This window comes from Halobellus captivus (genome assembly GCF_007655485.1).
In the GTDB taxonomy this organism is placed as follows: domain Archaea; phylum Halobacteriota; class Halobacteria; order Halobacteriales; family Haloferacaceae; genus Haloquadratum; species Haloquadratum captivum.
Genome location: NZ_VJXQ01000009.1, coordinates 1 through 43932 on the forward strand (window position 1 = coordinate 1; position 43932 = coordinate 43932).

The 43932-nt window shown below is 55.7% G+C and carries 40 protein-coding genes and 5 pseudogenes; 11 read left to right on the top strand and 34 right to left on the bottom strand.

Translation table 11 applies throughout. The annotated features are described in order from the left end of the window. A pseudogene (locus FJT57_RS15545) lies at positions 1 to 314 on the bottom strand (TATA-box-binding protein); the annotation flags it as partial. Between the two features lie 71 nt (positions 315 to 385). Further along, positions 386 to 553, bottom strand: a complete 168-nt coding sequence (locus FJT57_RS15550) for a DUF1931 family protein (protein WP_095637958.1) — start codon at positions 551 to 553, stop codon at positions 386 to 388. A 135-nt stretch (positions 554 to 688) separates the two neighbouring features. On the opposite strand from FJT57_RS15550, the gene FJT57_RS15555 reads away from it, so the two are divergent. Together FJT57_RS15555 and FJT57_RS15560 are read left to right on the top strand one after the other, a co-directional pair. Beyond that, positions 689 to 985, top strand: coding sequence for a PadR family transcriptional regulator (locus tag FJT57_RS15555; RefSeq protein WP_144906733.1), 297 nt, complete (start codon positions 689 to 691; stop codon positions 983 to 985). 68 nt (positions 986 to 1053) lie between these two features. Further along, on the top strand, positions 1054 to 1941 hold the full coding sequence (locus FJT57_RS15560) for a hypothetical protein (protein WP_144906735.1): 888 nt from the start codon (positions 1054 to 1056) through the stop codon (positions 1939 to 1941). Between the two features lie 292 nt (positions 1942 to 2233). On the opposite strand, the gene FJT57_RS15565 is transcribed toward FJT57_RS15560, so the two are convergent. The 10 genes from FJT57_RS15565 to FJT57_RS15610 form a co-directional block, all read right to left on the bottom strand. Next, positions 2234 to 3523 (bottom strand): SAVED domain-containing protein, encoded by a 1290-nt coding sequence (locus FJT57_RS15565; RefSeq protein ID WP_144906736.1) that lies wholly within the window; start codon positions 3521 to 3523, stop codon positions 2234 to 2236. After that, positions 3520 to 5886, bottom strand: coding sequence for a ThiF family adenylyltransferase (locus tag FJT57_RS15570; protein ID WP_144906738.1), 2367 nt, complete (start codon positions 5884 to 5886; stop codon positions 3520 to 3522). The genes FJT57_RS15565 and FJT57_RS15570 overlap by 4 nt, the downstream gene beginning before the upstream one ends. An 18-nt stretch (positions 5887 to 5904) precedes the next feature. Next, the gene (locus FJT57_RS15575; protein WP_144906740.1) at positions 5905 to 7020 is read right to left on the bottom strand and encodes an SMODS domain-containing nucleotidyltransferase; all 1116 of its coding nucleotides are present in this window, start codon (positions 7018 to 7020) and stop codon (positions 5905 to 5907) included. A gap of 64 nt (positions 7021 to 7084) precedes the next feature. Then, positions 7085 to 8314 carry a site-specific integrase gene (locus FJT57_RS15580; RefSeq protein ID WP_144906741.1) on the bottom strand — a complete coding sequence of 410 codons (1230 nt, stop codon included), beginning with the start codon at positions 8312 to 8314 and terminating at the stop codon, positions 7085 to 7087. A 313-nt stretch (positions 8315 to 8627) separates the two neighbouring features. Further along, entirely contained in the window at positions 8628 to 11780 is a 3153-nt protein-coding gene (locus FJT57_RS15585) for an SIR2 family protein (RefSeq protein ID WP_144906743.1), read from the bottom strand. A 640-nt stretch (positions 11781 to 12420) separates the two neighbouring features. After that, complete coding sequence (locus FJT57_RS15590) at positions 12421 to 12840, bottom strand: hypothetical protein (RefSeq protein WP_144906745.1); 420 nt, start codon at positions 12838 to 12840, stop codon at positions 12421 to 12423. After that, entirely contained in the window at positions 12833 to 13771 is a 939-nt protein-coding gene (locus FJT57_RS15595) for a ParA family protein (protein ID WP_144906747.1), read from the bottom strand. Before FJT57_RS15595 ends, FJT57_RS15590 begins: the two co-directional genes overlap by 8 nt. A 261-nt stretch (positions 13772 to 14032) precedes the next feature. Then, positions 14033 to 14836: a nucleotidyl transferase AbiEii/AbiGii toxin family protein gene (locus FJT57_RS15600; RefSeq protein ID WP_144906749.1), complete on the bottom strand. Its 804-nt coding sequence runs from the start codon at positions 14834 to 14836 to the stop codon at positions 14033 to 14035. A gap of 5 nt (positions 14837 to 14841) precedes the next feature. Next, positions 14842 to 15672 (bottom strand): type IV toxin-antitoxin system AbiEi family antitoxin domain-containing protein, encoded by an 831-nt coding sequence (locus FJT57_RS15605; protein ID WP_144906751.1) that lies wholly within the window; start codon positions 15670 to 15672, stop codon positions 14842 to 14844. An 89-nt stretch (positions 15673 to 15761) separates the two neighbouring features. Further along, the gene (locus FJT57_RS15610) at positions 15762 to 16199 is read right to left on the bottom strand and encodes a TRAM domain-containing protein (protein WP_144906753.1); all 438 of its coding nucleotides are present in this window, start codon (positions 16197 to 16199) and stop codon (positions 15762 to 15764) included. Positions 16200 to 16492: 293 nt separating this feature from the next. On the opposite strand from FJT57_RS15610, the gene FJT57_RS15615 reads away from it, so the two are divergent. Further along, entirely contained in the window at positions 16493 to 18685 is a 2193-nt protein-coding gene (locus FJT57_RS15615; RefSeq protein ID WP_203229213.1) for a hypothetical protein, read from the top strand. A 33-nt stretch (positions 18686 to 18718) separates the two neighbouring features. Here the strand turns inward: FJT57_RS15615 and FJT57_RS15620 are convergent. Continuing rightward, positions 18719 to 18811: pseudogene (locus FJT57_RS15620) on the bottom strand (IS5/IS1182 family transposase); the annotation flags it as partial. Positions 18812 to 19025: 214 nt separating this feature from the next. Between FJT57_RS15620 and FJT57_RS15625 the strand changes: the two are divergent. Then, entirely contained in the window at positions 19026 to 20054 is a 1029-nt protein-coding gene (locus FJT57_RS15625) for a Cdc6/Cdc18 family protein (RefSeq protein WP_144906757.1), read from the top strand. A gap of 64 nt (positions 20055 to 20118) precedes the next feature. On the opposite strand, the gene FJT57_RS15630 is transcribed toward FJT57_RS15625, so the two are convergent. The 7 genes from FJT57_RS15630 to FJT57_RS15660 all read right to left on the bottom strand — a co-directional run bounded on the left by FJT57_RS15630 (position 20119) and on the right by FJT57_RS15660 (position 28805). Further along, entirely contained in the window at positions 20119 to 21240 is a 1122-nt protein-coding gene (locus FJT57_RS15630) for a hypothetical protein (protein WP_144906759.1), read from the bottom strand. Between the two features lie 164 nt (positions 21241 to 21404). After that, positions 21405 to 22715, bottom strand: coding sequence for a Piwi domain-containing protein (locus FJT57_RS15635; RefSeq protein WP_144906761.1), 1311 nt, complete (start codon positions 22713 to 22715; stop codon positions 21405 to 21407). A gap of 6 nt (positions 22716 to 22721) precedes the next feature. Then, the gene (locus FJT57_RS15640) at positions 22722 to 23717 is read right to left on the bottom strand and encodes a hypothetical protein (protein WP_144906763.1); all 996 of its coding nucleotides are present in this window, start codon (positions 23715 to 23717) and stop codon (positions 22722 to 22724) included. 96 nt (positions 23718 to 23813) lie between these two features. Continuing rightward, on the bottom strand, positions 23814 to 24635 hold the full coding sequence (locus FJT57_RS15645) for a hypothetical protein (protein ID WP_144906765.1): 822 nt from the start codon (positions 24633 to 24635) through the stop codon (positions 23814 to 23816). A gap of 6 nt (positions 24636 to 24641) precedes the next feature. Next, positions 24642 to 25508, bottom strand: coding sequence for a hypothetical protein (locus tag FJT57_RS15650; RefSeq protein WP_144906767.1), 867 nt, complete (start codon positions 25506 to 25508; stop codon positions 24642 to 24644). Positions 25509 to 25851: 343 nt separating this feature from the next. After that, on the bottom strand, positions 25852 to 26541 hold the full coding sequence (locus FJT57_RS15655) for an SOS response-associated peptidase (protein ID WP_144906769.1): 690 nt from the start codon (positions 26539 to 26541) through the stop codon (positions 25852 to 25854). Positions 26542 to 26780: 239 nt separating this feature from the next. After that, positions 26781 to 28805, bottom strand: coding sequence for a GmrSD restriction endonuclease domain-containing protein (locus FJT57_RS15660; protein ID WP_144906771.1), 2025 nt, complete (start codon positions 28803 to 28805; stop codon positions 26781 to 26783). 211 nt (positions 28806 to 29016) lie between these two features. Here FJT57_RS15660 and FJT57_RS15665 point away from each other — a divergent pair, with 211 nt between their 5' ends. The 4 genes from FJT57_RS15665 to FJT57_RS15680 all read left to right on the top strand — a co-directional run bounded on the left by FJT57_RS15665 (position 29017) and on the right by FJT57_RS15680 (position 34685). Continuing rightward, positions 29017 to 29985: a hypothetical protein gene (locus tag FJT57_RS15665; RefSeq protein ID WP_144906773.1), complete on the top strand. Its 969-nt coding sequence runs from the start codon at positions 29017 to 29019 to the stop codon at positions 29983 to 29985. 2 nt (positions 29986 to 29987) lie between these two features. Beyond that, on the top strand, positions 29988 to 30305 hold the full coding sequence (locus tag FJT57_RS15670) for a hypothetical protein (protein ID WP_049892647.1): 318 nt from the start codon (positions 29988 to 29990) through the stop codon (positions 30303 to 30305). A 5-nt stretch (positions 30306 to 30310) separates the two neighbouring features. Further along, positions 30311 to 32455 carry a type B DNA-directed DNA polymerase gene (locus FJT57_RS15675; protein ID WP_012289557.1) on the top strand — a complete coding sequence of 715 codons (2145 nt, stop codon included), beginning with the start codon at positions 30311 to 30313 and terminating at the stop codon, positions 32453 to 32455. Positions 32456 to 33290: 835 nt separating this feature from the next. Continuing rightward, positions 33291 to 34685, top strand: a complete 1395-nt coding sequence (locus tag FJT57_RS15680; protein WP_144906774.1) for a Cdc6/Cdc18 family protein — start codon at positions 33291 to 33293, stop codon at positions 34683 to 34685. A gap of 135 nt (positions 34686 to 34820) precedes the next feature. On the opposite strand, the gene FJT57_RS15685 is transcribed toward FJT57_RS15680, so the two are convergent. From FJT57_RS15685 to FJT57_RS15705, 5 genes are all read right to left on the bottom strand, one after another. Next, on the bottom strand, positions 34821 to 35144 hold the full coding sequence (locus FJT57_RS15685; protein WP_144906776.1) for a hypothetical protein: 324 nt from the start codon (positions 35142 to 35144) through the stop codon (positions 34821 to 34823). A 63-nt stretch (positions 35145 to 35207) separates the two neighbouring features. Then, positions 35208 to 35741, bottom strand: coding sequence for a hypothetical protein (locus tag FJT57_RS17315; RefSeq protein WP_144906778.1), 534 nt, complete (start codon positions 35739 to 35741; stop codon positions 35208 to 35210). A 131-nt stretch (positions 35742 to 35872) separates the two neighbouring features. After that, positions 35873 to 36799, bottom strand: coding sequence for an ArdC-like ssDNA-binding domain-containing protein (locus FJT57_RS15695; RefSeq protein WP_144906780.1), 927 nt, complete (start codon positions 36797 to 36799; stop codon positions 35873 to 35875). Positions 36800 to 36886: 87 nt separating this feature from the next. Continuing rightward, a complete protein-coding gene (locus tag FJT57_RS15700) occupies positions 36887 to 37234 on the bottom strand; it encodes a hypothetical protein (protein WP_049987709.1) in 348 nt (115 codons plus the stop codon). A gap of 260 nt (positions 37235 to 37494) precedes the next feature. After that, positions 37495 to 37902, bottom strand: coding sequence for a hypothetical protein (locus FJT57_RS15705; protein WP_144906782.1), 408 nt, complete (start codon positions 37900 to 37902; stop codon positions 37495 to 37497). Positions 37903 to 37932: 30 nt separating this feature from the next. Between FJT57_RS15705 and FJT57_RS15710 the strand changes: the two genes are divergently transcribed. Beyond that, positions 37933 to 38772 (top strand): hypothetical protein, encoded by an 840-nt coding sequence (locus FJT57_RS15710; protein ID WP_144906784.1) that lies wholly within the window; start codon positions 37933 to 37935, stop codon positions 38770 to 38772. A gap of 115 nt (positions 38773 to 38887) precedes the next feature. After that, the gene (locus FJT57_RS15715; RefSeq protein WP_004054295.1) at positions 38888 to 39193 is read left to right on the top strand and encodes a putative quinol monooxygenase; all 306 of its coding nucleotides are present in this window, start codon (positions 38888 to 38890) and stop codon (positions 39191 to 39193) included. A gap of 97 nt (positions 39194 to 39290) precedes the next feature. On the opposite strand, the pseudogene FJT57_RS17225 reads toward FJT57_RS15715, so the two are convergent. The 9 genes and pseudogenes from FJT57_RS17225 to FJT57_RS15760 all read right to left on the bottom strand — a co-directional run. Continuing rightward, a pseudogene (locus FJT57_RS17225) lies at positions 39291 to 39443 on the bottom strand (DJ-1/PfpI family protein); the annotation flags it as partial. Beyond that, positions 39403 to 39894, bottom strand: a pseudogene (locus tag FJT57_RS17105) (DUF6610 family protein); the annotation flags it as partial. The pseudogenes FJT57_RS17225 and FJT57_RS17105, both read right to left, overlap by 41 nt. A 124-nt stretch (positions 39895 to 40018) precedes the next feature. Beyond that, on the bottom strand, positions 40019 to 40294 hold the full coding sequence (locus FJT57_RS15730) for a hypothetical protein (RefSeq protein WP_012289564.1): 276 nt from the start codon (positions 40292 to 40294) through the stop codon (positions 40019 to 40021). Beyond that, entirely contained in the window at positions 40294 to 40713 is a 420-nt protein-coding gene (locus tag FJT57_RS15735; RefSeq protein WP_144906786.1) for a hypothetical protein, read from the bottom strand. Before FJT57_RS15735 ends, FJT57_RS15730 begins: the two co-directional genes overlap by 1 nt. An 82-nt stretch (positions 40714 to 40795) precedes the next feature. Next, positions 40796 to 41063 (bottom strand): annotated as a pseudogene (locus FJT57_RS17320) (ATP-binding protein); the annotation flags it as partial. A gap of 121 nt (positions 41064 to 41184) precedes the next feature. Next, on the bottom strand, positions 41185 to 41406 hold the full coding sequence (locus tag FJT57_RS15745; protein WP_144906789.1) for a hypothetical protein: 222 nt from the start codon (positions 41404 to 41406) through the stop codon (positions 41185 to 41187). Positions 41407 to 41492: 86 nt separating this feature from the next. Continuing rightward, the gene (locus FJT57_RS15750; RefSeq protein ID WP_144906791.1) at positions 41493 to 42152 is read right to left on the bottom strand and encodes a helix-turn-helix domain-containing protein; all 660 of its coding nucleotides are present in this window, start codon (positions 42150 to 42152) and stop codon (positions 41493 to 41495) included. 40 nt (positions 42153 to 42192) lie between these two features. Next, positions 42193 to 42471, bottom strand: coding sequence for a DUF7389 domain-containing protein (locus FJT57_RS15755; protein WP_144906793.1), 279 nt, complete (start codon positions 42469 to 42471; stop codon positions 42193 to 42195). Between the two features lie 19 nt (positions 42472 to 42490). Beyond that, positions 42491 to 42895: a DUF6166 domain-containing protein gene (locus FJT57_RS15760; RefSeq protein WP_144906795.1), complete on the bottom strand. Its 405-nt coding sequence runs from the start codon at positions 42893 to 42895 to the stop codon at positions 42491 to 42493. Between the two features lie 122 nt (positions 42896 to 43017). Between FJT57_RS15760 and FJT57_RS15765 the strand changes: the two genes are divergently transcribed. Beyond that, positions 43018 to 43932: restriction endonuclease (locus FJT57_RS15765; protein WP_238994027.1), on the top strand; the 915-nt coding region annotated here is incomplete at its 3' end.

Genomic DNA, 43932 nt, shown 5'->3' on the forward strand with positions numbered 1-43932 from the left:
ACAATATTCTGGATTTCGATATCTGGGGAGGTGGCGACATCGACACCCAATTCACGGAGCTCGTCAAAGACGTATTCCAACGCAGTCGTCACATCATCGACGCTTTTTGCGCCTGTACAGACGACTTTTCCCGAGCGGAAGATGAGCGCTGCGGCTTTAGGATCGTGCATCCGATATACGAGTCCAGGGAAGTTATCGGGATCGTAGTCGGTGGCTCCTAAATCCTCAGAAAGCGTTTCCAGATCGAGTTCTTGACCGATATCGGATGACGCGACCACATTCTCGACTTGAATTGATTCGGCTGTGACACTCATAGGAGTATCTTCCATTCACAACCCCCTTAAAACGGGGAGTGACTTCGAGCGTCGGTGTGGTACCTTCTGAATTAGAGGTCGCGAGGCTGGACCGTCTTCCGGTCGTTGGCCTCGGCACGCTCTGCGGCGTCGTCGAGCAGTTCGGCGACCTCCTCATTGAGGACGTCGTAGAAATCGGCCGAGACGTTGTTGTCCGAGAGTGCGTCCTTCACGGCTGCTTTGACGATTAGGTCAGACATTCCATCGCGGACTTCTCTTGTGCATCATATAAAGGTTCGAATTTTCTCATGCAGGATTTCGCCTATAGTACGACTGATGGGCACCTGGGCACCAGAGAACACTTAATCACCCCGTCAAAAATAGGGAATAGACGGATGCACGATCTAACTGGGTTCCAGCGCGACATCTTGTACGTGATCGCCGGGCTCGAGGAACCACACGGGCTCGCAGTCAAGAACGAACTCGACGACTACTACGAACAAGAGATCAATCACGGGCGGCTCTATCCGAACCTCGACGACCTCGTCGACAAAGGCCTCCTCAAGAAAGGCGAATTCGACAAGCGGACGAACGTGTATACGGTCACGCAACGCGGGTTGCGGGAGATCGAGGCGCGACGTGAGTGGGAAGGTCAATATCTAGAAGATGTGAATGCACCCACTACGTCGTAGAACCAGGTGAGTAGAAGTCAATATAAAAGCGGGACTGCTTTACCCACTTCCCACGAATACACAGTGAGATGGCTCGGCTCGTCTTCTATCATCACCCTCAGGCCGAGAATTTCTCACTCAAATTTAGCTCTGCATCGGTAGCAGAGATCCGATCTCAGCGAGAGCAATCCGACGAGTCGACGAAGCTCATCGGGTACCCCTTTGAAACACCGGTCTATGTGCTCTACGAAGGCGATTCAGAGATCGAATCTGCCCAAGACATCGACTTCGATCAGGAATGGCTGAGCGACCGTATTCGTGACCTCCCCCGTGCTGGGCAAGTTGTCGCATTCCGATTAGTAGAGTTGCTCGAAGCCGCTGTCGATGTTCGAGATGAGGATGAGTTTCGGCTTTACAAGGAGTTCGAACCGCAAAAGATCCAGCAGGCACTCGATCACGTATCCTGGGGAGCACCACTTCCGAACGTCGCTGGGGAAGTGATGTCGAATTTGATTCTCCGGCATTCCCTCCCGAATGCGAATCATCGAACTGGCATCGCGATGCTCCAATTCTGCATTGAGAGTGTGGACCCAGAGTTTGAGATGCCACGAACTCACGTCGACGACGATACCTGGCGAGAGTGGGTCGACCCCTACATCGTCGACTCCAAACGGCTCATTACTGTCCGCCGGAATAACCTCCGTTTCAAGCAGCTCGAAGAGCTGGACGTCAACCTCGTCGAACGGAAAGATGGGATCCAAATCCGATTAGCCGAGTTCGAGCTGGATATGCATTGGCGAGAAGCCCTTTCGAAGTACGCTGAGCAGCATGAATCCCACTGTACGGACTTCGCGAAGGCAGTTCTCGAACGAGCAGAACGGGACGATCTGCTCAACCGTCAAGGACCAACGAAACAAGAGTTCATCACGTATCTGGAGGACGGGCTCGTCGAACGGGACTTCAGAGAACTGTTCTAATCAGTCGCGAAGCTCGGCGACCGACTGACCGACCTCGCGAACGTGTTCACTTCGCTCGAGGTCAAGTTCCTCGGCGAGGTAGTCAACCGTCTCTTCGAGGCTCATATTGGAAGAAAGCCGGCCGAGCGGTATAAACCTAGTGCTGATCTCTGCTACTCTACATCAATTCAGCTTCCGAGAGGGTATTGAGCCTCACACTTTGAGAGCACCTTGATTTGGATACGACCATCATGAGGTCTCTCTACTTATGAAGGTATTCGAAAGAACTACCTCCCTCAGCTTGAGCGTGCAGTCAGGATAGCAGTACAGCAGGTTGGTAGGTTCTGCTCCCACTTTCAGTGTCCAGAATATAAGTCTGAATCGCAGGGGAAGTGTTGGTCTTCTGTCCGAGCAAGAATGCGAGCCCAGCTGGCGCAGCCATGAATAAATGTACGGTAGACGTTTCTGGAAGACGATTCATCGCATCACGAAGTTCCTCCTGAAATACTTTTGCCGCATGTGCTGCTTCATGGGCTGTTAATCTCCCATTTGAGTCTTGCCCCAGTCCGAATTCCAGTATCCCATTAAAGTCTGGGAGCGTAGATTTCGTTTTCCCGACCTCCGGCTTCACATCATCGGTGATGTTCACTAGGACGGCCAAGTTCGAAGCAGTTCGATCGATCTCTTCAAGGTCGCTCTGTAAGTTGCTCTCTTCCAAGTTTAGATCGAGCCGCCATGGCGAAAAATTGCCATCCTGATCTGGTTGCATCCACGCAGTACTAATCCCTCGTGTCTCCGGAAGGCAGTATCCAAGCGAGAATACTGCCGGTAAATGGGCCCGCCCTCTAAAACGAAGCTCTCTTCCTGGAGTCTCTTGCTGAAGATAATCGGTCGTTGTACGCAACGCTGGGAGCAGTTGCTCATTCCATAGGGATCCATCTGGTATACCGTCGTCAAAGTGGGGTGACCAATCAATACTCACGGCCAGTTGAATATCATAGGAGGGTTTACCATACGTGTCCAGCGAGCACTCAACTGGAGAATTAGATGACAGATGATTGTGGATACATTGTAGTCGACGCTCCAACGCAGCATCAACTACAGCATCAAGAGGGGGAAGGTGACTGCTGGTCTTCTGGTTCTGTCCCAATCTGTCTAATATCGAGTTAATGATTCGGCCAATAGCTGAGGAGGAAGAAGTCTCCTCCACTTCCAAGGACTCCATATACCAATGGGAAAGATCGTAGGGGGATTCTGCTTTGGACAAGATTGCTTCCCCCTCGTCATAATCAACACCAGGAACGAGAACCACGACAACAAAGAACTCATCATCACCCCGCCACCGTTTGTGGAGTCCAGGAAGCTCTGTTTTGAGGATGACGGGGGATTGAGTAACATCACTACTTATAATTGCGACACCACCAGCAAGGTTCGAGTCTTGGAGATCTTTTCGGATTTGTTGCTCTAATGGATCTGGACCAATGTCGTGAACGTCACGCCAAACAGGTATCCCGTGATTCCGGAGGGCAATTTCCAGCTTTTCGGCTAAGTCCTGTTGTGAATGTTTGTAGCTAATGAAGACATCCCCAGCTGGATTAGTCATTGAGAGTCACCTACTCTCGCATTCGGGAAGTCAATATCTAAATCAAAACTATTCGTTGGTCTACTTGGCTCATCTGACGATCCGATGTGCACAAGTTCCTCATAACCACGATTCCGGTGGAAGAGATACGCTCTGATGGCAAGCGCCTCTGACGGGTTTCCTCCGACAATAAACATAATCGGATGGGGACATCCATACTCATCAGTCGAAGCAATTTCGTTCATTTGTGCCCGATCTGGAGAACTCAATTCCGCAGATCCGCCGGGATGATAGTGCCATTCTCCCAGATAGTGAATACCCAGACTATCACGGGCCTCTCGTAACCACTCGTCAACGCGTTCAGTACCTCTGGTGAAAGTTGTAGGCCCTTGATTAGAGTCTCGTGGCGGATCACTGGCACGGATAATCCGTGCGGCTGTTTCCTCTAACGCAGTACCGGCTAAAATCCCCCCTGTCTCAAGGGGATCCGCGTCGACGCAGATATCAACAATCGCTCTAAGACAACCAGCAGGAATCTCTACCGATACCTCAGAATCCGGGGCTACCCAATGTTCAACATCCTGAAATGGCGGCTCTGCCTCTGAAATCGTAGGAGTGCCATCGTCCCCAGCTTCGAGGACTCTGAATTCAGTTCCCCGAAGACCTAACGATGTATCCTGTTCAAGTAGGCGTGTAATCGTTCCAGCCCATGTCATGACTTGATCCATACGAATCACCGATGCTGGATGCCAGCAGCCCACGCGCTCAGGAACTGCGTCTTCACCAGGTTGCCACTCGATCTGTTCCTGCAACCGCCACGGTTCGAATTCTTCTTGAAACTGACTGGCCGGAAAACTCAGAGAGTATGATGCGAAATAGAATAGCCGGTTTGCTCGTCTACCCATAGACGCCGAACAGAAGAGAACCGGCTCCTCCCACCTAAATGAATTCAATGCTTGAAGAACAGAATTTGAGGCCGTACAATCGATTACCACATCTACAGATTCAACCACCTCTAATTGCTCGTCTTCCTCCAAAGGAAATGAAACAGAAAACCCATCTACATCGACATGCGGTGATACCGAGTTAAGCCTATTCGCGAGCGCCTCAGCTTTATTTTCTCCCACGTCAGGGAGGGTTAACGTGTGTCTCGCTAGGTTGCCAATTTCCAAGGTTTCCCCATCGACAATAGTGAGGTCGTGACACCCGTCCCGTACTAATCCCTCAGCAACGGTACTCCCGAGTGCACCGGCACCAATAAGAAGAACACTAGCTTCACGAAGCGGATCTTGGATATGCCCCCGACGAGAGAGCTGTTCGCGAGCCCAGTTGTCTGAATCAAGCCAACGGATAGAATCTCGAGAAAGATCTACTCTAGCCACAATTTCCTTTCCTCTGGGGGTTTCCCTAAATCCGGGTAATTCAGATACCGGTCGAACATCAGAGAGCTCAATGCCCTGCCAATGGATGAGTTCCGAGGACCCTCCGACCTCACTAGGAATTGGAAACCCTAAGAGGAGACAATTGAAGGCATCATCTTCGACGATAGAATCTATATTTGCCCGGAGTTCAAATGGATCAATAGAGGAATCTTCCAGTAAGTTTGCCAAATCACTCCAAGTTTCAGGTACCTCCCAAGGAGGCTCGATTGGGGGTTCCTCCAGTAATAGCCATGCACCACGAGTCTGAGAACAGATATTTGAACTAATGTATTCACCCCACTCCGGGTGATACACGACGTTATCGTCTTCATCTCGGAACTGCTCCGTAAGGAAGACATCTGACGGCTCGGTAAGCTCCACGAAGTCAACGAATCCCCAATTACCAAACTCAGATCGCCAAAGTTCGAGGGATTCCGCTGTTTCATTGAATGCAACTCGATTCTGAGGAGCAGTGTTCGTGCTGAATATCGGGAGTTCAAATGGCTCTCCTTCCTGACGGAGTTCTCCCTTAGACGCTGCTTCTAACCACGACAAAGCCCGTTCCAAGTGCCATCGAAGACGTTCATCTGGGGGATTTGGTTCCCCCGTTGCGCCCGATCGCCCGATAATATGTCCGTAGCGAGCCACACAGATGTTCCCTTTTCTCCAAGGAGTATCTTCGGTGCCTGCTACGTTGAGACGTTGATGAGGATAGGTGGCCGTGATACTCCCTTCCTCAGCAGGATAAATCCGAATGCTACCTCCAGGATAGGTCGAGTCGATAAGAACGAACCATGTGGACTCCTGTGGAATTTGGGTGGTGGGCTCAATTTCGTCTGGTTGAAGCTTGACTTCAAGAACCCATTTTGATCCCCCTTCGTGCTGAAACGGGCCTTCAACAACCGTGACACCATCAAGCGAATCGAGCGAAGAGACAGCCGCTGTGAGTTCAGAGGGTGGCATCACTAATCTAAGGATGGATTACGCAAATCGCTGGTCCGAGACACTCGTTGATTTTGAGGAGGAGTCGAGATTGACGGCTTTTTCTCCACCATCATCTGAATCGCCATTTCCATATTCAGGGAAGGAATCACCAAGAAGATCAGACCACAGATCCCGTGATAACGCCTTATTGTCTTCTTCAAATGCTTCTCGAGCTAGCGTTGCCGCCTCTCCAGCTGCTTTATGGAAGGCAGCAAAGTCGTCTCCGTCAATTCGAGCAAACACGTCGATCTGCGGGAGTCCTCGAGCAGGGAGAGTGGGTGTGTCATTAATCCGGGCTTCATTTGCATAGCGCTGTTCAATAGTTTCGAAAGTACGAACGATCCCCTCAGCAACGCTATCGATATAATCAGGACAGCACTCGCCGACTAAATGCTCGAGTGGGTATCCCTTTGGGCGTTCAGGTGCAGAAATCTGAGTTCTTCGCCACCACTTGATTGCTTTGACGACGTTTACGTAATGACCGTCTGTAAGGTCGTTCTTTTTTAGGGTCCACTCGATTGTGGCGATGGGGTGTGTTTTATCCCACTCTTCGAGCCGCCGGTCCGGAATATCAAGTGGCTCGTCTCGCCACTCTTCCTCATTCTCGTCAAGGGTCAGTCCAAATGCTTCAGCAACTCGGCTTGATTGGTTTGTGTCCAATCCTTCGCCGACCTCTAATCCGCCAACCGAACCGTCTGGCTGAAGGGCTGCTTTAGCTGCCTCACTGGGGGATGCAGTCAACACTAGATCAATCTCAATACGGTCTTGGTCAATCTGATAGGCCCGATCCTTCCTGGTCCACTGGCCTTCATAGTGCTCTTCTAAGAAAGGCTCACATTTTTCCATAGCTTCTCGTGGGGTTACCTCGTCTTTGACCAGGTCTGTGACGAATACAATATCAACATCCGATTTTTCATCCCCAATAGGCCTGACGGCAGTCCACCTCCGATAACTCCCTTGAAGGAAATCCCCAACATAGAATTCACTTATTGTGTCGTCATTTCGGAGTAATTCACGCAGGGTTTCGTGCCCCTCCTTGTAATCCTCAATATGCTGGTCTGAGGGACGAATATTCGTCAGAAACGTCTCAAAAAGCGACGGAAGGGTTGCCATATAGTAACAACACTCCTACTGGCTCATAATGGTCACGGGAGGGGAGTGAAAGTGGAATGGTTTTCTATAAGCCAGAATCGATTTCTTCGAGGGCTTCAGTAGCCACATCGCCGAGTTCGCCCGCTTCGATGTGCGAATACCGTTCACGAACCATCTCTTCGGAGTTATCGAGATACCGGGCTGCCACCGTGTACCCGAACGCGCGGACAAGCACCTCGCCCATCCCTCGGCGACCGCCGTGAGGGGCTAGATAATCGTGTTTCGGATGGTCGATATCGATCTCTGCGGTCTCCGAGAGCCGTTGAAGAATCGACCGTGCGCCGTCCGTCGTGATCGACGGTGGCCGAAGGTCCTCATCGAGCGCCAGCAGGAGGTCACGAGCGTACTCATCACGCCGTTCAGTAATTGCCTCTGGGCGTTCCCCTCGGTCGGCGAGCTCATCCTGGACGAGCCCTGCGAGCGTCCGTTGGTCGAACGTGGGAAACACCGGCCAGCGCTCCGTGGGTGGATCCATCAGCTGGCGATAGCTTCGCAGCGGCGAAATCACCGGGTCGGGTAGACTGGCGGCGTCCCACTGCTGTTTCTTCCGGTAGACGTCCATACTTCCGTCGTCGAGGGAGAGATCCTCCCAGCGGACGCCGCGCCGGCGCGGGTCGTTTGGGTCCCGAAGGAGTTCCCCGACCCGAACGGCGGTGTACGCGAGAACGAACACCAGAGCCCGGTCACGAGCCGCCTTCAGCGCCGCGTAGCGCGCTCGCTGTTTGTCGAGGGGGTCAGTAGCCTCGGGGAGTGTCGTGTACGCCTCGACGGCGTCGCGGGCCCGTTCGTCGACGTGACGGGTGAGGACGTGGCGCTGTTCGGACGTCCAGGCCTGCTGGTCGCCGGGCTTGCGGCCGTCGTCCTCCGGCAACGGCGCCATCGCACTCGCCCGCTGCGCGTAATGCGCTTCGAGATATCCCTCGTTGACGCACCAGCCACACCACGCAGAGATATAGCGGTAATAGGTTTGTACCGTGTTCTGCTTGAGTCCCCGATCTCCACCGAGACGTCGGGCGTACTCCCGGAACACGCGTTCGTCGAGATCGTCGAAGGTCGGCTCGCGGCCGACGTCGTCGGCGATCCCGGTCCAGTCGTCGGCGCCGCGGTCGCCGGCGGCCCACTCGGCGAACCGCTCGAGCTCGCGGGCTGCGTTGCGTCGATAGTTCCCACCGTCCCCACCGCGGCCTTTCCCCTTGTCCTGGAGGTAGCGCTCGAAGCTGTCGTCGAGCGACGTCGAAAGCGCTCGATCAGGCATCCACCGGCCCTCCACCGTCCTGGGTGCCCGGTCTCGGTGCCTCTACCCTGGGGGAAGCGCCGTCGTGAGCGGGTTGCAGCATTCGTGCTTCACCGACGGCGGCGGGGTACTTCAAAGTGGTCGTGATTACTCTCCTAATCAAGACCAGTCGGTGGTTTGGACGTATTGGCCAAATTCTACAGTTTCAGCCTATTATGCTCCCGCCTGCGCCCCTATAAACCATATGTAGATATACCAATTGTCCAAGCTGGGGAGTTGAGACTACAGTGGGTTAAGCTGACCTGTGGTTCGTATTTTCCGGTGAATCAATACTTCACTCAGACCTGCCCCCAAACCGTTCGATAGTCTCAGATGCGACCTGTTCAATAGTATCGCGGTCATGCTCAATATCGGTCCCCTGCAGGTAAACGGCGAGTGGCGGCCCCTTACTATCCTCAAGCTCCTGTTGGAACCACGTCAACACCTGAGCGACGTCATCGTTAGGTGAAGCCATCGTTTCGTACATCGACGTCACCACGGTCTGGTCTCCTTTGTACTTCGAGGCGAGGGTGAGGACGCTGAATCGGATTAGGAAAGCGAGGGAGAGTCTCCCCTGCTCACGAAAGGCGGACGCCAGAGCAGCGCTTGTCGGGGCTGTCGCTTCGAGCAACTCCTCTCGCTCTTCCTCGAACAGGTGCCCGTGGAGGTGGAAGAATGCGTCTCGCATGAATGGTTCGAGGTCAGGGTCGCGTCGCCAGAGTCGGTAGCAATGAGCGTATAGATTTGCGATCGGAGGGAGGAGTCCCGACCAATCGGGCCCCTGTTTCAACGTGAAGGAGAACAACGTGAAGAGGTTAGTCATCGGTCCTCGTAACTGGCTTTGGCCGAGATAGTTGAGGTTCGACTCAAAGAAGTAGCCCTCTGCTGTGTCGAGAGCCACCTTACGATCCTGGCCGGTCAGTTCTTGTGATCGCTCGAGGTAGATTGTGAAGAGGTTACCGTAGACGGCTGCCCGATCGGCGGATAGTCCGGGTTTGTAGACGAGCTGGTCACGTGCACGTTCGGCGTACCCGCATGCACGATCGAAATCGTTCTTTTCGATAAGATATCCGGCGATATCGTCATTACACCGCGCGACCATCACCATACGACCAACCATCTCAAAGTCCGATCTCGCGTCCTTAATCCACTCAATGCCTGTGTCAGATAGCTCTGAGCGTCGACCAGGGGTCTCGCTGTTTGCGAAATCTAAGTAGCGAGATCCAATACGGTACTTTAGTTCGCCGCTCAGCTCTCGATCAAAGTCGTTCTTGATTGTCGAGACGACTTCGGCTAGTTCTTTGAGAGCTGAGACTGCGGAGATATTAATCAGGTCAATGAGGGCGTAGTACGCTTGGCGGTACGCTGAACTCCACCCTTGCAGGGTGGTCAGCTCCAGCTGGTAGAACACCGACCACGAGATTGGCGAAGCGTGATCTGTGTCCATCCGGACGCGATAGTAAACTACCAGGGCATGCAGTTGCTCGTGTGGTTCGAGAGCGTCGAAGAACTCTGCCCCATCGCTTGCCAGCTGTAGGTATTCTGCGAGGGTAGAGGAGAGGAACCTTGGGTCACCACTGGTCACCTGAGTCAACGACAGAATCGTCTGGAAGCCCTGAGCGTATTCTTCGGCCTCCCAGAGATGTTTCTCTGCCTCAATGACGTGAGTGGACACTCGGGTCTCCTTGTCGATGGCGAGGGTACTAAACCGTTCACCGAGTCTTCGATGGAGCTCTTGTTTTCGCTCCATCGAGAGAGTGGTAGTCACGCGGTCCACGACAACGGGATGAGCCATGATCCGACCGTTCATCGACTGTACCAGCCCAGCTGAACGTAGCTCCTCAAAGACCCGTTCGTCGACGTCTGCGAGATCCACCAGGTTTGAGGGATACTCGGATCGACGGAGGAGGGAAAGCAGCGAGAGTACCTCCCTTTCACTCGAATCGAGCCGATCGAGAGCGTCCTCGACCTCCGGGCACCCAGCTGTGAGTGCGTCGCAGGCGAGCTGTTCAGACTCGGATACGCCCTCACCGGACCACACCATCCGATCCGAAGTGATTGTGGGAGGACCTCGAAGGCGTTGCACACCGAGGTTGTCTCTCTCCGTGCGTCGCATAATCGCCAATGTACCATCCTCACTCTCGTTATGTGCTTCGACGAGGGTCTGCACCATCGCCAGGAAGTTACCTTGCGTCCCGTCATTTACCTCATCGATAACGACAGTGGCGTCTCGATCGAAGAGTTCACGGAATGTTTCGGCCGACGAGACATGCTGCTTGGTCTGACATCCGAGACGGTCGGCAAAATCAAGGAGGTGCTCATAGAGGTCTGAGCCGGGAAGGCCATTCGAGAAGACGGGGTTGAAGTAAAATCGACGCTCCGTTGGGAGCGAGTTGTAGAAGCGAGCACAGAACTCTGAAAACCCTGTCCCAGATGGCCCCTCAATTAGCGCTGGACCAATCTCAACGAGTTCGCGAACGCGATCGACCGTCGGCCCTATCTCGCCGTCGATCTCAGGTCGGTACGTGGGAGGCTGGTGCATAACCTCCCCAAACGTCGTATTGTATGAGTTCGGGACGTGGACGTTCGACGCGTCGACACCGAACGGAGAGACTTCGGGCTCACCAACACCCAACTCTGCCGTCAGTTCCGTCAGAAAATCAGCAGAGTCGGTCGGTCCGACGATCTCCACGCTCTTGTCGTTCGCTTCCATCGTCTCAACGAGCCGTCGAATATACTCGTTGTCGGGGCTCTCAAGGTCGATCCCACTATAGGTCGTCCAGTAGAGACCCCCAGCCAGACCGGTCTCCGTCTCTGCACAGCTCTGGAGCAACTCCATGACACTGCTGTCGCTGCCAGAGTATCCAGTCACGAGGAGGGCCTTGTCTCGGAGGTACTCAGTGAGTTGCGCCCGCATGTTTTGGTTGACGCGGTCTCGCATTTCGTAGTCAAGGTTTGCGATGTCTCGGAAGAGGTAGTCGCCGTGGACTTTGAGGAGCTTTGGGACGTCCGTGGCGAGTGTCTCGATCGACAGTTGGGTGTCGTATTGGTAGATCCGATGATTTTGACTACAGACGCTGTTGAAACCGATCTCGAGGAGGTGGTCAAAGTTGGTCGTCATCACGGTGGTACAGAAGCCACAGTCGACTAGGTGCGCTAGGAGATGGTGTTCGGCTGTCGGCGACGTCCCGGCGATGAACTCCTCAAAGAGGGCACGTCGATCCTCACGGTGTTCTTCATCCGGGAGTGCGGTCTCCCAGGCCTTGTCGTACTCGTACTCGGTGTCGTCGAACTTAGAACTGTATCGATCTCGGAGGATATCGACGATCTCATGCCCGAGTGGGACACCTGCGGACTTCGAGATCCCCGCCCCACACAGTACGACCACTTCGGTGTTACTGTCGAACACCTCCAGCAGAGAGTCTGAGACTCCATCGCGACGTTCCATTGGTGCTTGTGAGTGTCCTCGTCCTACAAGTATTCACATAATTCGGCCTTCTAGTGAGTGTCCCACTCAGATAAACTGAAGTCCGTTTCAATAGTTGATAAGATGATGGTTTGTAGACGCGATAATTTGATAGAGATGCTATTACACTCGCGGCACGCACCTAAGAACGTTGTCACGGACCACACATCTGAAACAAGCGTTCTGCCGATAATCGGGTCCTAGAACGCTCGCCCACATCTACACCACCACCTTCCGTTTAGGCATAATCGACTGACAGAGCATTGAGATTTGATTGACTGTTTCTGGGGAACCTTCTCGAAAACAGGGTCCGTGGTCTCAACCGCATACTCACATAGATTGAGGAACCGGTCTCAGCTTCTGTCCAAGCACTCTCGTTCAGGATATTCTACCGAGCTTCGACGTAGGTACGTCTTCTCCTCTGTCGGAACCGCGAATATTGTTCGATGAGAAGCGGTGAACTTCATACCCCGAATTCGTAGGTTTGGTACTACAGGATTGGGTGCATCATATGAATAGCATTCTATTCATACTATCCAATCTATTCCAGCGATTCATCACCCTGTAGAGATGACCACTCCTCCGTCGTTCTCCCCATATGGGAAATAGAATGCTATTCACGCTATTTTGAAATCTCATCCTTTCGTTCTTGCTCGAATCGTTCTGCGACCTCGTCAACCAAGTCTTCCTCCACGACCGTGCGCAGCAAGGCGTCAGTCATCTCCCGGACAACGATATTCTGATATCCACGGGTACTGAGCTCACGCTCAAGTTCGTAGTTCAGCCAAGAATCGAAGTTCTCGATAGTCTCTTCGCGTGCGTAAAACGGCCGTTGATTGGCTGCCTCGTATGAAAAGGCAGTGTCTGTCATCGGGTCCAGTTCCTCGACGTCCCCCTCATCCGGTTCGTCGACGTGTTCGGTTGTCGTGTCTGAGGCGGGTGGCTCGCGCGGTTCCTGTTCACTCTTCGTATCGTCTTGCTCGTCAGCATCGTCATCCAGCGTCTGACTAAGATCTGCGAACGGGTCACCGTCGTCAGCCATGCCGGACCACCTCACCGGCCTCGACGATGTGTGCGAGTTCGTCGAAATTCTTCAGTTGATCACAGTTGGCGTCGTAGTCCAGCAGCGGTTTGCGTTCACCGTACGCTTTCGTGATACTCGTTCGGTCTCGGATACCTGGTGTCGGACTAATGTCGCCGGTGCCCACAGCATCCCAATCCGTGATTCGAGCGAAGTTCGGAATACGGTCCTGCAAGCTGTTGTGGGAGTTCAGCCGTTCGAGGAGCTGGCGGTCCTGCGTCTGCTGGTCGATACGCCCATCCAGCATATTCGGGACGAGTGCGAGGACGTCAACGTCCATGTGCTTTCGCAGCGGAGCAATCTGGCGCTCGATAGTGCGTTCCAGTCCGGACATAGCCTCGTTGCCGGGCGCCAGTGGAAGCACGAGATTAGACGTCGCGACGAGAGCGTTGTCGGTCAGTCGCGAGCGATATGCGGGCGAGTCCGTGACAATGAAGTCGTATTCGTCGCCCAGCAGCGGCTCAACGACTTCGCGCTTCAACAGAGCAGACGGCTGGAAGACGTCACCGACGACGATTTCTCGCTCGACTTGCTCGAGATCCTCGCTCGAGGGAAGGATATCGAATTCATATCCGGTATCGTAAACGACTGAGGTTGGGTCTGCCTCGTCGAAGAAGACCTCACCGATGCCCTCGTCTGTATTGTGATAGTGGTCATCAAACCCGAGACCGACTGAAGCGTGTCCATTCGGATCAAGGTCGATGAGGAGGACATCATGGTCGTGGGTGGCGAGTTGACGCGCGAGATTCACTGCGATGGTTGACTTGCCAACGCCACCCTTCAGCATGCAGACTGAGACAGCCCGAGAATTCCCCGCTGTATCCACGGATTCGTACGGGCTATTTGGGCTATTCGTGCTATCTATGCTATTCCTGCGATTCGTTCCCGCCATGCTATTCTGGAATAGTGCTCTATCCCCTCTTATAACTAAGGGCAGTGAATAGCCCGAATCGCCAAGATAGCCCGAATAGATTGAATAGTGAGAATAGCATGAATAGTATGAGTGGCAAAGGTAGCATGAATTGTTAGAATAGCATAAGTAGTATCGATAGAAAATCTCTATAAATAGGCTTCTATCTTAGAATAGTATCCGATTTCAGAATACCCCTAATAGTGCAGGGCTAGTACGTGCCGCAGGCGAGAGGATTCGTACCTACTCCGTCCCTTTGTCAATGACGGCCTCGTCCAGTCTCTTCCAAACAGTATCGAACAGCGGTGGATCACCGGTCAGGTCTGGAAGTGAGGTTTCCCACTGGCGCTGAATGTCCTCGCGCTGGTCACCCGGCAGACCTGTGGTGAGATCGACGTCAAGGTCGTCGTGGTCGCACTTTGCTTCGAAGGCAGGCAGGACAACGTCGAACTCAATCTCAACAGATTCGGTCTCTAAGAGCTGAAAAAGATCGTAGTAGTCTCTGGCAGCACCCCGTTGGAAGATCGCCCGAAGTTTCTCCGCGAAGATCTCTTCGACACTATACGCCTGCAGTTCGAACTCCGGGATATCCTCGTAGGAGTGCGTATGGTGAACCGAGTCGAATGCGACGTACTCGTCGACCATCACGTCGAGACTGGTCGTATTCGGATGGTCAAGCACCGCCCGATACTGGATGCTCATGTCGACGTAGTGTGTCGGATAGTGTTGCTGGCGGGACTCGTGGTGCTCGCTGATGGTGAACTCAATCCCGGAGCGCTCGGTAACTGTGTCAAGGACATCACTGAGGTCGTCTTCTGATCCGTTGTACTGACCTTCGACGCCGAAATCGAGATCCTCTGAGAATCGCCACGACTGGGGGAAGTACAGTTTGCTCAGCGCCGTTCCACCTTTGAACATGAGGTTCTCGCCAAAGTCACTCGTGAAGATACCCCAGAGAATCCAGGAGTTGACGTAGTTCTTCTCAGCATAGCCCTGGCGGACACCTAGCTCACGGGCAAGGACACGGAGTCGGTTTTGACTGATCATTAGAATCAGGACTCCGTCGGACCGAGCGTGCCCGGGTCGACGTTAATTCGGAGGCGATACTCACTGTCGTATGATCCCTGCTCGCTCTGCGTTGGGTCGAGCAGCGAGTACCCGCTCGTGAACGACGCGACGAGCGTCTCACGCGTTGGGAGGTCGATACTCAGCTGGTCGGCCAAGTAGACGATTCGCTTGGTCGCCGCGCCGTTGTCAAGCCGCTGGAGATACTCGCCGACCGTCGCCCACGAACAGGCTTGGTCGTCCGCCGCGACCATCGCCGTTGCGAGTTCGCGGATGCCACCGCAGTACTCGGGATGGTCGGCACAGTCGACAAGCGTCTTCGCCAGGTCGGCGACGTTCACGACAGTTCCCTCGATGGACGTCGGCTCGTAGCCGAAGAACTTCCGCTCGGTGACCGTCGCGACGCGATAGGGGACGCCGTGAATCTCGCGACTCTGGGCTCGCGTCGGGGTGACGACGTACACGGTTCGGGGAACCTGTTCGGTCAGCCCGTGATGGCTGAGGGCGCTGTAGTAGCCGATGTACATCGGCTCAGCGACGTGCGAGGCGATGAGATACTCGTGGGTCGTGTACACGGCCTCCTCGCCAGCAGCGAGGGGGATGATGAGATATCGGCCGGGGAGCAGCCGGTCCAGCCACCCTTTCTCGGTGAGGCGGGAGGCGATCTCGCGGGCGGTGTTCGGCGCGACCTCGAGGGTCGCCTCGACGTCGTCGATCGAGATTATTTGGTGGCCCTCCGCGGCGAGATGCGAGAGGAGTCGGCTCTCACGGGTCGAAAGGCCCTGCCGTATAGTTTGTGTCTCTTGTGTGGAACTCATACCTGCGTTTCGTACATAGAATATGAAGCCCGGCAGGCATCAACGTTGCGCCTCCTCCTTGCCGGACAGACACCGGATTATGAGCCTAGTTAGAGTGATTGAGGGCCGGTATCGACAACGCTGGCAAATGCGACGTTCTCTTGGACCTGGTCGATTTCGATGGTCGGCTCGTCACCGGGCTGCGCACCTGGAATGATAACGACATAGCCGCGTTCGACCTTCGCGATTCCATCGCCTTGATCGCCGACTGTCTCGATCGTCACGTCACGGACTTCCCCTTCAGTGACCGGTGGGGTAGGTGGTCCAGAATTCCGTTCGGACGGAGCGGGCTGCTCCTGTGCTGTGCGTTCGTCAGCTGTCTTCGTCGAGGATTGTCGTTGTGTGAGCACGCCAATCCGATATGTTTCACCAGGAGAGATAGCGCCGTGTTCAACCTCGGTTTGCGGAACTTCGAGCGTATATGTCTCGCCTTGTTTTTCTACAGTTGCGCTAAACAGACTCTGGATCGACTCCGGAACCTCAACCATACGCCGACCTACAGCCCCCAGTAGTTAATCGGTTATCTTCCGAGGAGACAAGTACCTATTCAGGAAAGTCCGTATTTCCGGCTCTGTTGAAATACTATTCTTCAGATACAGTGTAGAATGAAACAGCCGGTCACTGAAGACTGCGGATATTCCGATACGGGAGATCACTCCGACTCTTCGGCGATAGTATCGGCAATTGGCTCGAAAGTAGTTGCGAGTACTGACCGAAACCTTACTGGGTACTCACCAAAAAACCATTTTTAATGCGGAAACGCCGATGGGTCGTTCTAAAATTGACGGGTCTGCTCAAACCTATCTATCAGCGACTCGGCTTTTTTCCATACCTAGGGTCACTTCGCATCCAAACGTGGGGAAGAGAATCGAACAGCGATCAAAGCCGAGTAGACAAGCTGCGCACATTACTCAGTGATCGGCAAAACGCACTGATCCAGGCCCTCCTGCTATTTGTAGCAACCCTTCTCATCGCATTTGCAGTCGATGCCTCGCCCCTGACCGAACCCAGCTGGTTTGACATCGAAACTGTCTGGCAAGTCCACGCCACAATCATCGGCCTCAGCTTCGTCGTCCTCGTCTTTCTCCTCGAAATCGTATCTCGAAGCCGCTACGTCGAAGATGTCCTACAACAGTTCCTACAACGGTCACGTGTCCTCCCTATCCTGTTCTACTCACTGCTAGGAAGCGCAGCTATCGGCGTCCTGGTGCTGTACCCCGACCCGGTCAGAGACTGGGTCAGCCCCAATGTCCTCACCACGATCTTCGTCGTCACCATACTGGGAATCATGTTTGTTTACGGGAAGGTTGCGAATCTCGCATTAACGGGACCAGCCGACGAAGACGCATACAACGAGCTAAAGAAACACATCTCGAAGAAAATTGAGGAAGACGTCGCGGTATACGAATACGACCAGAAGTTACAGGATAGTCTCCCCGACGGCGTTGAAACCGAGAAACCGCTGTACCCGTTGTACGGCAGACGAAAAGACTCGGTGACAGCGGATGACTTGGATCTTAACGGTACTGTCGCGGATATACACGTCTCGACCTTCGCCTACGCCGTCTCAGAACTTATCCGAATTGGTGAGCAGAACCGTGACCTAAACGACAGTGAAGAGGGCAGTGATGCCCAACCTGTAGCAGAGGATATCGAGATCCAGGTGAAGATCGGGGACAACCTGCAGGAGTTCTCATCAATACTGCAGATTAGCTCCAACGTATTCGATCCCGCGATGGAAAGCGTCTACCCAGTCTTAGCGACCAGTATCTTAACTCACCCCGGAGAGGGACGGGGCGACACGGTTCGGCAGATCCACAAGTACACTGATTTCATGGACAGCGAGGGGAAACGCATCGTCAGAAATGCCCAGACACGATCCTTCCTCCAGTTTTTAGAGCAGTACCAGGAAATGGTTCATCACGCGCTCCACGAGTTGGATGACGTGCGGTTCCTGATTGATGAGAACAGATACCTGAGTGCGGATTTACCCTTTTACAACCTCGATCAGGTGCTATTCCGGGTGTTTGAGGAAGCACTGGAGGAAGTGAACCGCGAGTTCACGCACCACATCGTTGCCTTAGTCCATGGCATCACAGGGATGACGGCTGAAATGGATCTTTACGGTGCATATCAACGGAATATGAAACTCTATTCTCGCTTTTATTTTGTGGTGAGACAGAGCCTCCTTCCAGATAATTTTGTGACCGAGATCAACGATGCGATCATCGAAGACCTGGGCTCCTCTGCCATGGCCGGGATGCACGCGGATTTTGAGAGCTTCGATGAGTTAGACGCATTTCGGATCGAGATCGAGAGCTACAGCGAGGTGGCGTTTCAGCAGGCTCACCGGATGTTCAAATACGCGTTTGAGAACCAGGATGGTCGTGCATTTACCAAGATTTGGACGGAGCTTGGTATTCCTCAAATGCATGAAAACGATGCTGTCCGTGGGACGGTGCGCCGTGAAAAGCAGGATATGCTGTTCAATGCTGCTGCGATGACCTATGATATCGCTAAAGACGAGGAACGGTATCAGGATACGTTCAAGAAAATCTACAATCAGTGCGTCGTCAAAACGTACGGCGATTTAGCGGAGCTGTTTGAGATCTACTTCCGGATCAAGGCCAAGGAGGGGATGCGTACCCGGTGGGGCAAGTGGAATCAGCAGGAACACGATATTATCCAGCAAGTCCGCGGCCGGTCATACTCGATCGAACCTGAGTACAGTTTAGCTGAATTCTATTGCTTCACGGGCATCATGACTGGGCATTACTCTGACGTCCGTGAGGAGAACCCGTTGAAGGGGAAATCGATAAGTGAGAATGACTTACGGGGGATTCGGACTGCTGTGAACGAGGTGAAGCGGAAAAAGCCGTTTATTGACCTTCGGCAGTATATTGGTAAGGATGACTTTGAGGATAGAGCCGAAGAGTTCCTGGAGTACCACAAAGACATCGTCGAGGATGGCTGAACGATATATCGGGCAGCTTAGTTAGAAAATCAAGAACTTCGAGGAGTATCGAGAGACAACCCGGCGTGCCAGATCGATTGCCTTCTCAGTGAAACGAAGAATTTGCGACTTCGGGAGGGCGTTCATCTCGTCGAATTCTCGGACGAACCTGTGACTCCCTGAGGAGTTCAACAGAGCCGTATTTCCTTGAATTTCCGGAAAAACGACCAAGTAGAATACAGCAGAATCGCCCTCAAGCGATACGATATCCACGTAGTGCCCGATTACGATTATTCGCTTTCCGGAAACGACCCGACCATCCTTATATGGCCTGCCGCAGAATCACTTTTGTACCGAATTCATGATACGCGATGCTCGCGTTCTCCGCGCCGGGTTCGTCCCTCGGGAAGTCGAGCATCGCGACGCCGAAGTAAACCACCTTTCCAGCGTCCTTGAGCCCATCACAAACGGTGAACCCGCCGACACCGCCATCGTCACCGGGCCGAGCGGCACTGGGAAAACCTGTATCTCACAGTTCGTCACCGAGCGCCTTCGTGAGGAGGTTCTCAACGTTGAAGCCACCTACGTCAACTGCTGGCGAAACTATACGCGCTTCCGGACGCTCTACCAGATCCTCGATGATTTCGGCGAAACCATCGATATCCACCGCCAGTCCACGCCTCACGACGAACTCATCGACCGACTCCAACAGTACGACGGGCCACGGACAGTTATCATCCTCGACGAGGTCGACCAGCTCGAAGATCCGGGCGTTATCTACAACCTGCATAGCCTCCCGCAGTTCGCGGTTATCTGTATCGCCAACAAAGAAGAGGACCTGTTTAGCCGCGTCGACGACCGCCTCGTGAGTCGGCTTCGATCCAGCGAACACGTCCGCATGGACAAGTACCACGACGAGCAGCTCCACGACATCCTCGATGCTCGCGTGAAAGGGGGGCTCGAACCGGACGTCGTCACGAATAACCAACTCGACCGCATTGCCGACGCCGCTGCAGGCGACGCCCGCCTCGCGATTGGCATCCTTCGGACCGCCGCGAGCAAAGCCGACCGCGAGAGCAGCGAGCGAATCACCGATGAGATCCTACTTGACTCGGCGGAAGATGCTCGCGCTCACATCAAGCAGAAGAATCTCGACTCACTCACGCCACACCAGCGGATCGTCTACGACATCATCCGCGAACACGGGCCCCTCGGGCCGAGCGAGATCCATGATCGCTACATAGAGGAAGTCGAAGACTCGCGAACGAAACGGACTGTCCGGACGTATCTCTCGAAAATGGCGCAGTACAACCTTCTCGAAGCCGAGGGTACAAGCCGAGATCGGAAGTACTCGCTCGTCGATTCGACGGCTGCATCAGCAATCCAATAAGCCGCTGAGTTCTAGTTATCGTATATGCGAAATCCCATACGATTTAATAGTCAATCAGGGCTTTTCAACCGAAGACAGGGGTAGATACGATGTTGAACATCGAGATCAGGAGGATTGCGATAAGACTTGCAAGGACTCCCAGTAGCACGTTGCGGAACCGGTCATACCAACCCTGAACTCGATGGAATCGGCCTATCGTATCCAGCACCTGTATTAAGAATTCCATCTCGAAATAGCCGAAGACTATGAGGTAGACGGCGGACAGTTCCGGCTGCAACGGCTGAAGATCGAACTGGGTCACTCCATCCGTCCAGAGCACGTACCCGACCAGTCCGATGACACCTATGCCGCTCAATAATTTCAACCGCTCTTCCCGAACCCTTCGCTGCTCGAGCGTTTCGGTTTCGTCGACGAGATCGTCGTGGGCGTCACGAACCTGAGTATTTAGGTTGGATTCAGTGAGTACTAGTATTTCGTCTTCGCTGCGACCAATCACGCGGTCCAGAAACGTGAGCCCCTCGATACTGGGTGTGTGACCCGGGTTCTCGGGCCCATTGTGAAGTATATTCCCCTGGTCGTACTGGGAGTATAGCTGTTGCCACGCGTTGCGGCGCAAGTCGTCAATGACCGCGGTCGCTGCTCCAGTCTCCACCTGTCCGGCGATCTCAGTCCAGTATGTCTCGATGAACCATAGAAGAGGGAACAGGTCACTGACGTCCAATTCCGCGAGATCGATCTGCTGGAGTTCGGTGCGGACCGCCTCGCACACCGCGGGGTCGTATCCGGAGCGTTCCAAGCGGACGGGTTCAAGATAGGCCAACCACACTACGTCCGGCCACTCCGAATCCCGGTGGTCGTGGAGCAGCGTTTCGAAGAAAGTGTCGTACTCCTTAACCCATCCAAGTGTTCGGATCCCCACCCAGGCACAGTACACATACAGCGGCGTCCCGAAAAACTGGAGCTCAGGATCTTTGATTCGCTCCCCTGACCGGCGTTTATACTCCTTGACCTCCTGTTCTATCTCCCGTTTGAATACATCCATCACCTCCTCGGAAATACCTCGGTCGTCCGGGCGGTCAGCCAAATACGTCGCAATCAATCCCAGCGCCGCGATCGTTGACTGCGGAACCCGGTCGAACGCCTGGTCGGCCACCCACCGCTCCAACTCGTCATCGATCTGCGTCAACTGATCCCCTGCATCTTCGTGCGTCTGCAGGGCCCGCCCGACACATGCTGTCGCCAACGCACTCCCGTACCATCCAGGTCGCTCCCGATGAGGGTCGTACTGATCGTGAACCGCACGGTGCAGCAGCAGTTTCAGGTCGGTAGCTTCACTGGCACCGCCATTGGTCACAGGAACCATGGTCGGTCCTGCAGCCGGTCATTCACGAGCTGGTTCGGATTCAGCGAGATGACTTTCTCGCGGGCTAGGTATTGGCTGGCCTCGAACAGCTCCGCAATGTCCTTAGCGTACCGAAGCGTAATCGGGGTGCCAGCCCCCATCTGGTCCTTCCAGTAGACCGAGCACAGCGAGAACGTGTTCTGCGCCAGTCCGACCATATCGTCCCGCGTAATCTCCTCTATGCCTTCGACCCGCATGGCAATCGGTGAGGCTGAGCCGTTACGGAATCGTTTGCGGCCATCGGTCACGACAAGGCCCTTGTTGTACCCGGTCTGGAGGAACCAGCCTGGCTCCGGCAGCCCGGATGAATGGTTCGGGTCGTGGGTCTTGTACGGGTGGGTCGTGTTCAGGTGGAGCAGTACGACCTCGGTGTTGTCGTATTCGTCCTCGATCTTGCGGCGAGCCGACCGCTCCGTATCACCGATGCGCTCCGGCGTGTGGATAATGATTCTACGGGGTGGCTGCTCGCGCTTGACGTACTCATCGACTACGTTACAGATGGTGTCGGTGAGTTTCGTTTCGAGTTCGCTGACATCGCCTCCGGAGGTCTCCGAGTCGAACCAGAAGAAAGAGCCGTTGCTTTGGTAGGCCGCGGCGAACCCCAGCGTCCGTTCGAGGGAGCCGTGTTTCTCGGGCTGGTAGTAGCTACGGCCAATTCCGACAACGAGATCCGCGTTATACCCGGTTTCTTCAACACCCCACGGCTTGCCGCCGAGCTTCGCATAGATTTGGCATACCGTGTTGACGATGGCGTATTTCAGGTCGTAGTCGTCCTCGATGTTCCCGACCCTCATCATCTGAGTAGGGATGCCCTGTTCGGTCAGTTTCGCTTTCGCTATCCAGTACGGCGACACCTGACCGAGCCGTTTCATCCGCTCTGCAGTCAGGAAGATGGCGACGCCGTCAAGGTTGCGGCGGACCACCTCTTCCGCCGCCTCCTTGTAGTTGGCCACGCTGTCACCCTCCATCTCCAGGCCATTGATTGTGATTTCGTCCAGTTTGAAAAACCGTTCAAACCCGCCACCGAAATACTCGTAGCCGTTTTTCAGGACGTTGATCAAGCGTTCCCCTTCGGATTGCCACTGCTCGGGGTAGACGACAGTGAGGGTGGAGCCGTCGATCCAGTCGTTGTGCTGGGAGTCGAGCGGTCCATACCGGGAGAGGCCCTTGCCGACGTTACCGTGGGTGGCGCTCGGCGACCCGTAATCGAAGCGGTGGGTCGGGTCTTCCAACTCCTCTATGTTGAGTCGTAGTGCCATCTATGTCTATTCTCCTCTGAGTTTGATCGGGTCGGTGTCAAACTCGACCGTTTGTCCGTTCGGTAACGGGAACTCACCGCCAATCTCTGCGACGACTTCCCGCAACTGGTCGTGCTCGTATTTTGCCCGCTTGTCCCGATCCGCGTGGCTCGGCATGTCAACCGCTTTCCGTGGGATGTCCCGGGCGATGTTCTTATAGCGGTTGCCGTGTTTGTCGACCGTCCACTCCTTGATGTTCTCGTAGTTGGCTTCGATGGCCACCCGGTCGGCTGGCGGATTCTTGTCGATTCCGTCAAGGTGGTCGGCTAACGCGACAAATGGGGTGTCGTCGCTGTCGCTGTACCGACATGCTTCACCACCATCGGTGAACGCGTCGAACTGGCCGATTGCCCGTGTCTCCCCGTGGAATGTACAATCCTCATGGGGGCAGTCGCTTGGACAGTTCATCCGCAGCCAGTAATCCGTCTCGTTGACGCCGTCCAGCACCTCGTCAAGCGGCTTCGTGAAGTGGTTCGTACTCCTCGGATTCAACACAAGGCCGACATACGGGCCGTGACCGGGCAGGTCCCAGTACTGGGACCGAATCTGTAACCCGGAATGCACGTCAAGCCCGTCGACTGGACTGTACCGCGACTCAGGATCGAATAATCGGTCCACCCGGTTGAGGGCGACTTCCGTTTGGTCTTCTTGTAGGGGTAGCCACCCGTGTTCGTCGATTAAGTACCGGATGAACCCATACTTGCAGAGGTTCGCGTATGGCCCCAGGAATTCCATTGGGTCCACTGTTCGCTGTTCAAACCCTGTCAGGAACTCGTCGTCGAGTTTTTCACGGCCCTCTTGGTTCAGAGGGTACGCGACAGCGGGCGGGGTCCGAAACGAGACGGCAAATGAATCGAACCGTTCGTTCAGTTGCTGGGGGGTGGAGTTATCTTTAGTCGGGTACCTCCAGATGCGAAGATCCTTCGCTTGGAGTTCACATCCGAAGATATTCAGATCCAGCATTACTCCCGGATTGGTAGACAGTTGCCTAATAAGTTCCCGTTATGTGCTGTTAAACAGTCATAGCATAATCTTCTCAGGAAACCCCTCGGACTTAGGCTACAGAGAAGCGTCTGGGGCTTCGTCCCGCAGATAGATCACACGGAGTCCGGTGATCGCATCGATCTCCTGGCGGCTGTTGTAGATGCCTGGTTCACCGTATACGACCTCGCCTTCCTCGTCTCGAATGATCTTGCCATCCTCGTCTCGGTAGGCGTCGCCCTTATCTCCGGTCAGCACGGTATGGAGCACGCCTTTCTCGTTCATGTGATGGGCATCGCAGACGATCTCGACGTCCATATTATCAGACAGCACCGTATCAACCTGATTTTTGACGCTGGAGTAGTCCTTGTCTCGGGGCGGGCCGAGCCGGATGTTGTCCCGCAAAATATCTTTCTTCTTTCTGGCGTCGCGGAAGTAGAACCGGATGAACTCCTTCTCGACCTGCCGGGCATGCTCCGGGGTGACCTCCCAGTCTCGCTTGTCCAGTTCGCGTTCGAAGAAGGTGCGAACGATGTCTTCTGCCCACTCACCGATCTCGAATTCCCGGGTGAACCGCGTGACGACGTCATCGAGCTCGATTTTCTGATCACTATCCTCCATGTCAAGTAGCCAGTCCTCGAACTCGAACCGCTTATCACGGAACTCCGACAGTAGGGCGTTGAACTTGCCCTGTTCCGCACTCCAGGTCAGATCGCGGCCATCCGGCGGTGGATAGTCCTCGTCCTGCGCGGTATCCTTGTTGCAGTATTCGAACAGCACGGCCTCCCCGATGTACAGGGCGTTACCCGAGTCGAACCAGCGAGTGGCGTCATTGTTCCACCAATCCAGGAACAACGTATACCCGAGCAGTAAATTGGTATCGGCATGGAACCGTGGCATCGATGGTTAGTAGGCGGGAAAGCCGAGGAGTGATTCGCTCACCGCATCCGAGAGGTCGCGCACAATATCGTCCTCTTCCAAGGTGGGGCCGAACTCCGTTTGTTCACGCTCGCGGTTGCGTAGCGATTCGCGGAGCCGGGCCTTGTACTCGTCAACATCGTCCGAGATCTCGCTTCGGATTTCCCTGACGGTCATGTCGCTGTGTTTGCGTTGCGCGAGCTCGATAGAGAAGATCGTCCAGAACCGATCCGAAATGCTGAGCAGGGTCTCCGGTTTGTAGCGTTCCTCATCCAGCTCCGTGCTCATCACGCCGTACCACAGGTAGAGGTCGTCCTCAAACTCGGGAAACTCATCGGTGGGGAAGCTCCGAACCACCCGTGACAGGGACCGGCGAACCGCATCGGGGTCGTACCCTTCCTCCATGAAGTCAGGGTGCTCATCGGTTGCGGTCCGGAGCTGTTTGTCCATCTCCCGGTAATGCCGCTGCACCTTGTATGGGGCGTCCTCGTACTGGCGGTCCGTGATACCCTCAAGACCACCTTGCTGTACATACCGGGAGAATTCCTGACTGATCACCATCTTGGCCTTGTCGACCACTGATTCGGAGTGATCGAGCGACGTTGGCGTCACCGGACACTGGACTGCCGTCCCGCCGTCAGTCTGGGCGATTGAGACGGCCGAGTCCGAAAGTTTTGCCATGGTCCCGTATCGGTACCAGTAGTATGGGATATCGGCGTCAATGCCTTCCTCCTGAAGTCCACGTTTGATGAAGTACAGGAGCTTGTGCAGCTCCTTTTCCCGGAGTGGATTGTCAAAATCACGGATGTCGAGGAGGAGGGCTGTGACCTCGTCCACGCTCAGCGTCGGAGGCATATGACAGACCTCTTAGCCACCTTACTTATACGTTGATGCATTTATCGGATGTTTTTGCTGGTTAATTCGGTTTTCGACCTAATGTACTACCCTCTTCGACCAATGTTCGTGTTGCTGCGCCAATTGTTAGTGGCCGCTTACATAAATGAAAAACTTCTGGCTAAATTGACGCTACCTAAATTAGAAGGTAGTCACTGCAATCTGCACGCAGCTTATATTCAGCAAGACCCTATGAACTTCATCCCCGTCTAATCGAACTCTCGCCAGTCAACTTCACGATTATTCGGTTCCCACTGACGAAACAACGCCCGTGAAGACGGTCTACACCCGAAATCAGTAGAGTTTATTCCAAGCTAAAGTCGCCGAGTCCGGATTGTTCGTGCCCCAGTGATTCGATCACCGACGGATCGTCGTTGTCGGGGCTGTTGACGTGCATCGATATCTCGTACGCCTCAAGGTCGTCGTCCGGGTAGGGCTGGCACATGTTTGCGCGTTCATCCGGGCCAGCAGTGAGCCACGTCTCCTCGGCGCCGTCGGGGAGAACAATTGGCATCCGGTCGTGAATTGGCTGCATCAGATCGTTCGGCTCCGTCGTCAGGATGGTCACGCACGAAATGTCTCTTTCCTCTCCTTCCCAGACCTCCCAGAGACCGGCCATCGCGAACGCCGGGGCGTCCTCACGGTAGATTCGATAGGGTTGCTTGGGGCCGCTGTCCCGCTTCTGCCACTCGTAGAACCCCGACGAAAGAACGAGACAGGGCCGCGAGTCCCAGGCATCGCGGAAGGCTCGTTTCTCGGCTGCAGTTTCAGAGCGAGCGTTGATAATCCCCTCTCCGGGATCGTCCGCCCACGACGGGAGGAGGCCCCAATGATACTGGTCGATCTCGGCGGCGGCCCGGTTGGTGATGACGTCCAGCTGCTCTCCAGGGGCGATATTGTATCTCGGAGCGTACCCGCCGTCCGTGACGACCTCCGCTCCGAAATGCTTCTCGAGGTCTTCCTGGGTTGCGAACAGCGCGTTTCGCCCACACATATCTCTCTTCTCGAGGAGAGTGAGCATCAAAGTATGGTAGCTGTGCGACGTAGAACGAGAACAGGGGAGTCGTTCAACAGTGTTAACCAACAGCTAGGAGTTATCCTACGGCGTGTTGGTTAACATAGGTGGCTGCCGTGTACCTAAATTCAGTTCCTGAACCACTTTTAGACGGTACGTTCCGAGAGTCAGAACCGGAATACTGGAGAGCGTTTCTCCGGCCCCTAACTGAAGGTGGTTCAGTACTCTTCGGTAATGCAGCTGTTTATCCATTCGATGGCGACCTGGCCATCCATTTCGGTGAATCGATCAATCTCTCGGTGATGGGCGATGGCGTTGCGGAATTCTGCGAAGTCCTCAAACCGGGTTTGAACCGCTGATTTCGATGGTAGGTAATCCCCGAAAACGTCCCAGCGAGCGTTGATGATCTTTGCGTAGTCCATCACGTTACAGAAGTCAAGTTTGTCTCGATCAGAGTCGACAGTGAACTCGGGATTACTGTCTTGCTCCTCGCTAATACGCCGCTGAACGTTCGAGTTCACATCGTTCGGGACTTCACCCCAGAACGTGCCTCCATCGCTTGCTAGAGCGAGTTCTCTGTCAATGAAGTCTCGAACCAATACCTCCGTCTCTTTGACGGCGCTCTGTGGGTCATTTCGGAGATCAGATTCGAGAGCGGAATACTCCCCGATCAGTTCCATGAATTCGGAGTACACGAGTTCCGCCCTCTGTTCCTGGAACGTATCATAATCGTTGTCCCAGATACCCGAGTCCTCGTCATGGGGGATAAGGTGCGAATCCATGATTCGCTCAAACTCATTTACATCATTTGCGAGTCTTCCAAAGTACTCTTTTGCGGAGGTGTCCGAGAGACGGCGGTTAAGCTCGGCAGGAATGAAGGTAATGTCCATAATGCTCTTCCGTTCCTTTTTCGAGTAGTCTAACCCCCGCAGATAGGCGTTCGGAAAGATGTGATGCTTGTTGAGACGGAAGTCAGCGTACTCGTTTTCCGTCAGGTCAATTTCTGATCCGTCCTCGAAGTGAAGAGGTCGGTTCCGTGCAAGGAGACAGAGGAATGCATTCCTGAGGCCTGAAGTGGACCGCTTGATATTGGTTGTTTTGAGGCGTTCTGTGCTAATCTGCGGCGTGAAGTTGATTTCAACATCTTCTCCGGCGATGATCCTGTCGACCAGTTTGCTATCTTCAGTCATTCTGGTCTGTGCAGAACTGCTGTACCGACCCGAGAGAGCGACCCGCCAGAACCAGCGGTCTATCTGTTCCTGGTGGTCTGGATCGACATTCCTGCGATCTGTCTCATACATATAATATGCGAGCACAGGAATCATTCCTTCGTACGGAATGAACTCGGACCGTTTCACTCCGTGTTGTTTTCTGAGATAGCCAATCGCGGAGATCATAGCCTCCTTGGTATCCTCCCAGTTCTCTCTGACATCATCGGGATCGAGATTCTTCTGAGCGTCCGTGCTGCACGTTCCATCAATGTTGAGAGCCAGGGTCTGGGTCACGGTGCCTCTGTCAATCTCCCCGAACCCGATCTGGTCTAAGTGCTCGAAAATATCCTCGTCGATGCGGCTACGAAGATTGAAATCCCTTGACCAGATGTTGGCGTTAACTATATCGAAGCGGCTGAGTCGCGTCCCTTTCTGATTGATCCGCTCGAAGATGTTTATGACGCTCTCAACTTCGTTCGTCTTGACGATGATAAGTGGGAGTTCGTATTTCGTCAGCGCATCGTTGCAATCAGTGAACGCCTCATATCGATCGTCCTCTAACTCGTCGCGAACCTCTCGCTTGTCGTCCCAGATGTCGCAGACTCGTACAAGGTGGTCGGCTTTGCCTTCTGCAACTTTGAACGTCTCTTCGTCAAGGTCAAAGACGATGCGGCTGTAGTCCGTGTCCGCATATTTCATCCCGTTGAGCGTAACGTAGAGCGAGGTTAGCCGTTGTTGGCCGTCAAGCACGAAACTGATTTCGGGGAATTCGGACCGCTGGATTTCTTCAAGTGAGGGCTGCTGGAGTTCGTCGACATCTCGGAAGAAGTCCCACATATCGTGCGGGACTCGCCAGAAGAAGAAACTCCCGATGGGGTAACTCTTGTAGATACTGTCGAAGAGATCGACGACGTCGGTTCGGTCCCAGACGAATTCTCGCTGGAACTCTGGAATGCGGTATTTTCCTTTCCCGACCTGAGTGATTACGTCGTCAAGACGTCGGTCATCGACGTCCAAGCTCACATTCCGCATAGAGAATCACATTCGCAGTCGAGTTATAAATCTGTGTGGTTGACCCTTTTCCGCCCCGTCAGCCAGCGTATTCTTGAAACAACCCGGAAACGTGGGTTCAGAGGACTATAACCCGAATACTGCACGCCGTTTAGACTACCAGCTCTATCGTTCTATGAAACGTGGAAACGACACGCCACGCCTTATCGGACACTTCTCCGTCTAGTGAGGTATGTCCGAGGGATCTCCATCGAGGTCGCGATCAACGAAGAGCGAGCTGGCGGTGAACCAGCCGACGCGTGGCGCAGACCGCAATCAGCAGTCACTCACCGGGACGGCCGACCAGCCGCCTGACGAGTTCTTGTTTCCCTCACTCGATAACGGCATCACGCTCCTCGATATCGAGGGAGGGCGTGGCGTCCCAGTTCTCCAGTCGCTTGTGCTCGACCACCTCCTGCTGAGCGACGGACCGGCCTTCTGGGTCGACGCCCACGGCCACGCGACAACCACCTCACTCGCCCGCCTCACGCCCAGCCAGCGCTTACTCGACCGAATTCATGTCGCCCGCGGCTTCACTGCCTACCAGCACTACGGCGCGCTCTGTGACCTGCCCGACGCCGTCAACCAGCACGTCCAGCAAGCCACGGCCGCGGACGCTGTAGCAACGCACCGAGAACGGCAGAGCCACGAGCAGGAGACCTCGCCACACACGCCGTCGCTCATCGTTGTCCCGGCGCTCGATGCCCAGTACTGGGACGACGATACCCTGGGGGAAGAACACGCGCAGACGCTCCAGGCGCGAGCTCTCGCTCGTCTCAGTACCTATGCACGGGGCTACGATGTCCCCGTCCTCGTCACGCGCACGACTGCCAACGAGTTCACGGCGCCGATCGAAACGACCGCCGATCATCATCTGGAGTGTGAACAGACGCGGATGGGGCCACGTTTCGTTGGCGACGAGTTCGAGACGCTCGTCTATCCCGTCGACGGCGGCGCGTACTACCAGACCACATTCGCGTACTGGCGGAAGATGCTCACTGCCCGTGCCGACCAGGTGGGCCTCCAGCCGGCGTCACCCCCTACCCCAGGAGATTCCGGCGGAACTACCGATATCGGGACCGGCGTCATGGCCGACGGCACGAGTACGACACTCACCACGAACCCACTACTTGACGCGTGGGCCAACACAGGAGGTCGGTGACGGTGGGGCGGACGAATCCGACGTTCCGGGATGCGCTTCGCGCTATCGAAGAGCGGTGGGGAGAGTATCGCCGTGCGCTCCGGCGCCGCGACCAACCTCGGTTCGACCAGCTGTTCACGTACGCCCGCGAGCACGCCGACGCGAGCGGATTGTTGAACCACCAGAACCCCATGCTTCCGTCGCTTCTCAGCGTCGATCTCGAACAGGAGTCACGCCTCGACGCACATGACGAGCGCCTCGACGATATCGAGGATGCAATCGAGGCGCTACGAAAGCAGCACGACGAAATGGACGACAAGCCACAGCCAGCTGACGACTGATACCGATGCCGTTCAAAATCGACTTCCTCGACGACCGCGTCCTCGAATGGGAAGCGACGACCGACGGCGCCGTGGCCACTGAGCGCCGGGACTACACACCGCGGTTCCATGTCGCCGCTCGCTCGCCAGAGACTGACGTCGATCTCTCTGGACTTCAGGCGTTCTACGAGCGCCATCCGGACGTCGTCGCGACCGAGTACGTCGACCGACACCCTGGATTTCGTCGTGACCTGGAGCGGGTCCTTGCCGTCGACGTTTCACACATCGACCGGGTGACGGCGCTCGCCCGCCAGACGCGCCAACTCTCCGAATACCCCATCGGCGATATCGCCTGTTTCAACGTAGACTTCTCGCGGGAGTTCCGCTACTGTCTGGAGAACAACGTCAATCCGACGCCGGCGAACGAGCTGTCGACGCTCCACCTCAGTATCCCGGTGACCGAGACGAACAGTAAAACCTACACCGAACTCGGCGTCGACGGCGAGACCGTCACGGGCCCGCCGGAGGAACTCCTCGCTGCTGTGCAGGACGCGCTCGACGTACGCGACCCGGATGTCCTTGTGTGCTCGACGAGCGAGATCATCCCGACGCTCTACGCGATGGCTCGCGACGCCGGCGTCGACGGCTTCACGCTGAGTCGGTGGCCCAACGTCGACTACCAGCAGCTCGCCGGTCGGTCGACGTATTCGAGTTACGGCCGGGTGGGACACTCCCCTGCCCGCTACAACGTGCCGGGACGGGCTATCATCGATGAGTCGAACGCGTTCTTCTTCGGTGAGACGAACCTCGACGGCATCCTCGACCTCGTCACTCGGTCGAAAAAGCCAATCCAGGAACTCGCGTGGGCGTCGATTGGGAACGTCCTCACTGCCATCCAGATCTGTGAAGCACACAAGCGCGGTGTGCTGACGCCATGGAACTCCTGGCGACACGAGTTCTACAAGCCGATGACCACGCTTCACGACGCTGACCGCGGTGGCTTCATCTTCGCGCCCGAAGTCGGCCTCCACGAGGACGTCCACGAACTCGACTTTTCGAGTCTCTATCCGAATATCATCTGCACGCGGAACGTCTCGCCCGATGTCATCCGGTGTGACTGCCACAGCGACCGCGACGATGTGCCCGGCCTCGGCTACGCGATCTGTGACGACCGCGGCTACCTCGTCGACGTCCTCCAGCCAATCATCGATGCGCGCGACGAGATCAAGACCGCAATCCGTCGCGAAGAACAGCGGGAGAACCCCGACCAAGACTGTCTCGACGAACTCGAGGGGCGGTCGGCCGCGCTAAAGTGGATTCTCGTCGCGTGCTTTGGGTATCAGGGATTCAGTAACGCGAAATTCGGCCGAATCGAGTGCCACGAAGCAATTAACGCGTTCGCTCGGGAGATCCTGCTCATCGCGAAACAGCGGTTGGAAGCGGGCGGATGGCGCGTCGTTCACGGGATCGTCGACTCGATCTGGGTGACGCCCGACCCGGACGTCAGCGACGACGAACGAGGATCACTGGAGACGTTGGCCGCCGAGATTACGGACACCGTCGATATCCGTCTCGAATATGAAGCCGAGTACGAGTGGGTAGCGTTCGTGCCACAGCGCGAGAGCGACGCCGGCGCGCTGACGAAATATTTCGGGAAGGTTGCGGGCAAGGACGAGTTCAAGATACGCGGCATCGAAGCCCGGCAACGATCGACGCCCGGATTCATCGAAGACGTCCAGCGCGACTGTCTCGAGATTCTCGGTCAAACGCAATCTCCGGATGTGGTAATTAATCGCTTGGAACGGGCGATTTCGGAGCTTCACGCTGGCGATGTCGATTCCGACCGACTCGTCGAACGGAACCGTGTTTCCAAGCCTGTCGAGGCGTACACGCAGTACACCCAGAACGTGGCGGCACTCGAGCGTGCTCGGGACCAGGATCTCGCGGTCCATCCCGGTCAAGATGTCGAGTACGTGGTCGTCGACGACGAGAAGGCATCACGAGAACGTGTCGCCCTTGCTCACGAAGAGACGGACCAGTATGATCCATCGTACTATGAGACGCAGCTGGTCCGAGCTGTCGAGAGTATTATCTCACCCTTGGGATGGGATCGGTCGGATATCCGACGAAGGTTAGCAAAGACACGAACGACTAAGATCACCTCGTTCTGACCCTGCGGTTGCAACAAGATACAGCTGGAACCACACACCCCCCTCGTTCGGAATGAGATTATACCCTCCATACCACCTGATTAGAAGCTGAGTTTCCACCCGATGAGAAGGTTGCAGTAATGGATTCGTTGGGTATACGCCCTCGACGTATGGTCTACTGCTTCGATTCAAAGGATAGAATAGCTGTACTTCCAGTGTTAGGCGTATTCACGAATACTTCTAACTAGTGCCGTATTCTACTTAGTGGGCTCTTAGCGTAACTAGGTAATAAAGCTAGGGTAGTAACTAGACAAGTGATCCTTCGAAGTCTACGCTATCTTGCGGTTTGGAGAGAATGGCTCGTCCTAGTTAAGAACCGCCTAGTTGGTTGATGGAAGATCGCGCCCATACGGTCAGTCTTACGGGATCTCATTCCGAATCAGGGGGGTGTGTCCCTCCAACTCCAATCTCCATCCATCCTGTTTAAGCTGGCATCAATATCGTCCATTAGTTCGGGGAACAGCTCACTCCGAATCAGGGGGGTCTCTTTAGCATTCCCGATTCTTGGCTGATGGACCAACTCGTACTACCTCATTCCGAACGAGGGGGGTTGATCTGAACCCGCTGATCATTTGAGCTGCTGGCAATCCTCTCGTTCTAGGAAATAGCTCACTCCGAATTAGGAGGGTGAGGTCATCAGGAGACGCAGATTTGAACGACACCTCACTCTGAATCGGGTATCATCGGGTATGGCGGTGCCACCTATCGATCTTCCGCTGTTTAGCACCGATATCCAACGAATCTCATTCCGAACCAGGGGGTAACGACTAAGTAGGTTCCTTCCCAGGATGAATCTATGACAGACAACGAGGAACCAGATGGTGGAGGTGACTCGTCTATCGCGGACCAACAGCTGGATGATTTCGATACAAACAGGGAGGGCAGTTCTGCTTCTGAAAGCTCGTCGACCTCGGAGGAAATCCAACGACAAGACTCGAACGATCCGGCAAATGACCCGTTGTTCGTTCGGGAGGGCGATGAAGACGGTTCTTCAACTCATATCTGGGCAGATCGGGATTTACTCTCAATTGGAACAGTTCCTGGCCCTGATCGCATCGTCGGTCGTGACACGGAAATCCAATCGGTTGCTGGAGAAATCCGACATCTCATTCACGAATCACAACCAAACCACGTCGTCATTTATGGGGAAACCGGAACTGGAAAATCACTTGTCAGCCGACACGTGTCCGACCGTCTCGTTGATACTGCCACGGCACGTAACGTTCCCGCTGCTAGCGTCTACGTTGAGTGCAAGAAGAATAATACCGAAACACGAGTAGCCCGAACAATCGCTCGTGCGCTAAGCGACAAATCTGATTCTGATATAGATATCCCTCGTATCGGTTTAGGTTCCGCCGAGTACTACGATTACGCCTACGACATCATCGACGAGTACTACGATGGGCTCATTGTCATCCTTGACGAAATCGACATGGTTGATAACGCTGAGGGCCTCCTCCATGAACTCTCGCGGGCTCGAGAAGCTGGTCACACCGACGCCTATATCGGAATCATTGCTATCAGCAACGACATCGATTTTGGACAAAAACTCAACGCACGCGTTCAGAGTTCGATGCGGACAACGGACTTCGTCTTTGAACCATACCAAAGCGATCAGATCGAACAGATCCTGGAGTATCGACGAGACGCGTTCCATGATGGTGTCGTTCAAGACGGCGTCATAACCGAGACTGCCGACCGGTCGGCGGATGAACACGGTGATGCGAGAAAGGCAGTCGATGTTTTGCGGATTGCTGGTGATATCGCTGACGACACCGATGCAGAGGTCGTCAGTCCAGAACACGTCGACAAAGCAGTCAAGCGAGCAGAGGTTAATCGAGTCAAGGAGACGATCGAGAGCACCTCACCCCAGTCTAAACTCGTTCTCTACACTCTCGGTCGCTTGACTGGCTCGAATAATCGCCGCTTCCGCACCTCTGGTATCTACAGTCAATACGAGACGACCTGTGGCGACGTCGGTGCTGATCCTCTCTCATATGATCGAGTGAGCCAAATTCTCAGCACGCTCGCGCTAATGGGGATTTCTGAGTCACATCAGGTCGGTGGCGGACACAAACAGGGTGTCTACCTGGAACACCAGCTTATCAAGGACAAAGATGTAGTGATGAAGGCAGTTGTAGAGAGCGATGAACGGCTTTCAGAACTTCACAACGGAACCTACGAGATTTGATTAAGCATCATGAGGGTTCGCTCTACCTAGAACCCTTCTACTGAAGCTCATTCCGAATCAGGGGTGTCAAATCTTCTGAGAAGGGAACAAGCTCACTTCGAATCAGGGGGGTTGTTCTCGAGAGAACCAGGTTAGCTAATCGTCTGGACTGACCGGTCCTTTGTACTGCGAGCGCACCTTCTCGCCTTCCCGCCACTGCCAGTAGTAGTAGCGGTTGTCGTTGATTTCCTTGATCGTGATCGTCGCCTTGGCCGGCACGTCGTCTGGGAGGTCATCGGGGCGCTCCTCGATCTGTTCTTCCTCGTCCTGTTCGGCTAGTCGGGCTTCGCGTTCGCGATGTTCGGCGAGCCCCTCGGCGTACTGGGCGATATGCTGGAGCACCTCTGGTGATTGCTCATTGAGCATCTCCACGACGTCGTCGGGGATTTCTTGCGGTGGGGATGGTGGCGAGTAAGACATGGATCACGGCGTGTTAACCAACAATGGCACTGGAATCTTAGTGTTGTTGGTTAATCTGGGTATTTATCGAATCGAGAGCTCTTCGAGGACCGCCACTGTTGCTTCGAGTTCCCTCCGCCGGGCTTCTCGTTCGTCGATTTCCTGCTCTAGTTCGAGAATCCGCTCCGAAAGCTGCTCCGTCACGTCTACTGTCGCAGGAAGCCGTCCATCGGGACGGGGGACGCTCCCGCTCCGAATCTCGATGTCGACCCGTCGTAGATGCTTACAGCCACCGCTCGGCTGGCGCTTCGTGAAGTCTGGACACGTACACGTCTTGCTCGCGACGTCGACCTCGTAGGTGTTCCCCGACGCCGACTGCACCTCGTACACACCACCTTTCCTGAGCAATGAAATGTCCATCTCCTCAGTTCGAGCGCGCTCGGTACGGGGATCGCTATCCTCCTGGTGGTCTTCATCGCCAACCGACGGCTGTTGGATATCTCCACTGGGAGTCGCGGTCGTGGAGGTGGCAGCGACAACGCCGCCATCGGCGGCGAATCCATCTCGTTCGTCTCGATCCATCGCTTCAGTCTCGCTTGTCTCGTTTCGTCCGGACATGGATTATTCTGGGTCTGTCCGACGTGACGAGTGCAGTCACGCCGCCACCATTCGCGGCGAGAAAAACAACTCCTGAAACGCACTACCGCAGAAACCTCCGCTACTTCGTCTGCCGGAGAGACACAGACTCGTTACCCATCGACGGTTTCGATGAGTTCCTTAGCAGTCGATCCGATTCGACCAAGCCGTTCTTGAACTGCGTCTGCGTCGTCGTCCTGCCACGCGGCCAGGTAGAACGCGGACCCGCTCGTATCCAGTTCGAAATACCGCCCGACGATGTAGGCGACTGCCTCGGCCTCAACCTCGCGTTTCGCCCGCTCGGTCTCGTCGGTGACGTCTGCGTGGAGGAGCGCGTGAGCGTACTCGTGGATGAGTGTCACGGCGAGATCAGCCTGATTCGTACGGGCTTTCGCCTCGACGACTGGTTGGAGATCACGCTTACTCCGGTATTTGCAGACGCCCTTGGCGTCGCCATGCTCCCAGTCGACAGCGTCGACGATGCGGACCGTCACGTCGATCTCAGCGGCTGCATCCTCGAGTGCGGGTACCAGGTCGTCGGCGTCGCCAGTCGCCTCAGTCTCCAACTCAGGGAGCGGCTCACCCTCGGTCTGAGACACGTCGAAGACAGCAGTTGGCTTGAAGCCGACAAGCCCTTTCGACCACTCGTCGGGCGATGTCTCGTCGTACTCACAGTCGCTTTGTTCATGGTAGCTAGGCGAGTTCTCGCACTTGGGACACTGCTTGGTGATGATCGGGGCCCAAATCCAGATGGCCTGTTCGCCCTCCTGGACGTGCCGGTCGAACTCATTCCGCCAGGTGTTGTACCCCGCGACCTTCGTCGCGTCAGGGCACTGGAGATTGATGAGGAGTGTATTCCGGTGCGAATAGTCGTGGAACCGGGATTGAACATCAAGCCACTCCTGGAACTCTGAGCTGGACTGCGCGTCCTCGACGTCTGCAACGAGGTCGTCGATCCAGTCTTCGATGGTACTGTGCATCTCGTCGTGTCGGGCGTCGGTCTCCTCGAACGAGACCGACGAGTCACTGGCCGTAGCCATAATATTCACCGAATCGAGTTCACGGCGATTGCGTCAGTTCAGGACGCGCCGCACCCCTTGGGGCGCACAAAAAACTCGCGGCGGCGGTCACCGCAGGACTGCTTTCTCGTCAGCGAAGCCGACCGCGACGAGGTACTCGAGGAACTCATCGAACTGCTCCACGTCGCTGGGCGTGTCGGTCGCGAGGTGTCGCGCCCACTCGGTGGCCCACTGGAACGCGGGATCAGTCCCGCCCTTCCCGTGGATGTACCACCAGCGAGCCGCTTTCAAGACGACGAGCGGGTTCGTCGGCGGCTGCTCACTTGCGAGTCCACGAGTGATTGACCGGATCTCCTCGGGAACTTCGGCGGGCTCGACCTCGCCGGATTGTGTGTTCGTGATATCGACTGGAATCGCATCGATCGAGACGTCGTTCACACGTTGTTGTTGACTCACGGGAATTCACCTCAGTCTGAAGACTCGTTATCGAGCCTTCGCCCTCTTCGGGGGCTCGAAAAACTGGACGACGGCGTCACACCGGCAGGAAGAATCCGCTCAGGGTTACGGAGTGACTCCGTCGCACCCTGTCATAGAATACGCTCGTGCCCCTCTTGGGGTGGTGTCTGCAACGGGAGTGAAATACCACCCTCTCTTACTGGCCACTACTCATGCACGAAACCGAAGAAAAGACGCTGAACAGCCTCGTACCACTCGGTCTAATTCATGCGTTTCAGAGTTGGTTTCGCGGGTTTCAGGGCCAGCGGGTCGGAGACCCGCGGCCCTGTCCGAAGTGCGGTGAAACCACGGTCTGGAAGAACGGCTACCGAACGGATCGGCTCTTCGCCATCCTCATCACCGAGGATGGCTTCGACGAGATCACTGTCGAGATTCAGCGGTATCAGTGCTCCGAGTGCAGACATTCCTACGATGGCGATATCGGGGAGCTGTTCTACGAGGACTGTGAATACGCCAAACCAGTCGTTGATCTCTGCCTGTTCCATGCGGCGAAGAATCCGTTCCACGCGTGCGAACGGATTCTTCAGAATCAGTACGGTCTCCAGGTTGACCGCGATACGATCCAACGCTATGCCGAGCTGTTCGGCGACGAAGTCGCCGAGCAGCACAGCGTCACGATTGCCGGCTGCATCCTCTCGATGAACTTCCTCTCGCTGTTGTTCGGTGTCAGCACCGTTGACGAACTCAAAACCGAGTTCGCCGACGAACTCGCTGCCGAGGACATCGACGGTCTCGTCGGGGTCGCCGACGAGACCTATCCGGCGAAGAAGGGCGCAAAGAAAGACCTCTACGAGGAAAATATGCGCCGGAAACAGGAGGGAGAAAACCCGAAGAAGTGGCCGGAAGGGTTCACTGTCGGATGTTCCTATCTGACTCAGCTGGGTTGTTTCGCCGGACTCCAGTGTCGGAACACCGCCTTCGCGCGAGCGCTGGCGCTCGCGCTCGTCTTCCCGCTCTTGGGTGTGGATTATTGGCTCACCGACGACAACGACTGCTACAACGACATCTTGCCGGATCGGGTGAAGTGTCTCGTCCACAAGCTCCGGACACGCGCTCGCAGCGACGAGCGCGTGTCCGAACTGCACGAGGCGGGCGAGTTAGAGGAGTTGCGGGAGTATCTCGAAGACGAGTACGAGACTGCGTACGAGGAGATAGTGGCGACACTCCGTGAGGAGCACCCATCGTTCTGGGACGAGGACGAAGAAGAGTTCAATGGGCCAGTGAGTACGAATGCAATCGAAGGGGGGAACTGGCGGCTGAAATACGGCCTTGGAGTCCCGTACGCGCGGTGCCATGCGGCACGCGCGCGTACATCGTTGTTGGCGCTGCGTGAATCGATGTCGACGTTCACAAACGGCGAGCCGGCGGAGAGCTTCGCTCACCGCCACGGCTCATTTAGCTTTGAGCAGGTGTTGGGTGAGTCCTCGACACAGCCGCTACCGCCCCGGAAAGAAGATCACGTAACTCAGGCGGCGTAAGAATCGGAAGGAGGAAGCAGCGGGTAAGGCTCTGCGTTTCACCCGAGTACTCCTCAGCACCTGAGCGTCTAGCATAAATAGTTATGTGAGTTGCGCACCTACCTACGGACTGGGTATGACCGACGCAAACGTCGCCCTCCTCGTTCGACTCCAAGCACAGTCCGGCAAAGAATCCGATGTCGAGGAATTCCTCCGTTCGGCACTGCCGATGGCCGAGGAAGAACCGGACACCACCACGTGGTTCGCGCTCCGCATGGACGATTCGACGTTCGGCATCTTCGACACCTTTCCGGATGAATCCGGTCGGGAAGCGCATCTCTCGGGCGAAATCGCTGCTGCCTTGGAGGAAAACGCGGACGAGCTGTTCGCAGAACCGCCGGAGATAGAAGAAGTCGACGTACTGGAGGCCAAACTCCCCTAACATCTGAAATTGGACAGACAGAAGCAGCAAAGACGAATCTCACATCTCGTTCACGAACGCCGGACGTGGCGATGGACCCTTTCGCGCTACCGCGCCGTTAGTGGCGACCTTCCTCGAACTCCTCGATGATTTTATCACAGAAGGCGGGGATGTCGTCGGGCTTGCGGCTGGTCACCAGTCCCTCGTCGACGACGACTTCCTCGTTGACCCACTCGCCGCCCGCGCCAGTCCACAGGGTCGGAGAACTCGTGGGCGAGTCGATCAGCGTAGCCGCGCGAGTAGCCGACGACGAGGTCATCAGGGATCGCGTGAATCGCCGCACGGCACTTCGGGACGATCACGAGGTCAGCCGCTGGATAGCTTCCCTGAATCTCGCGAGCGGCAGCAACGTATTCGTTGACCTCGTCGACGTCGTAGGCGTCACCGATCACGCCGACCTGTGGTTCGTACTCGAAGAAACGCTCGACGTACCGATCAAGGTCAGGATTGCGAAAGTCGTTATCCAGCATCCCGACTGGTAACTCCAAGTTTGTGTACTGGTGCTGTTGGTAGGTACAGTCCTCGCGAAAACCCGTGAGAAACCCGAGTCGGAATGCGTCAAGCGCGAAGGGAACGCGGTGAAGGAATGCTACGTGGTCGGCCTGCCGGGCTGCCGTAATTTCAGTCGCGATGCTGCTGGTCGGACGTGCTGAAAGCGCCATCTCGAATCACCCAGAAGACGCGGGAGTACTCGCCCCGCGCCCGCTCTCGGGGCGAGAAAATACCACCAGCGGACGCCACTATTAACCAACAACAGCAGCTTTACCGCTCCTGATGTTGGTTAACTCACCGGTGGTATCGAGCCTCGAGTGGGTCGATCTCTCCGGCGTGGACGAGACTCGTCTCTGAGTCCGCCTCTTCGTGAAGAAGATCGACGAGTGCGAACTGCGCGCAGGCAGTGAACGAACACGCCTCGTTCTGACACCAGACGTCGGCGTAGGCGATGTCGGTCTGCTCGCCTGCATAGACGGGTTTCCCAATACCAAGCTGCGAGTCGCAGCCGTCGCGAGGGCAGATCGGTTCGATACGCGTGAATGTGGGCGTGTCTTCCATTGAATTCATCAGTAAGGGTCGTAGCTCGGCGTGATATCGCCGGTCAGGACGCTGCTCTCGATGGCGTTGCTCTCGCCGCCTTCGAGGTCGATGATTCGATAGACGGCGTCGCCGCTCCACTCGCAGTCTTCATCGGAACACTTCGCGCTCGCGTACGCGCCGTTCTCGTTGTTCAGATGGACACTCTGGAGATCGAGTCGCTCGCTACAGAGTGGGCACGTCGCCGGAACTTGCGCATAACGGTAACCTGTACTCACGTCAACGTCACCTTGGTCAGCGTCGATGCCACGAAGCCCTTCGACGAGATGGCCGACTCGCGAACGGAATTCGGTGAGAAGCGCGTTGCGGGCTTGCTGGTCGACGGGGAGCTCGGCGCTATCGAGAGTGATCGTTATTCGACACGCTGTCGTCTCGTTGGTTTCTTTCATTTGGCTCGCCTCTGGGGGATACGTTCGATTCCCCCGCACCCCTTTGGGGGCGAAAACTATCCCAAGCTGTAACCCTCCGGCGTTATTGATCGGCTTTACTCTCAAGAACAGCAACGATATCGGATAGATCGAAGAGACGAAGATCATCACGCTCGTCTACAGCTTCCTCGGCCGAGCGTTTGAACCCAGAGCGGCTGAACAAGGCGAATTCATACGTCGGTTCATCACCTCCGGTGGGTGCCCAGCGGCTGGGCGACGTCGTCTTCGAGATCGGCAAACACGTCATAGCCGAGGGGGGTGTTGGTAAATTTCGCTTCGCCAGCGATCAGCGTTGACTCGTCAGTTGATGCTCCAAAGTTAGGAATCAGACTATAATAGTCTGAACTATAATATTCTGACCCCCTAATACGGTGGGTCAATCATTCGAACATTCACCCACTAAGGTTCCGACAGATATTCCCGAATGTTTCGTCAGTCGTCCTGTGAGCGGATTTCGCTGGCCCGCTGTTCAAGCCGACGAAGGATCTGGATGCGCTGCTGATTCGCGTTCTCGTAGGCGACGCAGGCTCGGAGCGTCTCCATGTCGTGAATCGTCGCGATACCAGCGTTGATGAGTCGGGTGTTTGGTGGTTCAAGACGCTGTTCCGGTGTGAGACCGTCTGATTCGACGGAGAGATTCGACGAGTCGCTCATTTTTGTTCGCCTCCGCTCTCTCAAGGCGACAATAAACAGCGGCCAGGCCACTCCCGATCGAAGAAATTTCTTGTCAGAACTCTAGGTCAGTTCGGACGGTAGTTCGCGTCAGTGTCGACGCTGTCGTACATGCGGCCGAGCATGTCGAGCGCTGACTGGAAGTGCGCGTAGTGCTCGTTTGCGAACGCCACGGTTTCTTGGAGCGGGATGACGGGCCGTCCGTCGACCATCTCGGCCTCGATCTGTGGCCGCGGCTCGAGTACCACCTGTATCGCACCATTGAGGTCGCCGGCGGGCTGGCGTTCCTGTGCGGTCGTGATTTCGAATCGATCGAGGAACGCCGTCCAGGCGTTGAGATTGGACTCGTGAACGGCGATGAACAGCGGATAGTCCTCTGGGTCGCGAGCGACCTGATAGCCACCGCGGGTCCAGACGTAGACCGCATCGATGCCAGTGTATGCATACTCCATCCCTGCGAACTGCGGGAGGACATACGCCTCCGTGATGGATGGCGGCGAGATGTCTGCTGCCGCCGTCAGGAACTCGAGACCGACGTCTCGGAGCGTCTGATCGACAAGCTGGAGGCCATCATCGTACGCGACGTATCCCGCCTCTTCGAGGCGATTCACGACGCGCCGAATCGTCTCCCGGTTCCCGTCGATCTTCCGCGCGACGCCTGAGATGGAATCGCCCGGGTCAAGCGCGAGGATAACCTTGAGTTCCTTTTCACCGCACACTTCGTACATCCTTTGGTTACACAATTCTGTGCAATAGTCAAAAGAAGTACTATTCGTGTGGGTCGCCTGGCTGGATCTGGCGAGTGTCCTCAGCGAGGTCGTGGATATACTCGCGGAGGGTTTCCATATCCTCGCGGGCGTCTTCGAGCGTCTTGCCCTTCACTTTGGCCGTGATCTTGTCTTGATCGCGGGTGCCAGTACCGCGAGTGAGTTTGACGGTAAGTGAGACGCCGACATCGCTTCGCTCGACGTACTCGGTTGGTGCCTGACGCTCACGGTTCTGCGGCGATTCTGCGCCCGTACGAGGCTGCTGGGTGTGTTCTGACATTGATTGCTCTCTGTGATCGTTAGTTGACGGACGGTGCGACTGGATCGTCGACTATCTCACGAAGGGCTGCATCTATCTCGCGTCCCGTGAGTCGCCAGCAGCCGTCAGGTCCTGTACACTCTAGCTGGCTCACCACTTCGGTCTTGAACGCCTTGTACTCCCCAAGTGCCACCTCCTCATCGTCAGTGTAATCGAGCAGAAGGGCGAGTGCGAGTTGAGCCGGCCCGCTGCCACCATATCCCCATTCGAAGCCCGAAGGACTGTGATTCGCCAGCTCGAGACTCCGCTCTGGCGTGAGCTGTTCTTGGTCCGATTGCTTCTCGACAATGGCGCGGCCTCGACGACGGTAACCGACGTAGATGACGTCGGGATCAGCCGAGGTCCGTGACTGTACGTGTGAGCGTGGGTCGCTGATTCCACTCATAGGTTGGTTCGCGGGAGGCTCGTTCGATCACCCCCGCACCCCTCTCGGGGGTTCAAAAACAGGACGTAGCTGCGTTCGGCAACGTATTTGACAGTTGCAACGTACTGTCCAGGTATATCGGAATGGCTGTACTGGACGATCTCTCAGGGTTCGAGTTCGAGGACGTGATGGAGGACGTGTTCCGCAACCTCGGCTACGAGAACGTCCGCCAGGCAGAGCGGACGGCCGACGAGGGCCGCGACGTCATCATGGAGGAGGTCGTCGACGGTACCCGCCGCGCGATCATCGTCGAGTGTAAGCACACGGGGACGGTCGGGCGACCGGTCGTCCAGAAGCTCCACTCGGCGATCGCGACGTTCGACTTCGACGGTCCGAAACGCGGGATGGTCGTCACGACCGGCCGGTTCACGAACCCTGCTCAAGAGTACGCCCAGCGGCTCCAGCAAAATGACGATCCCCATCCAATCGAGTTGCTTGATGGCGAGGACCTCCGAGAGATCGCCGACGAGATCGGTCTCGACCTCTACAACGGGCGCATCGAGATTCTATGCAACGATACCCTACGCCCGTACGACCCGGCCGCCGACGTCGACGCGCCCGTCGCGGAGGCGTTCCGCGACATCGATAACATTGAGGCCGCTGACCTCCCAGAACCACATTCGGCGGTGACGTTCCGCCCGGTGGTCGCGGTCACCGCCGACACGAACGCCGTCTTCGAGACATCGGTGGGCGTCATCCACCGCATCAACGACCGATCGCGATTCGTCGCCCACGCCGAACGCGGGCAGCCGCAGGTCGTCGACGAGGACGTCGCGACGCTGGTCACCGAGAATCTCCACGCGACGGTCGACCTCGACACCGAGCAGTTCGGAGAGATGTTCGACGACGTCGAGGAGCGGCGGTTCGGCCAGACTGAAACGGAGTACAAGGAGTGGGCCGTCGAGCGACTCCAGCACCACCATACGACGACGGTGACCTACACCGGCGACAACAACGTCACGTACGACAAGACCTGCGAGCCGAACCGCTCGGACATC

Coding starts and splice junctions, on each gene's coding strand:
- FJT57_RS15635 (WP_144906761.1), bottom strand. CDS start 22,715: ATGGCACTACGACTCAACATAGAGGAGTTGGAAGACCCGACCCACCGC.
- FJT57_RS15760 (WP_144906795.1), bottom strand. CDS start 42,895: ATGAGTGGAATCAGCGACCCACGCTCACACGTACAGTCACGGACCTCG.
- FJT57_RS15565 (WP_144906736.1), bottom strand. CDS start 3,523: ATGACTAATCCAGCTGGGGATGTCTTCATTAGCTACAAACATTCACAA.
- FJT57_RS15605 (WP_144906751.1), bottom strand. CDS start 15,672: ATGAGTTCCACACAAGAGACACAAACTATACGGCAGGGCCTTTCGACC.
- FJT57_RS15660 (WP_144906771.1), bottom strand. CDS start 28,805: ATGCGGAATGTGAGCTTGGACGTCGATGACCGACGTCTTGACGACGTA.
- FJT57_RS15555 (WP_144906733.1), top strand. CDS start 689: ATGCACGATCTAACTGGGTTCCAGCGCGACATCTTGTACGTGATCGCC.
- FJT57_RS15675 (WP_012289557.1), top strand. CDS start 30,311: ATGCCGTTCAAAATCGACTTCCTCGACGACCGCGTCCTCGAATGGGAA.
- FJT57_RS15645 (WP_144906765.1), bottom strand. CDS start 24,635: ATGCCACGGTTCCATGCCGATACCAATTTACTGCTCGGGTATACGTTG.
- FJT57_RS15610 (WP_144906753.1), bottom strand. CDS start 16,199: ATGGTTGAGGTTCCGGAGTCGATCCAGAGTCTGTTTAGCGCAACTGTA.
- FJT57_RS15650 (WP_144906767.1), bottom strand. CDS start 25,508: ATGCCTCCGACGCTGAGCGTGGACGAGGTCACAGCCCTCCTCCTCGAC.
- FJT57_RS15560 (WP_144906735.1), top strand. CDS start 1,054: ATGGCTCGGCTCGTCTTCTATCATCACCCTCAGGCCGAGAATTTCTCA.
- FJT57_RS15640 (WP_144906763.1), bottom strand. CDS start 23,717: ATGCTGGATCTGAATATCTTCGGATGTGAACTCCAAGCGAAGGATCTT.
- FJT57_RS15695 (WP_144906780.1), bottom strand. CDS start 36,799: ATGGCTACGGCCAGTGACTCGTCGGTCTCGTTCGAGGAGACCGACGCC.
- FJT57_RS15655 (WP_144906769.1), bottom strand. CDS start 26,541: ATGTGTGGGCGAAACGCGCTGTTCGCAACCCAGGAAGACCTCGAGAAG.
- FJT57_RS15550 (WP_095637958.1), bottom strand. CDS start 553: ATGTCTGACCTAATCGTCAAAGCAGCCGTGAAGGACGCACTCTCGGAC.
- FJT57_RS15570 (WP_144906738.1), bottom strand. CDS start 5,886: ATGCCACCCTCTGAACTCACAGCGGCTGTCTCTTCGCTCGATTCGCTT.
- FJT57_RS15595 (WP_144906747.1), bottom strand. CDS start 13,771: ATGGCGGGAACGAATCGCAGGAATAGCATAGATAGCACGAATAGCCCA.
- FJT57_RS15685 (WP_144906776.1), bottom strand. CDS start 35,144: ATGTCTTACTCGCCACCATCCCCACCGCAAGAAATCCCCGACGACGTC.
- FJT57_RS15715 (WP_004054295.1), top strand. CDS start 38,888: ATGACCGACGCAAACGTCGCCCTCCTCGTTCGACTCCAAGCACAGTCC.
- FJT57_RS15575 (WP_144906740.1), bottom strand. CDS start 7,020: ATGGCAACCCTTCCGTCGCTTTTTGAGACGTTTCTGACGAATATTCGT.
- FJT57_RS15710 (WP_144906784.1), top strand. CDS start 37,933: ATGAACTTCCTCTCGCTGTTGTTCGGTGTCAGCACCGTTGACGAACTC.
- FJT57_RS17315 (WP_144906778.1), bottom strand. CDS start 35,741: ATGTCCGGACGAAACGAGACAAGCGAGACTGAAGCGATGGATCGAGAC.
- FJT57_RS15735 (WP_144906786.1), bottom strand. CDS start 40,713: ATGAAAGAAACCAACGAGACGACAGCGTGTCGAATAACGATCACTCTC.
- FJT57_RS15680 (WP_144906774.1), top strand. CDS start 33,291: ATGACAGACAACGAGGAACCAGATGGTGGAGGTGACTCGTCTATCGCG.
- FJT57_RS15730 (WP_012289564.1), bottom strand. CDS start 40,294: ATGAATTCAATGGAAGACACGCCCACATTCACGCGTATCGAACCGATC.
- FJT57_RS15625 (WP_144906757.1), top strand. CDS start 19,026: ATGATACGCGATGCTCGCGTTCTCCGCGCCGGGTTCGTCCCTCGGGAA.
- FJT57_RS15585 (WP_144906743.1), bottom strand. CDS start 11,780: ATGGAACGTCGCGATGGAGTCTCAGACTCTCTGCTGGAGGTGTTCGAC.
- FJT57_RS15745 (WP_144906789.1), bottom strand. CDS start 41,406: ATGAGCGACTCGTCGAATCTCTCCGTCGAATCAGACGGTCTCACACCG.
- FJT57_RS15665 (WP_144906773.1), top strand. CDS start 29,017: ATGTCCGAGGGATCTCCATCGAGGTCGCGATCAACGAAGAGCGAGCTG.
- FJT57_RS15750 (WP_144906791.1), bottom strand. CDS start 42,152: ATGTACGAAGTGTGCGGTGAAAAGGAACTCAAGGTTATCCTCGCGCTT.
- FJT57_RS15600 (WP_144906749.1), bottom strand. CDS start 14,836: ATGATCAGTCAAAACCGACTCCGTGTCCTTGCCCGTGAGCTAGGTGTC.
- FJT57_RS15580 (WP_144906741.1), bottom strand. CDS start 8,314: ATGCCTGATCGAGCGCTTTCGACGTCGCTCGACGACAGCTTCGAGCGC.
- FJT57_RS15755 (WP_144906793.1), bottom strand. CDS start 42,471: ATGTCAGAACACACCCAGCAGCCTCGTACGGGCGCAGAATCGCCGCAG.
- FJT57_RS15590 (WP_144906745.1), bottom strand. CDS start 12,840: ATGGCTGACGACGGTGACCCGTTCGCAGATCTTAGTCAGACGCTGGAT.